We start from the raw sequence: 57,671 nt of genomic DNA, 5'->3' as shown, positions 1-57,671 counted from the left end.
AATCGGGGTGTCCCTGTAGCCATGGATCAAAGGCTGCGAGGACACCTCTTTATATATTTTCTCACGATTGTTTCATGATTTTAGGTATACACCTTGTGTAATGAGTGATCTTGACGTATACTCCGAGTAAGGGAGAGATGGATATGAGAAAAATGAGGAAAATCACAATATTCACAGGTATTGGATTATTCAGCCTTGTTTTGATTGCCATGTTTGCAATCAGCGCTTTTGTAATCAAAAGACCGGCGACTACCACCCCTGTAATTGCGGAAGTGAAGCCTTACAAGTGGAATAAAGTCACGCTAGACGGAAATGTCATATCAAGTGATGGATCAGAGTATTTTTTGTGGAATAAAAAGGGTGAAAATAATAACTGGATCATCTTTTTTTCCGGTGGCGGAGCCAGCTGGGATGCCCAAAGTGCCGCACACCCCATCAAGCTTATGAACTTTATTAAAGGTGGAGATACAGGCAACTATTTCCAGAACATCCCCTTCTATATGTTGACATTGCTGAGAGGCATGATGGATACGGATAACCCTGCCAATCCTTTTCATGGCTGGAATGTGGTCTACCTTCCCTATTCAACCGGTGACTTCCATATCGGCAACCGCAAAGTTGAATATAAAAAAGATGACGGCAGCCCCTTTACTATGCGTTATAACGGCAGCAATAATGTGCGAAGCAGCCTCGATTGGATATATGCCAACGTGGATAAACCCGGCAAACTACTGATTGCTGGCGAAAGTGCCGGTGGCTTCGGGTCCGCTTTTTGGGCTCCCGAGATCGCCTCTCATTACAAGAACTCCGAGATTTTCCAATATTCAGACAGTTCCTTCTTGAAATCAGACAAGTGGCCAAATGTTGTGAAGCAGGAATGGCAGGCAGACTTCGTGAAGAACTTCGGATATGCCCCTGAAGCGGATATCATCGGGGCAGCTTTTAAAGCGAACGGCCATCTACTTCCTGCGAATGCGATAATATTGCAATCCTACTCGGTATTTGACGAGATTCTAATCCACTTTCAGAACAATATCAACGATTACAAGGGGCCAAGAGATCAAAGCATCATTAATGAGTGGTCACAGGAAATGCGGCAATCTGTTTCTTCTTTGGCAGCCACTTTACCTAATTATTATTACTATCTCACCGACTATGGACTGAACGCTAAGACGGGTACAACTCCGCACACTTTTGCCACCAGAGAGACCTTCTTTCAGGCTGAACAGGATGGTGTGAAGCTTCTGAATTGGTTAGGTGATGCGATCAACCGGCAGAACCCCTATTCAGTGGGCAGCAAATTCCTCATGAATTCGAAGCCAGCTCAGAAATAGTGCTAGAAGCAGCGGAAGAGTTGCAACAAGACAGGAGAGAAAATCAATGAATTTGCGGGAAAAGCAAATGCAAATGACAAGGGAGATCATTAAGGATACAGCGCTTAGCTTATTCTGTGCTCAAGGTATTGAGCGCACGGATATGGCACAGATTGCGGAACAAGCCGGCATCTCCCGGCGTACTTTGTATCATCATTATAAAGACAAGGAAGAGTTAGCCGCTCAAATCTATGTCCTTAATCTGGAGCGGATGTTTGGACAGCTGCTGTTTGATTTTGATTTTAAACACCCTGTACAGTCATTGGAGAACATTCTCGATAAATATCTGGCATTAAGAGATCAGCAGGAAGCCCTGATCTACTATGATGCCATTTTTGGAGTTTACTACAGCACGCTTTCCAAAAATCCCGCGGAACTTCCTGACTTTAAGCAGGCTATGGAAGGCTGGTATTCACGGTTAATTCTCCTTGAGTCCATATCAGTCGCTCCGGAGGAAAAAAATAAGTGGCTGGACATTCTGCACAAGTCCACCCACCTGTATTTCATGTATTTACAAAAAGCCGTCATTATTACTCATCAGCGGGGGGGTGTGGTTACGGAGGAAGATCGGGTTATGGACCGGCAATTCAAGGATTTCATTATGTTTGGCGTACGGCAATCCAAGAATCAGACAAACCCTTAATTTCACTTATGAGGCAACCTGACGATAATCGTCGTTCCCGCTCCAACCACACCGTCCACTTCTATGTTTCCCTGATGCAGGGAGACAATTTTTTTAACGATTGCAAGTCCCAAGCCATTGCCATTGTTGTTTCCATTCCGTGACTTGTCTATTTTATAAAATCTTTGGAATACGGCGTTGAACTCTTCCGGGGAAATCCCGATCCCGTTATCACTGATGGTGACCGATACATCTGCTGCACTGTCATCTATACTAATGCGGATGTTCCCGCCTTCAGGTGTGAACTTGATGCTGTTGCTCAGCAAATTCATCCATACTTGCTTCAGCTGATCTTCATCACCCTTAATTTTGACAGCTTCCGGCAGCTCAAGATCGATAACGATGCCTTTGGCTGACCATTGTGGCTCACAGGTCACAACGATGGTTCTAATCTGCTCGTCAAGATTGAAGGAACCTGCATTAAAGGGATGATGTTCAGAATCCAGGGAAGCGAGCTTCAGCAAATTATCACTTAACCTCGACAGACGTTCACTCTCTGCAATGATGATATCAAGATATTCAGAACGTTCCTCTTCCACGATTAGATCATTGTTCTGCAATGCCTTGGCAAAGCCGGAAATAGACGTAAGCGGTGTCTGAATTTCATGAGAAACGTTGGATACGAAATCCTGCCTCATCTGTTCCAGCTGCTTCAGCTCCCCGGCCATCTCCACATAGCTTTGTGTCAGTTCCCCTATTTCGTCTACTCGGTTTACTTTAAGCTCTACCTCGAAATCACCCTTGGCCAGCCTTCTTGTCGCATTCGTCAAAGCTTTGATCGGCTCCACCAAATATCTGGCGGCAATAAGAATGCATAGACTACCCAGTAAAAGCACGAGTAAAAGCACAAAGAGCAGCATCCGATTGACGATATTTTCGTTCTCGGCAGAATACTGCAAGAACATTGCTTGCCACTCCCCGTTAAACATAAAGGGCATCCCGATAAAGGTATCCTTATCTTTTGCGGAGGAACGATAGAGTTTTCCTTGCAGCACTTGTTTCACAGCCTCGGGGGTGATAGTGACGGCCGGACTATCCTTGAGCCCATAAAAGGTATATTCCCCGGAATGATTATACAAGTGGATAGGGTATGCAGATACCTTAACCATACTATTCAAGAACTCGTCTGTATCCTCAGGCTTGGCGTCATCATAACGGTGAATGATCTCCTTCCCCACTGTGATCATTTCATTCTGTCCCTCGTAACTTATTTGTCTCTGAAAGACATACAAACCAATGAAAAAGGAACAGATCAGACTAAAGATAATGATGCCTAGAAACGTGAGAACGACGCGTACATACAATGTCTTGATCATAGCGCAGGGATCAGCCGGTATCCTAGGCCGCGGGCCGTTTCGATTTGAAATTGCTCGTCGTTACCGCAGAATTTCTCCCTCAACCGGCTTATATGCACATCTACAGTCCGGCCGTCTCCTTCATAGTTCAATCCCCAGATTTGAGAAATCAACTGTTCTCTTGTGAAGATTTGCCTAGGGTGACTAGCCAGCAGAAACAGTAGCTCAAATTCCTTCAAAGGAATCGTTACCGGTTCTTCATCACGCGTAACCTGGAAAGTGCGGCGGTTAAGCACCACATTGCCCAACTGCACAGACTGGGAAGAAACGACCAGCGAGCGTTTAAGCAAAGCTTTTACTCGCATCACCAGTTCAAGCGGATCAAACGGTTTGGTCAGATAGTCATCCGTGCCGAGTTGAAAACCTTTCACTTTATGTGCAGATTCTCCTTTAGCCGTCACCATGAGGAGGGGAATGTTGGCATCAGAGCGCCTGATTTCTCTGCACAGATCCCAACCATCCAATCCTGGCATCATAATATCTAGGATGACGAGATCGACTCGCGAGTTCTCTATAATGGACAGCGCTTTGGTGCCATCCCTGGCTTCTTTGAGGTCAAAACCTTCTTTTCGCAAAAACAAAGACATTAGCTTTCGGATGTTATCATCATCATCAGCAATAAGTATAGTAGCCACGATTGTCCTCCTCTCTTAAGCTTACATTATATATGATATATTCTTGACAAGAAACGAAGTTATCCGAGCTGCCAACCCAACAGGTTCCAATAGTAGAAAAACAGAGTCATCACTACAGCCGAAAGTGCCACTAGTGTATAATGCACACGCTTGAAAGCTGTCCAGTATTTATTCTTCCAAACCAGTATAGCCGAGATTAGCAAAGCTAAAGTCAGTCCAACCAAAAGGATTGGCATAACTAAACTGAGAGAAAGCGAAAGACTGATACCGCTGAACTTCTGCATCGTATCCATGGACATAACCACCATAAATATCGTAACGAAAGATAGCAGCGCCCACCCAGCAGTTCCCGCAGATAAGCGGATGGCCCACTTTTCCGGAGGCGTCATCGCCTTGATCTTGCGTCTGGAGAAGATTAGTCCAAGCAATGCAGTGATGAAAATCAGCCCCGAGCCGCCAAGTACGATAAGCCAAAACTTATTCTGATTCAAGAGTGGCGTACGCTCCAGTGGCATTTCCGGTGCCATACCTAAGAGCATATGTGTAACCTTACCGGTATCATTTGTGCGGAAGCCGATTTGTTCGGTGCCTCCCTCGAGCTGGAACAGATTCGGAGCGATTTCTCTATACAACTGTTGTTCACTACCACTTCCCAAAGATAGCTTATTGTCCTTTACCTTAACATTTAGCTGGGCAAAAAAATTGAAAAATTTATCAATATCACTGTGGTTACGGCGTGTGAATTGATAGGTTCCCGCATATTTCTGAACAGATTCTGCAGAAGTTGAGAATTCAGGCTGCTTCGCTTCAGGATCGGGATAATAGCGCTCAACAAAGGCATGGACTAGGCCTGCCGCGGAATCACCGCCCTGACCGCCGTTATAGGAAACAAAGATACCTACATGCTTGGCAGGCACAAGATAAAACTCCGTATTAAACATGGGGTCGGAACCACCATGAGTGATTAGTCTAAGACCATTGATGCGTTTCTCAGAGAACCCCAGATCTACTCCCGGCATACGTTTATCGAATTGGTACGCCGTTGAATGCATTAGTTCTGCAGTCTCCGTTCTAAGAATCTGCTGGTCACCATATTTCCCGTTCTGCAGATGGGCAATCATAAAGTGCGCCATGTCTACTGCTGATACTGTACCCGAGCCGGCAGGACGAAAGCCGCCCTCGAAGGTAAGTGTGCCAGGAATAAAGCTACCGTTCTCACTCGTGTACCCTACAACTTGATTGGGTATGAATGACTCCGGCAAAGGCTCTACCACCGTCGAATATTTCATGTCGAGCGGATCGAAAATATACTTTTGTATATAGTCATTGTAAGGAACAGCGCTGACTTCCTCCACAATCAGACCCGCGAGAGTAGCCCCGAAGTTCGAATAAGAACTCATCTCTCCGGGGGGTCTTACCCGTGCCAGCATATGCTTATTGAGTGTTTCCGAGATTGATCCCGGCAATTTGGCAGGGTCGGTAGTGATTTGATAACCCACTCCACCCTCTTCAAACCCCGCTGTATGTGTCATCAAATGGCGCATCGTGATCGGCTCAGGATAAGTAACAGGGATCTTCACTGATTTCAGGTAGGTGTTAATATCAGTGTCCAGATCTATCTTACCTTGTTCGACCATTTGCATCACCGCTGTCCAGGTGAACAGCTTTGTTGTTGAAGCGATTCGAAACATGCTGGTTGTCGGATTAACCGGTGCCGCTTCTTCCAGATTGGAACTGCCATAACCTTTGGCCAAAATAATCTTGCCGTCTTTTACAATGGAGATAACCGCTCCCGGAATTTGCAGCCGGTTCATATCTTTTTCCATAATTCCATCAACGAAGCTAGTCAGTCCCGCGGTATCATCGAGATTGGCAAATGCTTCAATTTGCGCTGCCGGCAGTCCGGTTTGACCCGTTTGGTTCTCAGCCGAGGCCTGTTTCCCGGGAAATACCAAGCTTGCGCCAAAGCCGGCACTAATCACAGCCAATAGGGTCAGACCAGCGATCAGCCTTTTTTTCATAGGTGTCAACATTATTATCCTCCGAGTCATCATTTATTGGGGTGGATGATCATCCGCCTAACACTTATAGAGATTATCAGAGTATTATGAATGGAACGTTAACAAGACAATAAAAAAACTAGACAGCAATCCACCCTTAAAAGTGACGGATCATAGTCTAGTTACATCAGAAAAATCTATAAAAAATCCCATAGCGAACGTATGCCTACAACCTTACTGTAGCTCAGTCCCGATCCCTTTTTCTCTAGCCTTCTTCACGAAGTATACCGCTGTTGCGATATCAAAAACCGCCATCCCCATCGGACAAAAGAAAATCGGCTCATCGGCTCTGAGTTCATTCAGGCAATGGCGCGAGACGACATCGGTAATCATTCGGGTATCGGCACGAGTTAACCCATGTTTCAGATGGAGCTGCTGTATGTCAGTATTTTCGCGGCACACCTCATCCCAGTCGTCGACGATTATGGACTTCACCGAAGCTAATGCCTCAGGTTTATAATCACGCAGTGAAATATTCAGTAGAAGACTACCTTCCGCCGGAAGCATATCGATATATCTATGATTGGATACGGTACAGGTGATAAAGATATTGGACTTTCGATAAACGTCCGCCCACGTCTCCTCCACTTCTATCCTATCCTTATATATAGATGAGATGTCTGACAAATCTACTTCCCTTATATCAAAGATGCGGACACGTTCAACTCGATCTCCGTACAATGCCATAACCATTTGAAAATGATATTGCCCGATTGGTCCCCAGCCGATAATGCCAAGATAAATCCGTTCAAGTGAACGTGCCTGCAAAAAGTAGCCAATCATCAGTCCACTGATGGAAGCTGTCCTTACGATGCTGGGGAGCGGAGAGCTTAGGACGGATATAGGCTCGCCCGTAATGGGATCATTCAAGACAATGATGCTATGCGCGCGGGGAAGACCAACCTGGATATTATCCGGGAAGCTGGAAATCCATTTGATCCCTGCTGCGTTCACGTTCCCCCCTACGTATGCGGGCATTGCAATAATACGATTTTGAGGATTTTTATACCTTAGATAAGGTTTTACGGGCTGCGCGTAATCTCCAGAATCAAGTATGCGCACCGTAGTTTCTATCGATTCCACGAGAGAAGGCCAATCAAGCCCCACCTCCCGGATGTCCCGATCGTTTAAATACAGCATTCCACAACCTCCTTTTGCCGCTCGTTAAGCAAGGACATCTCCACCGTCAGCCGAGAACTCCTGCCCAAATTCATTCTGAATCCATGGGTCAGAGTATACCGTATCGAGGTAACGCTCCCCTTTGTCATGCAGGATCACCGCACAGACAGATCCTGGAGCCAATTCTTGCTCCATACGCCTAACAGCGGCAAGGTTAGCCCCTGAGGATGCACCGGCCAGAATCGATTCATTCTGAGCGAGTGCTCGGCATCCTTTTACGATATCCAAGTCTGAGACATGCACGATACGGTCGATTAAATCCGTTCTGCAGAAAGGGGGTACGATGCCAGCACCGAGTCCCGGGAACCGCCGTTTCTCTTTGTTGCCACCAAAAATAGTACTTCCCTCCGCATCGACGGCAACAATCTTAGTCTTCAGACCATGATCCCTTACATATTCCGCGAGACCTCGAATCGTGCCGCATGTACTTACGCTGCAAAACAAATAATCTACTTCGCCAAGCTCAGTCACGATTTCTTTCATGGTCGTATGGTAGTGGGACAAATAGTTATTTGCGTTTGCATATTGATTCGGCCAGTAGCTGCCCGGTATTTCCTCCAAGAGTCGCTGCACTCGATTCAGTCTAGCAGGCAGATATTCACCGGTCTCGGGGTCGGGATCGCTAACAAAGTCAATTTTTGCAGTTAATGTTTTCAGAATCTGCAGATTTGTTGTGGTAGTTCTTGGATCAACCACGCTAATAAACCGCAGCCCTAAATATTGGCAAATCATCGCCAAGCTAATCGCCATATTTCCCGAACTTGACTCAATAATAGTAGTTCCCGGCCCGATTTTCCCTTCCTTCCATGCCTCATGGATCATCCGCAGAGCTGGACGGTCTTTCGCACTTCCTCCCGGATTTAGCAGTTCCATTTTTGCGTAGACTTCGAACTCACTGTTCTGGAACAAATTATTCAGCTTGATTAATGGCGTTTTTCCGATAGTCGACAAGATACCGCCTTGGATATTTATGTCCACCTTAGCTTTGTCCTTCTGATAATATAACTTCTTGTTCTTGACCTGCCCGCTGGCCAGCGACTCCCCTTTAGCTACTATAATGATCTCAATATCATCAAGCAGATGGTTGCGAATCATCATCCCGATTTCCGGAATACACTCCCTGATTTCCTCTTTGATTACCGGAATAATAGAGGGCTTCACAGATTTACTCTTGATATAAATAGAGAGCGCATTGTTTTTTACCTTGACCCGAATGATCGCATCTTCAATATGACGGTATACGACCTGCTCGATATCGTACAGGCTGATCTTCTCACCGTGCTTCAGTTCTTGACCCACTCTTTTTACAATGGACTCAAAGCTTTGTTGTTCAACCCCGTCTATCATCACAGGCCTAAAATCCCTTACAACGTCATAAGTAACAAAACGAAGAGCTGGCAGCATCTTGCGGACAGTTGAGGTAAGCACCAGAATACTTTCATTGTTCCGAAGCGGCCTTACTTCTTCGTCTAACTCCTGAACCCCGATTCCTTCCGCAAAAATTCCGTCGGCAAAAATGTACCTGCCATGATCATGGGAGTAATAAGCGATCGTACCGATTTCAATGGAGCCGTAAGTATCGATGATATCTCTAGGATCAATACCAAACAAGCCAGCCATATTCCGCTGCCACTCAGGCGGAGCAATTTCCCCTACCAAAATAATCTTGCGAATTCCGAATTCACGCGGGTTTCCGGCAGCATATACGATATGGTCAAGGATGGACGGCATCGTATAGAGCAAGTCAGGTTTAAAAGCTTTAAGCTGTTCAATATGCTGTTCGATTGGCAGTTCAAAGGGTATTGAACTTTTCTCCAATCCTAACCTTTCAAAAATGGTCAGCGCAGTATTTGCTGCATGTCCAGTGCCCATATCCGCCAACGCTCTGTTATATCCGCTTCCCGCAATAAGCTCGCCGAATAGCTTCGTTTTAATATCCACATAGTGTTTGTCATCTTCCTCAGAGTAGAGGATTGCTTTTCTACGGCCTGAGCTTGTACCAGACGTCCTATAAACAGTCCAAGAAGGATCGATGGGTTGGTTATAATAGAAGGTTTCAAGTGTTTTCGAAGACATAAGAGGTAAGTTCTGCAGGTTATAATTCGTTTTCTCCCCATCGATCAGCCCCTTGTACCAAGGGTATTCGTCCATTACTTCTTGCACCTTATTCTGCAATTTCCCGAGCAGCATCATAGCCGCCTCCCGTTGACCGCATGCTGCAGCCCAAGTTTAATAAATGCCTCCAATATTCATATGTAGAATTCTTTGCATGTGTTCTATTATTCTGTGTTTGCCCAAGCAAAAACTGCGTATTCCCGTAATATAGCCTATAGATATATAGAACGGAGGAACAAAATGAAGGAGCCAAGACGGCGGATATCCAATAAGCTGACGAAAACAAGGGTACTGCTTAGAAAACAAGAGCTAAGGAAGTATATCCCGGTAACGAAAAAAATGAATAAAAACGTACTCTATGAGATGTTGCAAAAACATAAAATGGTGTACATTAAGCCCTGCTGTGGATCTTTGGGACAGGGTGTAATCCGGATTGAAAGATCGCAAGATCATTCCTCCAAAAAACGACCAGCCTACAGCTATCAGTCCGGTACGCATAAACATACATTTTCTGATTACGAGATGGCTTATCGGGCAATCTCTAGCGAGACCCAAGGAAAGTACTATTTGGTGCAAAAAGGGATTTGGCTTTTGGTTTATGAGGGAAGGCCATTTGATATCCGGGTTATGGTGCAAAGAAATCTTAAGGGTGGATGGGAAGCTACAGGCATTGCGGGTCGCGTAGCTCATCCTCGCAAAGTGGTTACGAATGGGAGCCAAGGGGGAACGATTTATCCGGTAGAGGCATTATTAGAATCCTACACAAACGTAGAGAATAGTAGCGCGTTGATCCGGTCCATGCAACAAATCGGAGTGAACTCCGCCAGACAGCTGAGCACAGCCTATCCCGGCCTGCAGGAAATCGGTGTGGATATTGCCTTGGATCGACGCCTTAAACCATGGATCTTGGAAGTAAATACTGCCCCCGATCCGTGCCCGTTTACCAAACTGAATGACACCAGCATGATTGAGCGAATCGTCAAATATGCAAAAGCCTATGGCCGCACATACAATCTTAAATGCATGAAGTCCAAACAGGGTATGGTCTGAACGGATTTGATTGGTGATAATACAAACAGCCCTGATATATAAAAATCTCTACCAGAGCTGTTTGTGTTGTTTTAGAATTCGGAGTCGCTCACCTTAACAAGCATCTTCCCGAGGTTCGCACCATGGAACAATTGCAGGAATGCTTCAACCACATTATCGAATCCTTCAACAACTGTTTCTTCATATTTTAATTTACCTTCTGTTAGCCATTTTCCAAGCTCTTGAAGTCCTTCTGACTGGCGGGCTGCGTAATCACTAAGAACGAATCCTTTGATAAGGGAGCGGGTTTTGATCAATCTGCTCTGAATACGTGGACCCATATCTCCATCTGTACTATTATAGGAAGAAATAGCGCCACATAGGGGAATACGTGCATAATCATTAAGCAAGCTCATCACAGCATCTGAAATTGATCCACCCACGTTGTCAAAATAAACATCAACACCCTTTGGACATGCTTCTTCCAAAGCCTGGCCTAAATTTTCCGTTGTTTTATAATTAATGGTTGCATCAAAGCCAAGTTCTTTTTTCAAATAGTCACATTTATCATCGCTACCTGCGATCCCAACGACACGAGCGCCTTTGATTTTGGCAATCTGTCCAACAAACATCCCCACTGAACCCGCTGCTCCAGACACTACGACAGTCTCTCCTTCTTTCGGCTGCCCGATATCAAGTAAACCGAAATATGCAGTGAGCCCTGTTAAACCTAGAACACTTAAGTAAGCCGATACAGGTGCAATCGAATCATCGATTTTGGTTACTGCTTTAGCATCTACAGTATTATATAACTGCCAGCCCAGCATACCGATGACTTTATCTCCAGCTTTGAATAGCTGCGATTTGGATTCTACGATCTCTCCCACAAGTCCTCCAGCGATGACTTCATTAAGCTGATACGGAGGAATATACGATTTAGAATCATTCATTCTTCCGCGCATATAAGGATCCACTGACAAATACAACGTACGTACAACAACTTGTCCTTCTTTTGCTTCAACTACAGGAATATCTTTGAACTCGAAATTTTGCTGGGTTGGCATGCCTACAGGACGTGAAATTAACAGGACCTGTTTATTTTTCAACTGATTCATAGATCACTACTCCATTAATATTTATTTTTGCTGCTACCTATAACTATTAACCAAACCCTGTACATGATTATCAAATAGTTATAAAACTATCAAACTATCAAGAAAAAATTATAGGTTTCCGGACATATTATAAACTGTCCAAGAAACCCGGTAATAATTCGCTAAACGTATCCTCTCGAAGCTGGCTAATCTTATTCTGCCCCATACGTGTGACACTTACTAAATCAGCTTCATACAAAATCTTCAGATGGTACGACACATTGGATTTGTCCATTCCCATAGATTCACCAATGGACCCACATGTATTGTTCTCCTTATGGAGATGAAGATAACGAATCATTTCAATTCGTTTCACTTCTGCTAATGCTTTAAAAATCTTCACTCGCTTTTCATCATCTTTTAAGGAATATTGTTCGATAGTCATAAAACTATTGTATTCTTCTGATTGCGCAAAGTCAATTTACAATCCCATTTCTTAATCGGATTCATTTTTGTATAATATACCAATCGGCATTAGCGCGGATCTATTTATAAGGACAGAGGGGTGGTAGAAATGGACATTACCAAATACGAAAATCTTGTTCCCCGTGTTTTTTTGTTCGTTGATCGCCGATCCTTCCCGGATTGGGAGATTACGAGGAGTAAAATTGATTTCCATGATCTTACCTTCATCGTAGAAGGAAAGTCTGACTATTTTATTAATGGAGAGAAATTCACGGTTGAAGCCGGGGATATGCTCTATGCCCCTTCTGGCAGCATTCGGGAAGCTCAGACTTTCAAGGAGGCACCCATGCGTTCCTTTGCCTTCAATTTCTTCTGGGAGGGTGAGGACAATCATGTGCAGCTCCCTTTTGAGACTGTAACTAGGAATTGGAGAACTAAAGAGATTCTAGAGGATATTAAAGAATTCTCACATGTCTGGATGGGCAAACAACCTTTCTACAAAATGAAGGCCCGGGCCATCTTTCAACTGATTGTGTACCGCTTATTAAGTATCGCCCACCATCAAGAAACACCTCTGATAGATCTAAGAATCCAAAAAGTGATGACCTATATCATGGATCATTATTCGGAGGAAGTTACGATCAAGGAGCTGGCAGATTGGGTTGCCCTAAATCCCGTATATCTTGGTAAGCTATTTAAGCAGAACACTGGCTCCACCTGTAAAGAATTTATAAACAAGGTGCGGGTGAACAATGCTGAGATGATTCTATCGGCAGGTGGTTTTAATGTGTCCGAAGTGGCAGCGCACTGTGGTTATCAAGATGTTGCCTACTTCAGCAACGTTTTCAAAAATATAAAGGGTTATCCTCCGTCATCTGCCCTGAAATAACGGAGGATCCGAAGCAACCCAGTTGTTCGCCCTATTAATTCAACCTAACTAAGAATGGACGCCGTCCCGCTAGTATAAAAGCTCTCCTCCGGCCCTAAATAGGAATAAGGAAGCTGGGCAGCGGACAATACAAGCTTTTGCAGAACCAGACCCGCATCCAATCCGTAAAAGCGGAGGGTATGAAGACCCCTCGTTAAAGCATGGCTGGTGGTTACAGCATGAATATTGTCCATAACCGCACGGCACCACGGTTCATTATCATGATTGCCGCCTTCAAAGTTCGTTGGTAAAGCATCCTTAATCACGGGTGCCTGATCATCGAAACCTATCGCATATTTTAACCCGCTAGTTTGTGACAGATTGTTTGTCGGCGCAATATACGCGGTTAAGCTATAATCGGTGTCCTGCTGCACTAGAATCCGATATTCCAGACAAGGTGCATCCTCCGGTTGTTCAAAAGATACAGCATCCGGAAACATTTTAACCGAGGATAAAGAACGTCCATAGCTGTCAATGGTCTTCCATACCACCCCTGATTTCGAAACACGAGTTATGGTATGCTCCGCTTCAATGGACACGATATTATGGGTCTCGATGAATGTCATCGGTGGCATATCCGGAATGTCTATCCAATCCACGGCTGCCTTCACCTTAACTATATTCCCGGCACCGGAGATCGTAATTTCGCCCGTCGATGCTTCTTTGACCTTCTCCCAATCTACGGAAACCTGAAGCGTCTCCCCTGCCTCAATCCAGCCGCGTATTTTCTCAAGCTTGATCCAATCTACGGTGCTCCGCACCTGATATTCAAAACCCGCTTCTCCACCGTTACTGATTGTGATGCGATAGTTTTCTTTTTGGAGATTTGTAAATACCCGAAGATTAGCTGTGCCGGAAACATACGCTTGTTCCGTTCCTTCCACATCGACAATCATTAAAGAACCTCTGGCGGGCGTCAAGGTGTTTACATCCGGATATTTCCACCCTTCTGCATTCCAATGTATATACCCTACATGAGGGGAACTCATCATTCCCTGCCATTTTCCATCCGAAATTCCGCTATTATAAACCAGCTCCAGATACTTATCCCGTTCGATGGTTTCGTGGGTCAGAGCAGCGTAAGTATTTGCCAACATACTATTTCGCTTAGCGTATAGATGGTTCAGTCCAGCATAAATTTGCATTTTGACCACATTGGCCGAGGCAACAGCAGGGAAATATACGAGCTGGAAGTAAGCATCCTTTAGTTGTTCCGGGATTAGCTCATCGTATTTGCCGGCAGCCTTCTCGATCATCACCGCTTGCTCCAGAACTCTGTGCGCCTCATTGTAATGGATAGGACTGAAGGTGGACGGATAAATAATTTCAGGCTTGCGCCGACCGTTCATCCGGATATAATCCCCTAACAATTGTGCGATTCCCAGACATGTCTCTTGTTCCAGCACATATCCGAATTGCTGCTCTACCCAACGGTTGGTGTATTCCACAGTCCGATTGATTGCACCTGTCCCCCAAGCCTCAAAATCGTAGGCCAAATCCAGAAAGTAGGAAATGGGCAATTCCATAGGCTTCAAATCCCCGACGTTCACAATCCATACATCACGGATGCCATAATCGTATGCCATACACATTTGCTCCCAGACTTTTTCAAGCGGGGTCGTATTTAACCATTCATAGGAATGCGGACCACCATGATAGTCAAAATGATAATACATCCCCCATCCTGCGCTGCGGTTACGTTCGTTTTTTGTCGGGATTTTGCGGAGATTGCCAAAGTTATCGTCAGCAAGCAGGATCGTAACGTCATTCAGAACATCCCAGTCCTTCAACCCTTCCACCCCGGCAGTGCCATACCAGTACTTCTCAACTTCCTTATAAACGGCCAAAATTTGCGGCGCATGTTCAAGATTGTATTTCTTCAATAGTTCTTTTTGCGTAAGTATAATGTCCTTCAGCAGATCAATATTCTCCTGGTCGGAGCCCTCCAGCGCAGAGTCACTTTCCCCCCGCATGCCTAGGGTAATCAAGTTATCAAAGTCCTGATTGCGCTTGATTCCGTCTTCCCAGAAATCTGTAATCGCCTGTTTATTACGGGCGAAATCCCATAGGTTACTTGTTCCGTGTTGGCTGTATACCTTCTGCCATTCACTGCCTGCCCGGAATAAGGGTTCATGATGGGAGGTCCCCATAATAATTCCGTATTCTTGTGCATGCTTGGCGTTGGCAATCGGGCTGCTTTTACCATTCAGGCTGAATTCGGCGCTCCACATCGCCGGCCATAAATAATTCCCCTTCAAGCGAAGAATGAGTTCAAATACCTTGTCATAGAAATCTTCATTAAAGTCACCAAATCTTTGAGTTACCCAAGAACCTAAAGACGGCCAGTCGTCATTCAAAAAAATACCTCTATATTTAACCGAAGGCTCCTTGGAGATCACATGAAGCTGGTTATCAGGAATGGACAATGCCGGCTTCTTCTCCGGCACAATATCCGCCCAGTACACCCAAGGACTAACTCCAATCTTTTCGGAGATCGAATACAACCCGTAAATCGTCCCCCGTTTATCACTTCCTACAATGACGAGCGCCTTGTCCACTTCCGCTGTGGGTTGTTCAACCACCTGAATTTTATAACATTCTCTTTTACCTTGGATGACCGATACATCAACGGTTCCCTCCGCGATTAAATCATCGATAAAATCATTACTCCCTATCGATCCAGTGATTATGACTGTTCCATCCAATTCGTTCAATTGTGTATATATCTCAGGCTCAACCTCTGTTACCTGTTTAACATCTGCTGCAAAAGACTGTGCCACCCGGCGTAATCCCTCATAATCTTTCCCCTTGGGGTCTACGTAAATCTTGGCAGCACTGCCCTGCTTCACAAGGTGCAATTCCTTCGTAGGCATGATAATTCTCCCCTTAAGCATCCTATTTTCGTATGACTAGGCACATTATATAAGTAAGCGATTTCAACATCCATGTGTAAACTAGCAACTTTTTGTAATTATTAAATGAAACTTTGTTTATCGGTTGAACAATCTGGATATTTGGTGTTACTGTTAACAGGTATTCCTTCTAACAGAAGCATGTTTTTTGCAAACGCATCCATAACAAGAAAAGCTTATACAAAAAGCGAGGATGATCAATATGAAAAACAATAACGGGGTCATTACAGGTGGCAAGATTGAAGGTCCAAAGGCGCCCAAGGACCCGGCTGAACGCAGGAACGGTTTTTTTGTGCTCTACGAAACAGCGATTGAGGCGACAGCCCGGGCCGAAGGTCCATCTTCACAGGAAGTTTATCTGGAAGGTAACTATCTAATCGACAAGGCCAGATATATTGGCGGCGTCACTGATGAGACAATACTGGAGCTGCTAGGAAACTGTGTTGGATTTCGCAAATTAGTCCATAGTATCGGAGTGTCTGTGAGAAGGGATCATGAGCAGAACGAGCCTATCTCTTTTCTATTGCAGAACTGGGGCAAAACCAGCAAATACGAAACAGGCAGCAGCATACGTGTGCCCTGTCCCTCCGACGGTTCAGAAGTCCTCTTAAAGTTAGAGGATTTGGAATGGTCTGAAGAGGATGCAGTGCTCGGCAAATTCGCTTTTGAATTTAAACATGAAGGCGAACTGGCCATCGCGAGTATAATTTTTTATTTGCATGACGGTTATTCTGTACCAGAGCTAATCATTGAACCGCCTGTAGCGTTTGATTCTAACGAATACCGGGAGATCATTACCCAATCCTTGCTTCATCCGGGCAATAATAAAAGATTAAAAACGGCCATCCATAAGGCTATAAAAGGTGAGGATGTCACGATTGCTTATATTGGGGGTTCCATTACTCAGGGAGCAGGCGCTAAACCGATCCATACAGAATGTTATGCCTACCAATCGTATCTGAGATTTAAGGAATTATTCGGTACGAATGGTGGTGAGAACATCCATTTTGTGAAGGCTGGGGTAGGTGGAACACCGTCCGAGCTTGGGGTCATCCGTTATGAAAGGGATATTCTCCGGGAAGGTTCTGTAACACCTGATATCGTGGTGGTAGAATTTGCGGTAAACGACGAAGGGGATGAAACGAAAGGCAACTGTTTTGAAAGCTTATTCCTAAAAATACTTTCCGCCGATAATAGACCGGCAGTAGTTCTCCTGTTCAGCGTGTTTATGAATGACTGGAACCTGCAGGAACGGCTCTCCCCCATTGGGCGGCGTTATAATCTTCCTATGGTTAGTGTAAAAGATGCGGTATCCGGGCAGTTCCGCCTAAGCAAAAATGAGGGGAACATCCTCTCGAAACGGCAATTTTTCTATGATATCTATCATCCTACTAATGATGGTCACCGGGTGATGGCTGATTGTCTGGCTTATTTATTCTCCGAAACCCACAAAACGCTAATGGACGAAGATGATCTCCTATTGGATCAACATCCGGTCATCGGGAATGATTTTGCGGGAACCCTTCTGCTGGACCGCAAAAGCCATATTGACGCAGGCAGGATCGAGGTGGGCGGATTTTCGGGGATCGATACCGATTTGCAGCGGGTAGAAATGGATGCCAATCCTTTCGGAACTCCGGAATTCCCTCATAATTGGATGCATTCAGCGTCTTCTGGGGAACACAGCTTCAAGCTGACGATAACAAGCAAAAATCTTATCCTCGTATACAAAGATTCTGGCAGCAGCGAATTCGGCAAGGCGAACATTTACGTCGATGGTTGTCTTGTTGTCACCGCTGATCCACATGAGAATAACTGGACACATTGCAATCCGGTAATTCTTTATCAAAATGAGGTTAGCGGGGAGCATCAGGTAGAAATCAGAATGGTGCCGGAAGATCAGGACAAGTCTTTTACTATACTGGGCTTCGGCTATAATGTTTAATAATTTGACCTAGTGGCATATAACCTAAAAAGAAACCCATGGTCTTTAAATGACCTGGGTTTCTCAATAATTAGAGGAATCTTTTTCTATTTGGTAGGCAGCTTCTTATCCAAAATAGCCTTCACATCTTTAACAAGCTGTACGGACGCTTCAATTTCCAACTTACTTGTTGAAACACTTTCAATACTGCAACCAATAGGAATTCCCTTCTCCAGCCCGAAATCTAGTAATTCTTCAAAGATTTTTTGCGATAGCTGGATTGATTTATCCAAAATATCATTCGAGTATTTTAACTCGTTTTCTAACCATCCCGGGATACTGATCCCTAACCACTTCATAAATTGTAATGTTTTCGCGGTGCCGCATGGTGCAAGATTAAATAAAATAGGAACCATCTCAAAACCGTTATTTGTATAGTAATAATATAAATCAGACAATAAATTCTTAGATGCCTCTACATTATAAGTTGCCTGTGTAATAAAAAAATTGCACCCACTGTTGGTCTTTTCGACAACCCGTATATGCTCATCATTCTTTTTTATATGTCTTTCCGGAATGACAACTCCGCCAAAAGTTAAATTGTTATTTAGTTGTTTACTTAGCTTATAAGCCTCTGGTAAATTCAATTTCACCTCTTGTTTACTTGACGAAGCGCCCACATACACGGAAAATCTATCTTCATTTTCGTCAGTTTTAACCCAATCCTCGAACTGAGCTCTAGTATCATTACCGACGCACCGGTAAATTATTTTCGGGACCTCCACCTGTTTTAGATATTTATCACCATAGACAGCCGGATCAATCGTTGGTAAATAGGGATAAGGTCTTTCATGATCCACTCTGTCTACTTCTTCCTGAACGTCGTACAGAATTAACGCATCTAAATCAAGGTTTTTAAGTCTCTCAACCTGTTTCTGGGCGATTTCCGAGACCTTTTCTGGTGCGTGGCTTGCCTTCGGTGGTGTCATCCCATATGTTATAATACCCGGTTTTTTGCTCAATATTTTTTGTTTAAATGTATTCTCTGCCGCTCCCAAATTATAAAACCCCTCTACTCGTCGCTTTTAAGATAAGGTTACCATGGCAGGCTTAATATGTGTAACTTCTATTTACTATATCTAGTTATATTTTAAAGCTATGATTCCCTAATGATACTTATCGAGTAGTACATGTTGACAACCATTTGGTGTGACTATAATATTAGAAGTCCTGCCAACCTTAAGATTGGCGATAAGGGGACCGAAAGGTTCATTCTTATTTAAAAAGGGTGAGTATTATGAATAAAGAAGAATTAATGGAAAGCGCACGTAACACAAAGAAAGCTGCTTATGCCCCATATTCTAAATTTCCAGTTGGAGCAGCCTTATTGCTTAAAGATGGAAATGTTATTAATGGAGTAAACGTAGAAAATGTATCTTTTGGCGCTACTAATTGTGCAGAGAGAACAGCAATCTTCACAGCTATTACAAAGGGCTATACTAAAGGTGATTTTCAGGCTATAGCTGTAGCAGGTGACACAATGGATTTTCTGCCGCCATGCAGTATCTGCAGACAAGTATTATCGGAATTCTGTTTGCCCGACATGCCTGTCTATTTAACCAATGAGAAAAAAGAGATCTTAGAGCTGAGTTTAAAGGATTTATTGCCTTATGCATTCAAAAATTTAGATATGTAAAAATAATTCCTCTCGTAGTGGAATAACAAAAACACGCGTACCTGTGTTAGACAAGTACGCGTGTTTTTTGTGTTAAAAAGCTTAGTCAGAACACAGAGTTCACAGACCAGACACACCGCGTAAATACGTTGTTACTTACCAAATCGCAATTCCAACCTTATCTTTTTCTTTAAATACTACCTTTATCATTTCCAAAGCATTTCTTACCCTAAATTCAATAAATTCTTTATCATAGTCTGTATGTAGTTCTATAGTATCTAAAACTCATATAGTTAAAACCTCTCAATGAACATCATCAATAATAAAAAACAAGCGATCCATTGAGATAAAAGGATAAACACTTCCTCTCGATGATCGCTTGCTTTTAGTAGCTATGCATAGTCACATTTCTAGTTTTCCCACAAAACACTTATCGGCTCTACCCTTTACCCGCAACGACTATAACCGCAATTGCCACAAGTCTTACAGCCCTCAATATTAATCAGCGAGGCGCTGCCGCAGGATGGGCAAAGGTCACGGGAAGCCGTAGCATGGTTATGTCCATGATGACCACCATGTCCATCTTCCGTAGCTGACGGAACGCTCGATTTCAACTCCGCATTTAATGCTTCATTGAAATCCTCCAGCTCCAAAGTTGCTGCAATCGGAGCGGGTACATGATCATCATGAGCATTGTTCAGCACATGTGATTCCAGTGCCTTAGCTACAGCGTCAGCAATGGATTCAACACGATTCGCGCCGAAGCCGATAGCTCCTGATCCGCCAATGCCTTTCAGATGTTTGATCAACAGCTCCACTTTCTCACCATGATCTCCGTAACGGAGGAACAAGGAGCAGACACGGCCTAATGCTTCAGCCATAGCAAAGACGTCAGAACCCGCTTTACCTACATTCAGGAAGATTTCAGCCGGTATTCCATCAAGGTCATTGATCGTAATATATGCCATCCCAAATGGTGTGTTGATTTTATAGGTAGCGCCGCGCAGAACCTGCGGACGTTTTTTGTATTGTTTATCCGCCTCTTTTGTAGTCACTTGAGGCGCTGGACTTGCTGCTACAACACTTGTACTCGCTTCTACAGTAGTTGTAGCTTCTTCTGCCGCAACCGGAGCGGCTTCTTTTTTGTCTTCCTTCTTCGTGGTTTCCAGAACTTGAACGTCACGACTTCCATCGCGGTAGATCGTAACACCCTTACATCCTAGATCAAAGGCCATTTCATATAGCTCAGCCGTCTCCTCAACCGTAAAGTCAGACGGGCAGTTCGCTGTTTTGGAAATAGAGCTATCTACCCAGCGTTGGATCGCTGCTTGCGCACGGATATGATCTTTAGCTGACAGATCCATCGAAGTTACAAAGTAGTCAGGCAGCTCTTCACCCGGATGAGCTTCCAGCCACTCTTGAGCGATTGGAACAAACTGTTCATCATAGCCAAGACGACTTTGACGGAAATATTTAAAGGCAAAATAAGGCTCAATTCCCGTAGAAGTACCTACCATTGTACCTGTACTACCTGTAGGTGCTTGTGTAATCACTGTAACGTTACGCATACCATGTTCACGAATCGCTTCGCCAACCTCTGGATACGCTTCGACTATATTTTTCATAAAGCCGCTCATTAGATATTTCTCAGTATCAAAAGCTAGGAAGGAACCCTTCTCTCCAGCAATTTCTGCCGAAGCAAGGTAGGCTTCACGAGCCATAAAGCCGTATAGCTTGTCCAGAAACTCCAACGATTCCGGGCTGCCGTAACGGATGTTCAATTTAATCATCAGCTCCGCCAATCCCATGGTTCCGAGACCCACGCGGCGTTCCTTTTTCTGATTCGCTTCATTTTCCGGGAAATGATAAGGTGTTTTATCAATTACATTGTCCAGAAAACGGACCGAATAACGGGTTGTAGTCGCAAGATCTTCCCAATCTACATCATGATTTTTCTCATCGTAGAACTTGGACAGGTTCACCGCAGACAGATTGCAGACTCCCCAGCCTGGCAGGCCTTGCTCTCCACAAGGATTCGTACAAATAATCGGGTTGAAATACCAGCTGTTAGACATCTGGTTATAGTATTCCATGAACACGACGCCTGGCTCAGCAGATTTCCATGCCGATTCAATGATCGTACGCCACACGTCACGCGCTTTTACGGTGCGATAATGGATAACGTTTTTGCCGGCAGCTTTCCACTTGTCGAGATCGCCATCCCACATTTCGTTATATTCAGGATCGGTTGTATCCGGGAATACGAGATCCCAGTCCAGATCTTCTTTTACAGCCTTCATAAAACCATTGCTCACACATACCGAAAGGTTAGCATTAGTGACTTGGCCCATCGTTTGCTTCACGGTAATGAAGTCCTCAACATCGGGATGCCAGTCATTAATCATCAACATGAGCGCGCCACGACGGCTGCCGCCTTGCTCAATAAGCCCCGTAGTATAACTAAACAAACCGCCCCAAGATACGGAACCACTGGATGAACCATTAACCCCTCTAACAATCGCACGACGAGGACGCAATGAAGACAGGTTAATGCCCACACCGCCACCACGGGCCATAATCTCCGTCATTTCAGACAATGTCTGCATGATGCCGCCACGGCTGTCTTTTGGAGAAGGGATTACATAACAGTTGAACAATGTTAATTCTTCACTAGCACCTGCACCAGCCGCAATACGTCCACCCGGCACAAGCTTCCAATCATCTAGGATTGAACGGAATTTGCCCGCCCATTCTGCTTGAAGCTCAGGTGTCTTCTCTACAGAAGCCATCGCTGTGGATAGACGGTCCCACATTTCCTCAGGAGTTTTTTCTATATTAAGGGTCAACTTTTCAACATCCGATTTCACAAACTCACCGCTGCGTGTCTTTACAGTTACGATTCGACCACTGCGCTCCACAATTTCTCCGACTTCCTTAGTTGGAAACTTCGGATCATCTTTGGTCAGCACCAATACAACATCGCCTACTTTAGCATTGTTGCTGTCTGCATCCTTCCAAGCATAACGATCCAAAAATATTTTTTCACTTAGCCCTTCAAGGCGTTGCTTACGTTCCACTTTACTCAATAAAAAAACCTCCCGCATGTGTAGTAGATATTAGTTTCCGGTCCAAGGTATGGGCCCACAACAAAAACCCCCTTACCATCCTCCACTGCTTAACAGGTGTATGTAGGAAGCTCATCTTGTCAATAACAAATACCAGCTAAGCACTCTATAAAAAATACATTTTCAAGCTTTTGTCACAATATATTGTGTGCGTCAGCTTTTAAACTATACCACATATTGTATCGAAGGTCTTATTCGAAAATAGAGTCAAGTTGCCGAATTATCGCAAACGTTGCTGCTTTTTCTCGCTCTTGCTCTCTTTTTTAAAGGCTATCGTGAAAAATAAGAGGTTATGAATTCTCTCGTTTACGAGCATACTACTCTTACGAATGGTGATATAAATCCGAGCTTGAGGAGGCTGCATTATGACGCAATTATTCCGTAATTCTCTACCCCAGCAAGGGGGAACACCCGCGCCAATACTGCCTGTTCCTCTTTCTTTTGACCGGAATTGGTTGCAAGATCTGGAGCTCAAATTGGAAAAGGGCGGCCCATGGGGAGACTACCGTTTATCTAAGCTTGCCGTACAAGGAGAGGAAACAGGTCTAGTAACGAGCTTCGATGAGCTGCAATGTATGAAGCATTTATCCGGCTTGTCCCCACTTCCCCATCAGCTGGATACAGCGCATAAGGTTCTGTTCGAAATGTCAGGCCGCGCGATTCTTGCAGATGAGGTTGGACTGGGCAAGACCATTGAAGCAGGACTGGTGCTCAAAGAATATCTGGTACGCGGTCTTGTCTCCAAAGTGCTTATTCTCGTACCTGCTTCTCTAGTATTGCAATGGGTTCGTGAGCTAAATGCGAAATTTGGCATCACTGCTGTCGCTCAGAAAAAAGCCTATTCTTGGGGCAACGCCATAGTCGTCGCATCGATGGATACCGCCAAACGAGATCCTCATAAGGAAATCTTGCTGGAAAATGAATACGATATGTTGATCATTGATGAAGCTCACAAGCTGAAGAATAAAAAATCGACCAATTATCTATTTGTACAGCAATTACGCAAAAAATATTGCCTGCTGCTCACCGCGACTCCCGTTCAGAATGATCTGGGCGAACTCTTTAATCTGATCACTATACTGAAGCCGGGGCAACTTGGAAATCAGGGCGATTTTGCCTCGAATTTCGTGGTTGATAAACGCCAGCCCAAGAATGAAGGTCAACTGCGGGACGAGCTTTCGAAGGTCATGATCCGCAATCGCCGTGGTGAAGGTCCAGTTAATTTCACGAAACGAAAAGTCCGTAATATCCCCTTAGTTCTCTCCCAAGAAGAGAAAGATTTGTATAACAGTGTTACTTCCTTTGTCAAAGACCAGTATCAGGAATCCGGCGGCAATCTTAGCAGCATGCTTTCTCTGGTAACCCTTCAACGTGAGGTGTGCAGCAGCCGGGATGCCGTCTTTATCACTTTAGTTAATTTGATCAAAAAGCTGCCTGCGGATTCCCCAAAAAGAGACCGGATGATGGAGCTGCTACAGACCCTCCGTACCGTTAAAACAAACACTAAAGCTGAAACAACCTTAGCCCTCATTCAAGAAATGAATGAAAAGGTCATCGTTTTCACGGAATATCGAGCAACTCAAGAGTATTTACTACAGTATTTCCGTGAACATGGGCTGATGTGTGTCTCTTATTCCGGCGGAATGAACCGTGGAAAAAAAGATTGGATGATGGATCTTTTCCGCGGCCGCGCTCAAGTTATGATTGCAACGGAAGCCGGTGGTGAAGGAATTAACCTGCAATTTTGCCACCATATGATCAACTTTGATCTGCCCTGGAATCCCATGCGCGTGGAGCAACGTATCGGACGTGTCCATCGGTTAGGGCAAGAAAATGACGTAGTGATCTACAACTTGTCTACGCAAGGCACGATTGAAGAACATATCCTGCATCTGCTGCATGAAAAAATCAATATGTTTGAAATGGTGATTGGCGGGCTGGATGTAATCCTGGAACGTTTTGAAAAGAAGGAATCGCTGGAGAAAAGTTTATACAAAATCATGCTCGAATCCCGCTCCGACGAAGAATTGCGGCATGAGCTGGACCATATTGGTGAATCCCTCAGTGAATTGACACAGGGTATTAAAAAAGAAAGTGGGACTGCGACATGACCCTCACCGCACAGGAAGTACGCAAGCATGTGATGGACTATCTTGAAGCCACTGAATGCTCCATCATTGAGGCTTCGCCCCTTCACGTAACTGTGAAATTATCACCTAGAGCTGACAAAATGCTTACCGACCGGCCGTATTATTGGGGATTCGTGGAGCGCACAGGTGTAGATCCTGAGACCCTTTCTTTCACCTTTGTTTTTGATCCGGAAAAATACGACAGTCAAGCTGCAGTAGAGGTTCCCCCCATTGCAAATCGTAGTGCTGGCATTTTGAATCAAGTTGTCACCGGAAGCCTAACTACAGGCGGAACAAACGATGCAGAGGCCAGCACTGACTTACTCGAATCCGCCTCCCCGGGCTCAGAAGCAGTGAATGCTCCATCTACTGACCCGGAGGAAAGTATCCTAGCCCGCTACTTCGGCATTGTGCCGGCACTCCCACGAATTGGGCCAGGAATGATCCGCAGAGAGGATATTATTTACGGAAGCAAGCGATTGCAACAGATTTGGAACGCCGCTCGGGACGAAGGGAAATGCCTTTACTTATTTGAGGACCCGGGCAGCAGGCAGCGAAACACGCTGTTCTCTGCCGCTTACGAGCCATGGCTTAGTGTCTGCTATAAAGTGGAGATGAGCTGCGATTTGAAACGTGAAGAACTCCATTATCTTGGCATCTCCCTAACAAAGGGAACCATCATTGATGACTTTAATGCAAAAGTTTCCACAAAAGAGATGATGCCACGCTTACCGGAAAATGTGCATATCCAGCCTTATGAAATGACAGTAGCAGCCGCTACCGACTTATTGGAAACTCATCTTACCGCTCAGTTAGCCGAACTGGACTACACTTGGGCAGAACAGGCACGTGAGCGGCTAAGGGTTGAACTGGACATCATTGATGTCTATTATGGAGAGTTGCTGAAGGAGCCTGACGAAGAAAAACGCCTAGCGACTCAAGAGCAGTATAATCGGCGTCGACAAGAGACCATTTGGCAATATGAGCCGCAAATCGCAGTTTCTGCGGTGACCTATGGACTGTTTCATCTGCGGAGCCTATAGAATGCGACCCTACTCGCTAAAAGCAGGCAAAAAAACAAGGGAAATGCCGCCTTCCGGCGCGACAGCAAGCAACAGCCTTTTTATAGCTTGTCCTCTACAATAAAAAGGAAGCTTTTACTTTCTGATATTTCATAACAAAGAAAGGTGAACGACGCCATGAAAATAAGTGTACGGCGGAGGCTGCTTCTTGCAGGTCAAAGCTGCTTCCTCCTGCTTCTATGCATCGGACTCATCGCAACGAGCTCCGGTTCCTCTTCTGCGCTTGCCGCTTCCAGAGTAAGTGTAGTTGATTCAGTCACACAGGATTTGATACCTGTACTGCAGATGGATATCTTACCTTCACCCGGTACGGTCCAAGAATTTGCCAAGAGTACACTGAACAAGCTCGCAGCAGAAGCTCCATTTACAGCCTGGAAGGACGCAGGAATAGAATATTATCCTCTGGGTCCAGGTACTCATAGCTGGCTTGTCAACGTTATGAAAGGTGAACAGCGGATCGGCTACATGATCATTTCCGCTACGGATCAAGGTGGTTATATGCTTAGCGAATATGGAGCTGGCACTTACGGACTCCCCTATAGTTTATTAGAACTGCGCCAATTTTTGGTGCAGGAAGGACTTATACCTTCATCTTATACCGGAAAAATAAAACTCACAGCCTTATATGCACCACTTCTACCCGTATGGAAAATCGTCATTGACGATAAGACAATATTTATCAATGCTTCCGTGCCGCAAGTTTTACCGTGGACGCTAAGTAAAGCGGAAGAAGTGCTTAAAGGACAGCAGACAGAAACGGATGTAATCACTAACCTAACTACTGATTTGTCTCCGCTTTCTGCCTATCAAAGCGGGGGAACAGATGATCCTTATAAAGATATCATGTGGTTGACCTCCCCAAAACTGCTTGCTGTAGGCGGTGACAATATCGCCGCACTGATTCGTCCCAAGGAAAGTATTGCTTATCAAGCCGCTGGCCGAAATGATATCGTAGGGGCACCTTTCATGATTACAGGTTATCAAAACTGGTTGCCTGCTTCGAATAAAACAAAAGCAATAAACAACATGCCTACCGTTTACGCAGCATCAGGGCCAGAAGGAAGACGGTATTTGCCACTCACTGCCTTGCAGGCTATAGGAACACTGCACAAGCTGCCCGACAGAAATATCTATAACTAAACATAACAAATAACCTTCCGCTGCCACGCTCGATTAGGCACTGGAAGGTTATTTGTTATTTGTGAAATTCAATCCTTGTCACTGTGGCTCCATTTGCTTCGCCAGATCGACCAACCAAGCGGAAGCATACCGAACCATTTTTGTGACCACGGCTGCTTTGTAGCCGCTCTACGAGCATGAATGGCACGCGGATCCTCGATATAAACAACTACCTTCTCAGTGATATACTTCACAAGCTCATCGCCGCCGGAAGCCATTTGTAACACCTCCTACATTGTAAGTGAATTAAGATAGCCAGCGTCGTTCCATGCTCTTAGTGTGCACCACCGAGCATATATCTAAACTCTTGTCTCGAATTGTTCGAATAGGTTTACCTATTAAAGCACAATCTAACAAAGAATCTAGGGCACGAGGTTATTCACATGCAAGGAGGAGTTCATTTGAACAATGGGAGAAATAAAGCTTATTCCAAGACAGCAGCTGCAATATGTAGCTTGCGTATTACTTTAACCACAGTTGGACTTCTAATGCTGTTTATGGGGAGTGCATATGCTTCTGCAACTCCATCCAAACCCGTAGTGAATGATGAACGTCAGCATCTCTTAAGCCACGGTCACCGGATGATCTTAATTGACGCAGGACATGGGGGGATCGACGGAGGAACTTCCTACGGGAACATTCTTGAAAAGGATATTACATTAGATATCTCACGCCGATTATTTCTGCTGCTGCGCAGCGATGGATTTGACGTTGCCTTAAATCGTAATGGAGATTACGCCCCAAGCGATGAGAACCGCTGGCTGCGCAGTAAATCCCGGCATCTGCGCGACCTTGCCCAGCGTAAAGAGCTGGCTGAGACATTACCAGCTACTGTAGTCGTCAGCATCCATGTTAACTGGGCACCTTCACCATCCAAGCATGGTCCGCTTGTATTATATCGCCAAGAAGGGCGCAGCTATATCCTCGCCCAGACCATTCAGCAACAATTAAACAGTCTCTATAATATCCAGGCAGAGACAAGACCGGGTAAACCTTTTTATTTACTCAACAAAATAACCGCCACAACCGTAATTGTTGAGGCGGGTTTTGTAAGCAGTCCGACAGATCGCGAAAAGCTGTGCACCCCTAAAGGGCAACAAGAAATTGCTGAAGCAATTGCTGGCGGCATAGTAGCTTATCTTATGGAAGTGTAGGATTCGAGTTCCATTTCATTTCGTTTTTAACGAGATCAGAAATGCCTATAAATTCAACATCATCTTTTATTTGCTCCACACCGCTGCGGATGCCTGCGGCGGTTTCTTTTCCATATACACCAACATGACCAATGGTTACGCAGAATCGTTGATCCTTCGCCAGATTATTTACTAGACCCATTTGTTTCAGGACATGATTAGCTGTGTGTGTATCATCCAAAAAGATATGGTTCTCTACGCGCGGCAGCCCCATTCGATAAGCCATATTGCCAGCAACAGAACGGTAGTTGGTCTTACTGTCCACAAAAAACAATCCCCGCTCTTTGCAGACGGCTAAAATCACACCCATAATCCGTTCGTCCCCGGTAATCTTAGAGCCCATATGGTTGTTTATACCGATAGCATAAGGCACATTATCGAGCGCGGCTTCCACCTTTTGACGCACTTCTTCATCAGACATCTTAGCCAGTATAGCTCCCGGTCCAAGCCATTTAGGATTACCCTGGCGGGGCTCCATTGGCAAATGGACCAGAACATCATCTCCGCGTTCATGCGCGCGTGTGGCGTCCTTCACAGATGTAGGCAAAAAGGGCATAACCGCCACAGTAAGCTTTATTGGCAGCGAAAACATTTCATCCGTCCCCTTCATGCCATTGCCGAAATCGTCAATAATAATTACGACCTTATTACGTTGAGATGTCTTCTCTTTACTTGGTGTGTTTGTAGGGTTGTCTCTGGACTCGGCAGCTGAAACAGACGGTGCCATGGGAGCGATTAAAGTAGCCATTAGAGCAGCAACAGCAATCCAAATTAGTAAATAACGATTAAACTTTCGACTGTCCTTCATCAAGAGGAACGCCTCCTTCGTCTTAAACAATTGTTCTCATTGTTTGGTTCACGAAGGTTAAATATGTACGAGGAGGGTTCGCAATAATTTACAATCGGGCTTTTTCTATTGTCCCCGCGCGTCTGCGGCAAGAATTGCTTCCAGCACATCCACAGCTTGAACTTCAAAGGGCATATTCCAGATGGGGCTATCCTCAGAACAGCTAGCTTCCGCCACCATCATCAATGGATCAATATCCTTACTGGTAATTCCAAGATCGTTGAGAGTAACGGGAAGACCGATTTTTTTGCAGAAACCAATCACCTGATCAATCTCTTCATATGGTGCTTTCTCCAGTACAAGCTGAACGATCGTAGCAAAAGCAACCTTTTCACCATGAAGAGTATTCCTGCATTCCTCATGCAGCGTCAATCCATTATGAATCGCATGCGCCGCAGCAAGTCCTCCACTTTCAAACCCAATGCCACTCAAGTAAATATTGGCTTCAATGATATGTTCCACCGCAGGAGAGGTGATGCCTTGCTTAACATCTTTTAATGCCGTTTCACCCTCTGCAAGAAGGGTATCCAGACAGGCACGAGCTAATGAAAGGGCTGCAATTGTGCTAGTCCCACCTGCGTGGGTAATAGCCCCAGATTCTCGACAAGCTTTTGCTTCGTAAAAAGTGGACAAAGCATCACCCATTCCAGCAACAAGCAATCTTGCAGGAGCTTTAGCAATGATATCGACGTCTACGATAACCAGATCGGGATTTCTTTTTAGTGGAAGATAACAGTCAAAGTCTCCCTCATCCGTATACAACACTGATAAAGCACTGCAAGGTGCATCCGTTGAAGCCACTGTGGGTACAATAACTACCGGGAGGTTACTCATGTGGCTTACTGCTTTTGCCGTATCTAAGGTCTTGCCGCCGCCAATCCCTATAATGACTTCGGTATCCTTCAAGCCAAGTGCTGCAACTATCTCATTGACCTGATTACGGCTACACTCGCCCTTGAATTCACACATCACTAGTGGCATTTCGTTCATTTCAAAACTGTATGTGATCTCTTTTTTGTACACAGAGAAAATATAAGGATCAATAATGGCATAAGCTCTTGTCGCTCCTAGCTGCAAACAATAATCTCCCAGCTTACGAATTTCACCATGTCCTTGTATATATTTAGTCGGTGAGCAGATGATCTGCATCATGTTTTCACTCCTCCTTTTATTTACATTCATATTAGAAGGATTGACCACATTCAGCTATTAAAAAGATCCCTTTAACCACCAGCTTAAATAAATCCACCATTCACACGGATCGTCTGACCTGTAACCCACTGTGATTCTTTACTGGCTAAGAACAACACAATGCTTGAGATATCCTCAGGCTCGCCTAAACGTCCAAAGGAATTCATATTCCCCACGGTCGCAATCTCTTCCGCTGATTTCCCTACGGTAAATAACTCCGTATTCACAGGTCCAGGTGAAACAGCATTGATAGTGATTCCTTTTCGTCCAAATTCTTTGGCCAGCTGACGAGTGATTTGTTCCACTGCTCCCTTAGTTCCTGCATAGACGCTGTAGGTCGGGAACATTTGACCCGTAACGGAAGTTGAAAAATTGATAATCCGTCCGTTATCATTCATATATTTAGCTGCTTGCTGGCAAGCAAAAAAGGTGCCTTTTACATTTATCGCAAACTGCTTGTCGAAATCTTCTTCCGTCATATTTAGTATCGGCTTCGTAATCATAATCCCGGCGTTATTGACGAGAATGTCGAGTTGTCCATAGGCTTCTAATGTGGTTTGGAATAATTGTTCAAGTTCTGCCACCTGGCTGATGTCTGCGCGAATAGCGACGGCCTCTCCACCCTTTTGTTTAATACCGGTTACGACTTCCTCGGCTTTGCCGGGGTTACTCGAATAGTTAACGACCACCTTCGCACCCTGTTGTGCCAAGTTCTCCGCAATCTCCCGGCCCATGCCTCTCGATGCACCTGTTACTAATGCTACTTTTCCAGCTAAATTCTGATTCATAATTACTCCTCCTATCACTTTGTCCTTCTTGTTGGTCTGATTATAAATCGATCGATTACAAATTACAAGTGACATTTTTTAATATTTGTCATTTTAATTCGTTTTGCACACGGGATTTATACCGTTCATTTGCTGCAAGTCGCTCCACTCAGCCTGATCTACGGGATTTATACCGTTCATTCGCCCCTAGTTGCTCAATTCAGACTAATCAACTGGATTTATACCGTTCATCTGCTGCTAGTCGCTCGATTCAATCAAATCTACGGGATTTATACCTCTCATTCGCCGCTAGTCGCTCAATTCAATCAAATCTACGGGATTTATACCGTTCATTTGCTGCAACTCGCACAATTCAGACTAAACTACGGGATTTATACCGTTTATCTGCTGCAAGTCGCTCCATTCAGACTAATCTACGGGATTTATACCGTTCATTCGCCGCTAGTCGCTCAATTCAATCAAATCTACGGGATTTATACCGTTCATTCGCCGCTAGTCGCTCGATTCAGCCTAATCTACGGGATTTATACCGTTCATTTGCCGCTAGTCGCTCAATTCAATCATATCTACGGGATTTATACCGTTCATTCGCCGCAAGTCGCTCAATTCAGCCTAATCTACGGGATTTATACCGTTTATCTGCTGCTAGTCGCTCAATTCAATCATATCTACGGGATTTATACCGTTCATTCGCTGCTAGTCGCTCCATTCAGCCTAATCTACGGGATTTATACCTCTTTAAGACACAAAAAAACCTCCTGAATATCAGAAGGTTTTAAGTAGATGTTACAAACAAATTCCGGAAAGGATCAAATCCCAAACGGAGGCGAAATCCTGATCAATCGTAGCCGACTGCCACTCTATAGCATGTGCTGGATGATGATACCGCGAAGTAGCATTAAAAATTGCTCTAGCCGTTACCACTGGTTCAACCACTCTATACTCTTTGGATTGTATGCCTTGTTCAATAATGCCTGCGATTTGCCCAATTAATTGATCTACGTGTAGGGTAATCATATCCACCGCTTCTAAAGTTACAGCTGCGTACATAGCAAACATTTCGGCATCATCCACAGCATAGGTGCGTTTACTACGAATCAACGTATCCATCCATAATCGGAGCTGCTCTTTGGCATTCCCATCAAAATGCTCTGAAATATTCTTTAAAGGCTCTGAAATATTATACTGCAACCATCTTTCGGTTACGGCTTCTCGCAAAGCAGATTTACTGGAAAAATGTCTATACAACGTACCATGACTTACTTTAAGCACCTTCGCTACATCTACAACAGAAGTCTTGTCCGGGCCAAAACGCCGGAGCACTTGTTCAGCCGCGTCCAAAATGTTTTCTTTTGATAATGGAAGATCATTCGACATATGTATTCCCCTCGCTCTATCTCTGGTGGTAATTATCATAGCATATTATGTTCAAAAACGAACTGACAATATTACCACTTTGTCATTCGTTAAATCATTATCAGTATATACTCGCACCCAATTATTAAACTTAGGTCCCAGTTTAGTATCTTATTTTCCGTAGCCCCCGTACTACATGAATTCGGACTGAGGAGCCCTTATTTTCAGAAATCACCGTAATTCGCATGCTATCGGACTCCAATGCAGCTATTCACCCAAATCCCCACCTTTTCAGCGTTCTTATGTGCCAATAAGAGCTATGCAGTCCGAAAAGTTAGTCAAACGCGCCAAATTGAGCAAATAGCTGCAATACGGTCCGTTACGATGAAGCAGCCCAGTATCTAGCAATCCACCTTCTGCTAACCTACGATTTCACCAAAAAACCTCCTTGATCTCTCAAGAAGGCGGGGAATATCAGCTGCTTTTTTGCTCAATCCGATCTAGCCTCGTCCTAACAAACTTACCGACATTCGCAATCGCTTGCTGCGCCTCTGGCAGCATATAAGCTAAAAAGTGAAAGACACTCCACATGTTCTCCCATATTTCCAGTTCTACATGAACATCCGCAGCCTGTGCTCGTTCAGCCAACCTCGTTGCATCGCTTAACAATACCTCGTGGTCGCCTACTTGAACAAGTAAATCAGGTAATCCCTGCAAATCCAACCTTAAAGGAGATAATATAGGAGCCAGTTCTGTTCGAGCACCTAAATAAACATCAATTATTCGTTTATTTCCGTCTATGCTGCCTGTTGGATCAAACTCCGCTCGGCTCAGATACGATTCACCATCCAAATGGACGAGATCTGTATGCGGCGAGATTAAAAAAGCACCCACCGGCAATTCTCCACCCGCATCCCGTAAAGTAATCAACGTCATCAGCGCAAGGCTGGCTCCAACAGAATCCCCTCCAAGCACGACATTCCCGGCAGAATATCCATTCGCGAGCAGCCACAGATAAGCGTCTATACAATCTTCATTAGCAGCCGGATAAGTAAACTCTGGTGCCAAGCGATATTCAATGATTAGGATCTTCGTGCCACTAGATTTTGCAATTCGTGTAACCAGATCCCGATAAAATTCACAAGTCCCCGAAATAAAACCCCCACCGTGGAAATAAAGGATCACTTCTTCAGCGAGTAGAGCAGAATTCACAGGAATAATCCACTCTCCGCTTAAGGGTCCAATCATGACCCGCTCGACGATAACATCCGTAGGACTGGGCATGTTCGCAGCCGTCGCGGCCATCTCCTACCGTATTTGCCCGATAGACTTGCAATCCCATCGGTTGCTTTGTCGCAAATAAACTTTGATCGCTGCAAGCTGCTCTGTACTTGTCTTTTCCATCTCGTAAATCCCTCCTACAATTCTTTTCAACTCAGATTGTAAAGTCTGTAGGAGACTACAAGGTCAAGTTAAGAATCCATTTTTAGGATTTCGAGCGTGGACTGTACGCCTGGGTGTTTATCTGTGGCTAACAAATTTTTCCTCAAATCTGCGAGGGCTGTTAGTTTTATTTCCTGTTTTGCAATTTCGCCACGAACTCGATCCATTTTCTTATCCACAACAGTTACAAAATCATCAATACTAATGCCGCTGCTTTCAGATTTAGTGAGTGCCTTCTTGATTTCCTTTAAAGTGAAACCACACAGTTTAGCATTATGTATAAAAACAAGGCGGCTAAGCACCTCATCCGAATAAAGACGATAACCAGCTTCCGAACGTAAGGGAGTGCTAATTAATCCGAGCTCTTCATAATACCTTAACGTCTCCATATTCACATTCGCCATTTTGGCAATTTGGCCTCGCAAGTACTCTGTCATAATCAGCGCCCCCTTAGAATCCCCTACATTATACCAAATCCAGAGGCTGCAGAGGACATCAAAAGGACATCAAAGGGACATCAAAAGAACGTCAACAACTACCCAAACTCCCTTTTAAAAACTCCTTATTCACGCACAAAAAAAACGACATTTCTGCCGTTTTCTCATCAATCATTTCCCAATTCACTATACTTCACTTCGAACTGCATTTTTCTGTATGAGCGAAATCTGTCCGGCATGAATGCCTGTATGATACATAAGTCTGCCTATCGCTTCAAGCGGTGTAGATGTGCCAAAAGCCGACTCCACACTCACATGCCACGCTTCTTCCGGAAGCTCCTGCATCGCAGCAGTTAGATTCTCATTGGAAACAGTCAGCAGATCAACGAGTTCACTTAATGTAGAATATGCCGCCTTGTCGCCTTGAGGATTAGGTTTTCCAAAAAACCACTCTGCGAACATAAACTCAACCTCTGCATTATGCTGAATTAATCCCCCAATTGTAGAGTTCCCTAGCTTAAGGTTAAGATCTTGTTCCGGCAAAGCCTTCACGATTTTATGAAATCGCGTTTGCACCGCTTGCCAGATTGGCAACACTGAAGTGAAAGTCATAGATTATTTGCTCCCTTGTACAGTGGCTTCTTCGTCTTTTTTCTTGTCGATCACCACATGGTTGAACAGGTTCGCATCTACGTCGATGTCAAAGGCCAAGCCAAAACCAACAACATAACGCCCTTGGAGAGGGGTCAATTCAAACAATGAAAAATCCAATCCACGCAGCAAATTCACCATTGCCGCCCCATGATCAGCATTAAACAATTCAAAGATCTCCTCATGCCCGTCATTCCCGATATTGCTTGATGTGCAATTCCACCGCACACGTTCCGTTGCAAATTTATTATTCGTCGCAGACTCATCTGCAATTAGAAGCGCATCTACAAAATCGTTATTTTCCATATATCTGTAATGCTCGGCGATCTTACTGATGTAGATATACAGCTTGCCTTCATGCTTAACAAAAGGAGCATAGCTGATAAAAGGTTTTCCTTCGTCATCAATCAAGCTCAAAATCAGATTTTTACGATTCGCAATAAATTGCAAATAGTTTTCTTTATTTTTTTCAACATCTACAGGCTTCTTCATTATAAAATCCCTCCATTAATAGGTTATGTAATCTAGCCACGAATCTAGCGAACGGTACTTAGCAAATGAATACGAGGTTTCGTCTCTGTAGGAACATATTGAACTTCGGCATCCATTCGGTATATATCCCGGATCATATCGGTGGTCATAACTTCATTTGGTGTCCCATACATCGCTTTTTCACCCGCCTGCACCACAACAATACTATCACTATAGGTAGAGGCTTGATTGAGGTCATGCAACACCATCACGACGGTCATCCCCATGTCTTGATTTAGCTCACGTACTAACTCAAGAACTTCATGCTGATGCGAAATATCCAAGTAAGTGGTCGGTTCGTCAAGCAACATAACCAAAGGACGCTGCGCCAAGGCCATAGCAATCCAAGCACGCTGTGATTCACCACCGGATAACGAGGAAACGGCTCGATCCTTATAATCCTTTAAATGTGTCTTCTCCAGTGCCCAGTCGACAATGTCCATATCCTCATGATTTAATTTTTCGAACCATTTTTTATGTGGATACCTTCCATAGGAGACGAGATCGATCACAGTCATATCATTAGGTGCTTGGTTCTTCTGGCTCAGCATACACATTTTTCGAGCGACTTGTTTGGCAGTCATAGACTTTAGATCCGTACCCTCGAGTGTGACCGCACCCGTATGATATGGAATTAGCCGTGATACCGCCTTAAGCAATGTAGATTTACCTGAGCCGTTTGGTCCTATAATCGAGACGATTTCACCCTTTTTTACGGAAAAAGAGAAGTTGTTAATAATGTTTTTCTGCTCATACCGAATCGAAATAGAATCGACAGTAAACATGTTAGAACGCCTTCTTTCTCATCAGGTATAGAAAATAAGGTCCACCGATCACCGCCATAAGGATACCCGCAGGAATATCTAAAGGTGCAAATAGGGTACGTCCACCTGTATCTGCTATCAACAATACCAATGCACCAAGTCCCATACTCATCGGCAAAAGAAATTTATAGTCTGAACCCACCAACAATCGAGCCATATGTGGCACAACAAGCCCTACAAAGCCAATCATCCCAATAGCCGCTACAGAGATAGCCGCTAGAAATACTGCCAGCAAGGAAAGTAGAATACGAATTCGGTCCACATTTTCACCTAAATTCGAAGCTACCTGATCCCCTAAACGTATAATATTCGCCTTGCGGATCGCGAAAAAGGATAAGATCCAGCCTGCTATGGCATACGGGAAAACCATCATCAAGGCATTGTTCCCTTTAGCAGCCAGACTGCCGTTTAACCATTGGACCGCTGCCGGAAGTCTGTCGCTGTACATGATGGTCAGAAGTCCTATTAATCCACCGCAAAGAGCATTCACAGCAACTCCTGATAAAATAATAGTGATGGGCGAAATACCGGTTCTTCTCCACGCTAATGCATATACAATCCCTGCAGCAATTAGTCCACCCACAAAAGCCGCAATTGGAATGAACTCCGTATATTGTGGGGCTGCAAGCATAATGACAAGCACACATGCAGCCGCTCCACTCGTTACACCGGTCAATCCTGGATCAGCAAGTGGGTTGCCCATCACGGCTTGCAGAAGAGCACCTGAAACCGCGATATTTGCCCCAATGATCATCGCCAGTAATACACGCGGCAAACGAATATCCCATATGATGGTCGCATTCACCGCTTTTGCCGCTGAACCAAAGATCGTGCTTAGGATGTCTGGTATAGGAATGTATACTGAGCCTAGTCCAATCGCAATTATAGCGGCAACGAGCGCAAGTGCTAACGTTACAATAACAATAATTCTGCTACGAGATGTATTTATCACTTGCTGTCTCCTTTAATTATTCATAGAAGTATTTTGCAATTTCGGTTAAGGCTGTCTCCGCGTTAATAATCGAAGTGACACCGAATACGCTGTAATCTAGAATGTTGATTTTGTTATTTGCATAAGCCGAAAGCTTTGTCCAAGTTTCATTTTTCTCTATTTCTTTTTTGAACTTATCCTCAGTCGCTCCGTGATCGCCTGAAGCGAGTACGAGAATGATGTCTGGATCAGCGGCTACAATGTTCTCCATATTGATAGGTGAGTAAGTGTCAGTAACTTGCAATACAGAAGTTGCGATGTTATCAGCACCAAGCTTTTTAACCAAGCTACCTAAATAAGATTTCTCACTCATAACCATAAAGGAATCTGCGGTTCCGATTACTAGCAGCACGCTTGGCAGTTCTTTGCCTTCGGCTAATTGACTCAGCTCATTTTCTTTGTTCAAAATCTTAGTTAAAGCAGCATTCATTTCATCTTTTTTATTAAAATAAGTGCCTAATACTTTGAGACTAAGCTTTAGATCCTCGAATGATTCTGTTCTCAAATATGCTTTTTGTAGGTCGATTCCTTCTAGCGATTTGTCCAACGTGCTGCGAAGAGATTCCGCTCCCAGCACCAAGTCTGGTTCGAGTTTTGTTACTACCTCCAGATCCGGCGCCATAGGTGATCCAATACGATCAATTGTTTCGAAATCAGCAGGGATTGGATTCGTTGAAGTTGGTACACCTACCGGTGTTATGCCGAGCAAATAAAGCATTTCTGTTAACGGTACAGAAGTTGTTACAATACGCTCCGGTACTTTGGCTGGGAATTGGCTTAACGCTTCGTTGAACAACGCTTCATCCACACCATCATTCTCCAGACTGTACACCTTGCCGGCAGCTTCCGCTGTATTTGCTACTTCTGTTGTTTTTGCTGCATTTGCTTCTTTCGATTCATTAGCAGTTGTATTCGTTACCGCTTCATTTTTTGGATTGTCCGCTGTATTTGTAGACGAACATGCAGTCATTGCCGTAAGCGCTGCAATAACCAGTAGTACTAATATTTTTTTCAAAATCTATCCCTCCAAATATGTATATTTATACGTTCCATGTAGTGATAATGATTTTCATTTTCACTCATCGATTCCTATGATAATCGTTATCAATAAGAAGTGTCAAGAATTTTATTTTAATTTTAAATAAGAAGGAATTTCATTATTGTCCGTTGAAGCCAACTAGCATTTCTAATAAAAAAGCCACGCCCTATAGGCGTGACTTCAAATAGTGGTGTATGAAATCCAAGCGTTAGTCAGTAGCTCCCGTATTTAATATCCCATAATGAATAAGGTCTACAAACTCATTCTCTTTATAAATATGCTGTAACAAAACGCCTTCTTTCAGCATGCCAGATTTTTGCATAATTCGTCCCGAACCAGGATTTGAAGCAAAGAATCTGGCGTACACTTTGTGATAATGTTTTTCTGTAAAAGCAAAATTAATGACCGCTTTTGTTGCTTCTGTAGCATATCCATTACCCCAGTGTTCCTCGCCTATCCAATATCCAAGCTCGCCATTTCTGTGTGTCCGGTTATTTCTCAAACCTATAGCACCATACAGTTCGTTTGTATTTTTATCAGTAATAGCGAATTCATATGAATTATCATTATTGAACTCAACTTCATGTGTTTCAATCCATGATAATGCACAATCAATAGGGTATGGATAAGGTAGAGTTAATGTACTTTTGTAAACATTATAATTATTGCAGAGCTCACTGACACGCTGTGCATCAGACAATGCAAAAGGTCTTAAAATCAATCTTTCAGTAGTAATTGTTCTCTTCTCTGAATTGTACAATGGTGTCCCCCCGTTAAACTAATTATTATAAAACAAATACAAGCCAGATAAACAGAAAACTTGGCCACCACTGCTTGCCCGCTTTCACAAACAGCCAGCCAAATACCAAAGAAAAAGCAGTAATATACAAGCCGCTTTGCAGACCATGCGTCAAATGACCTAATCCCCAAGTCAGCATTAAACCTATTCCCCCATAAGGAAGAGAAGGATTCTTAAACCATACTTCTCCTGCACGCTGCATTAGCGCAACCAATAGTACAACTAGTACAGCTTCCACAATGTAATATATGTTTTGAACCAAGGCAACCCACATGCCCATAAAACCATGTTCTAACTTGAAGTTTTCATATTCCCTATAAATCTGTGGAATGCTCTCCCCATTAATCCAAAATTCCAACACAGCGAACAAAAAGCTTGATATAAAAGCTACAATTAACAAAGGAATGACCTTAGAGCTCCAACACAAAGATATAACCGGTCCAATCAACTTCCTCTTCCTGAACCAAAGTAGAAACATCATAGCTCCTACTGCCCACAATAGGGTAACTATGCTCCAATGAACAACTAGTACGTACCAAGGGCTGACAAAAAAGTCGTCTATATTAAACAAATCCCCCCATAACCATTGATCTAATCCCATGATGAACATATCCATTCCTAACATTAAAAATATAAGCAGTCCTAATAAAAAATATTGAATACCTGATATATTCCCTTTTTCTTTCACGAAACCTCTCACCCGCCTTATATATTGTCCATTTTTGTACTATATTCCCAAAATTATGATGCTGAAAGTATGGCATCCCCCCATTCTGTTTGTCTGTAACAAATCACTCACTTGAATCAAAGTTAGAAAAATAAAAAAACAGCATGCATCGATATAAAATCGACGCATGCTGTTTACTTGACCTGGCTTGTCCAAACTAGAATCTAGCCACAAAAAATTCGCGGTCTGCGGGAACGTTAAAACTTCTTATAGTAGCTCCACTCTCATCTCTCAAAGTGAGAAGATAAGGTACCGATGTTAAGGTGCTAATTGTTGGAAATCTAACTACACCAAATTCGTCAAAATCAGCAGTAACCGTTGTAGTTCCAGCTCTCAAAGAAGCTGTCCACCCCGTAGTATCTTTAGGTGTACCCGTTGCATTTGTACCAATAGCAACAACAATAAATCTATCCAGAGTCTGTCTAATTCTACGTTTCTTTCTTGTAGGAGCTGCTTTCGCTTTTTTAGCCGCGAGAACTTTGCTAGCCATAACAGCTTGCTTGTTAACTGGTTTTTTAATCATTGCCATTTATTTCACCACTTTCTTTTTAGGATACGTTAGTAAATGCAAGAATCGTAAGATTTGACCTCTCTTTCACCTACAAATCTGAAAATATGTTAAACCCTAGTTTCATAGTTTCGTGTCCACTAGCTCTGCAGTGCATATAATACCTTCAAGAGGTGATTCATTACTAATGAACGGTCAAAAATGGCTAGAGCAATATCATTCGAAAATGCACCATTCCTTGAGAAAAAGAGTTCAACGTTCCTATTATCCAGGACATAAAGCGAATACCATTCCAGTTATCATTAAATTCAAACAAAAAATAACTACAGCCCAGCTACAGTCTTTACAAAAGCATTTAAAATCCCACGACCTTCCGATCAGACATCATCTTCACCTGCTCAATTCGATATCATCCAAAGTTTCAAAAAGCTGCTTGAACCGGATGTGCCGCTGGGATGGAATCGAGAAAATTTATTTGGATCAAGTCAAAAAAACATCCCTTAATATAGCCACACCATCCATTGGTTCTACAACCGCTCAAAAGAAAAAGGGGCTTACCGGAAAAGGAATAAACATTGCGATTCTTGATACAGGGGTGTATCGTCACCCTGACCTGTTTCGCCCTGTTAACCGTATAGTTGCTTTTAAAGATTTTATCAATCATAGAAAACAGCCCTATGACGATAACGGCCATGGAACTCATATCGCAGGGGATGCAGCAGGCAACGGATGGATGAGTAAAGGAAAATACAAAAGCCCTGCTCCAGAGGCAGGGATAGTAGGTGTCAAAGTACTAGATAAAAATGGCGATGGATATGACTCCACAATCATTAAAGGAATTGAATGGTGTATTGCGAATCGGAGAAGACTTAATCTTCGTATTCTTTCGATGTCATTCGGGGGTAAGGTGAATCTTCCTTGTTCAGATGATCCACTCTGCCAAGCTGTAGAAAAAGCAATTAAAGCCGGACTTAACGTTGTAATAGCTGCTGGAAACAGCGGCCCGGGACGCAGTACGATCGAATCTCCAGGGATTAGTCCTTCAGCAATTACTGTCGGTGCAGTGGATGACCGTCGCACGCTCACACAAGCGGACGACCGAATCACTTGGTTCTCCAGTCGCGGACCCGCACCGGGAGGAAGGAAGAAACCAGATCTCGTTGCTCCAGGCGAGACGATCATCTCCCTTCGTGCTCCACGATCCAAGCTGGATCGCGAGCTGCCTTATTTGCGGATAGCTAAAGATTACTTTGTGCTGTCCGGTACCAGTGTCTCAACACCTATCGTCTCGGGTGTGATCGCGCAATTACTCCAGAAGAACCCTTCTCTTACGCCTAAGCAAGTAAAATCCATACTAAAAAAGAACACGTTTCGCCTTAAACTAAGTCCTAACACAGCAGGATGCGGTGAGATCAATGCGCGGTTTTTATCGTAAATCCGCTTCTTTTTTAAAGGCAGTAATGACGGAAACCGACAATTCCTCTGTAAATATACCTGTAGGCTCTATTTCTAATAAAGCTGATTTCATATCATCTTCAAAACGTTCTAAGTTATCTCTAAATAATCGCTTAGAAGCATAAGACGTAGAATACAAATTTCCTAGTATCGAATCAACAGTCCAAGTGATGGAATAACTCGGTAATACCTGTCTTTTAACGTCTTTAAAACTGGATCGCTTTACAACATCCTCATGTCTTTCTTGGGGATGTTTATATGTACTTTTTCCGGCTATTCTTTCGTCACCCAACCAGCGTTTCACTACTTCCTCTACCTTTTGTTGCCAAGGTAACGGTTCTTGTTGTTCATTAAAAGTATCAATTACAGCAATACCACCGTTATCATCTAAACTATGATAGAGAACTTCAAGTATGGATTCTCGGTCCATCCAGTGAAACGCCTTAGCCATCATGATGAGACGAAAGGAACCCCAGTCATTGAATAGTTCTTCCGCTCTCCCCTGTTGCCAGCTAACATTCTCAACCCTGTTGTACTGTGATAACAGCTTTGCTTCATCTAGCATCTCTAGTTCAGTATCTACGCCAATGATTTCTTCGAACCAATCCGTAAACCTTAGCGCTAACTGCCCAGTACCACAACCTAAGTCCAGCAACCGGCCCTCTCCGTGAAGTGAGAATTTGTCCACTAGATATCGAATCAGTGAGGACGGATATAGCGGGCGATATCTGGTGTAATAGCTTGCAGTATCTTTGAACAGATCCGGACCATAATCATTCATAGCTGAACTCCCCCTTCTTTTTTACCAAGGACAAAATCATAGCAGATATGTTGTGCAAATAAAAGGCTATCCAGAGCATTCTGGGCAGCCTTTATTTATGTGGATACAGCCCAAAATAATTAAAAATATTGACAATTAACTTCGTTGCATATATGGTTAATTACATAACTAACTAACCAATGAAGTTGGCGGTGAATACATGGGAAACTTAATGGATGATACACGACCGATATTTATGCAGATCGCCGAACGAATAGAAAATGACATCATCGAAGAAACACTGCTGGAGGAATCACAAGTTCCTTCGACAAATCAGTTTGCTGTTTTCTACCAGATCAATCCGGCTACAGCTGCGAAAGGTGTGAATTTGCTTGTGGATCAAGGGATATTGTACAAAAAACGAGGAATCGGTATGTTTGTGGCATCTGGAGCGCGTGCAGTATTGATGGAGAAGAGAAAAGAACAATTTTATGAACAGTATGTAGTAACCATGATCCGTGAAGCTGAAAAATTAGGAATTACGTTGGATCAATTAACAATTATGATTCAGAGGGGAGACAACAAGTCATGAATGAAGTTGTTGAAATCAAAGGATTGACTAAGTCATACGGAAATGTCACTGCCATCCATGAACTCAGTTTTTCTTTGGAGAAAAACAAGATATACGGGCTTCTCGGCAGAAACGGTGCAGGAAAAACCACAATAATGCATATGATCACAGCTCAGCTTTTCCCCACAAGTGGTGTCCTGAACGTATTTGGTGAACATCCGTACGAGAATAACCGGGTTCTCAGGCAGATTTGCTTCATTAAGGAAAGCCAAAGGTATCCGGACACGTACCGAATCATCGATGTACTGGAGGTATCCGAATTATTTTTTCCAAACTTTGATCGGGAATATGCTCACTCTTTAATCAAGGATTTCAATCTGCCATTAAAAAGAAGAATAAAAAAGCTATCCCGAGGTATGCTCTCGGCTGTAGGAATTGTAGTAGGTCTAGCCAGCCGTGCCCCGCTTACCATTTTTGACGAACCCTATTTAGGACTTGATGCTGTAGCTAGAAGCCTGTTTTACGATCGCCTAATTGAAGATTATGCTGAAAATCCACGCACAGTTGTTTTGTCCACCCATTTGATCGATGAGGTAAGTCAGCTTTTAGAGCATGTTATCGTCATCGACAACGGCAAGCTAATTATTAACGAAGATGCTGAAGCCCTTCGCGGGCAAGCTGTTACGGTAATCGGCGCGACAGCGAAGATCGAAGATTTTATCGCCGGCAAACAAGTCATTTCCCGCGAGTCTTTTGGCGGATTGCTTACGGCCACCATTATCGGTTTCAACGCGAAAGATCACGCACATGCTGAAAAGTTAGGCTTAGAGATCTCACCTGTATCTTTACAGCAATTAATCGTTCATCTCACAAATAAAAAAACTCTAGGAAAGGAAGTGACCGTGTAATGAATCCTACGGCAGGCATGATAAAAATGCATTTCAGAGATAAGTGGTTATGGTTGTATATGCCTTGGGTAATCTTGTTATCCAGCTTCTTGGTGAATGTCATCGTCGCTTCTTTCATCCAAGAACCAATCTATACCGGCGGTCTCGTCTCCATCTTCATTTATATGTTAATCACCGGTATACTCATTTTGGTGCAGACCTTCCCTTTTGCTCTGGGCTTAAGCCAACGCAGAACGGATTATTTCATAGGCACTTCCTTAATGGCTATTATAACTAGCGCCACCTACTCAATTCTCCTCTACCTGCTCGCAATCATTGAAAGCAAGCTCACGGGTGGCTGGGGTTTGGAACTACATTATTTTCATTTGCCCTTTTTAAATGATGGTAATGCCATAGAACAGCTGTGGATGTATTTTGTGCTCTTTCTTAATATGTTTTTTCTGGGGCTAATGATATCCAGTATCTTCCGGAGATTTGGCCGAAGCGGTTTGTTCATTTTCTCAGGGGCTATGTTTATCCTGTGCAGTCTCGGTGTATTATTAATGACCTATAATCAGTGGTGGGTAGACCTCTTCAACTGGTTTGCTGGATATACCGCATTTGAACTTGCTTTGTGGTCCATGCCTTTGACAGTTGTGTACGCTCTTTTATCGTTTTTGATGCTGCGTAGAGCAACAGTGTAATTCATTATCCTGTAAAAAAACAGGTGTGTCCCAAAAGCCATGCCGGGTGCACCTGTTTTCTTTCGTGTCTTAGACTTTGATCTAGACAACAAACTTTATTGGATTCGAGCATAGTTGCGCGTGCGATGGTACTATCGGACCCAGCTGATCTTATTCGTGTTTTTAGAGCACATTTGGATTCCTATCGGACCCCACAGTCGCTATTGGCATAAAAAACGCCAATTGTGATCCTTTTTCCATGCAATAGCTGCACTGGGGTCCGATACTACGCTCAAAAGGCGATAAATGAGCAAATAGCTTCATCTGGGTCCGTTAGCATCAGGTGATGATGATGACTCCGCGGGGCGAGTAGCTTAGAAGCAAAACACTAATTAGTCTTTCCCCAATCTGCGCGTGGAAAGACGCTATAGGACTCCGCTGATCTTATTCGTGGTTTTAGAGCACATTTGGTTTTCTATCGGACCCAGCTGATCTTATTCGTGGCTTTAGAGCACATTTGGATTCCTATCGGACTAACTAACCTTGTTCGCAGCTTTAGAGTACATTTGGATTCTATCGGGCCAACTGACCTTATTTGTAGCATTAGAGCACTTTGAATTCTTGTCGGACCCCATTGACCTTATTCGCAGCTTTAAAGCACATTTGAATTCCTATCGGACCCTACAGTCGCTATTGGCATAAAAAACGCCAATTGTGATCCTTTTTCCATGCAATAGCTGCACTGGGGTCCGATACTACGCTCAAAAGGCGATAAATGAGCAAATAGCTTCATCTGGGTCCGTTAGCCTCAGGTGATGGTTCTTAAGGATACCTCCCTCTTTCGCACTACCGTCTGCTGAAAAACATAAAAAAAGGATTATAAACCTGCTACTAGAGCAGTTCTATAATCCTTTTAGCTATGCGGTCAAGAGGACTCGAACCTCCACGATATTGCTACCACTGGCACCTGAAGCCAGCGCGTCTGCCAATTCCGCCATGACCGCGTATTATAATGACTCGCTTATTGCGGTCACAAGATAGATCATACCACGCTGAGAATTCAACGTCAATATATTTTCGTCGTTTTCTTATCATTCATTAATTTATGGATAATTATTGCTTTTGTTGCCGAATATAAGGTATAATGAGAACAAAAGTTCGCATAATATAAATGAGGTGATTTATAATGGCGACTACAAAGCTAAACACATCCATTATTGATGAAGAAGTAACTAAAGAAGAACTGTCCCTGGTCAGAAGCTATTTGCTGCTAACGTTTATTCATAAAGTTTTCGAACGTGACTGCCGTGTAATCAGTAGAAGCGGCCTGTTTAAGACCCCTCAGCTATATATGGAGCTCGTATCTGGTGCCACTAAGAAGACGTCACTAATGCTTCAAGAGGTTACGCGCGAGCTGAGCTCCCATGATTTGAAGATTACTACCGTTCGCCAAGATCAGCGAGGAGTCGAAGCCTTATATTCCTGCAGAGGATTTCAAGGAGAGATGAATATATTATGGCCAGGCTTCCGTAGAGAAATGATGCTGCGCATGCGCGCGTATCTTGGACTGTCCACAGAACTCTCCATACTCTCCAGAGAAGAGAATGCGTCTGAACTAGCTCTAACTATATAATCCCAAATGATATTACAGAAACAGCTCCCGCCCAGTAGGGCGAGGAGCTGTTTTGTATTATGAAGATGATTACTGCGAAAATTATTACTGTGAAGATTATATATTATCCGGATCTTGTCTTGGTTCACTAAATGGCTGGAATATATAATTGCGATCCAGCTTCACTACTCGTCTATTCTGACGACGTATCATCACCTGAGAATCATCCCAAGCAAGAACTATCCCTTTTACATCGTTACTTTCCAAGCCATCACGCACTACACGAATTTTCTCACCGGAAATCCGGTAGGCATCCAATTGCTCATCGCTAATCATCATTAATCCCTCCTGTCATAGCTTGTCCTATTTAGTCTCAGAAAAAAGACCCAAATGATAAATCATCTGGGTCTCATGTAGGCAATTAACGACTTGCATGTCTACTAAAGCATTCTTATATCAGCGCTTCATTCTTCTCAAACCAGAAGTCAAGAACTTTAGCGGACATCACACGTTGCTCCAGATACTCCACTTGGTTAGTTGTGAATTTCTCCCTCCACGGGAAGGATAACTCTTCGCACAAACCTTTGATTGTCAGAAGCTCTGACCAGGCTACATAGCGTTTGTACCAAAAAAACTGAGGATGTTCAATCATATAGGGATACAGATCGTCGAATTCCGTGTGTTTGCAATCCAGCGCACGCTCGAAATGATCCTTGGCCTCGGTTAATTTATCAATAAAAAATTGTTCAGTCACCGGTTCTTTCCCCATTGTGACGCCTCCTCCCTATGTCTAATTTTTATTATAAAGGAAAATCCATAGGGTGAAAAGCAGTTGTTTAAAAAATAGGCCTGTTCTTATTACCAATTAGGCTATTCCCCAAATTCGATGGTGCCTCCATTTAGAGAGGTAATTCTTACGAGTGACTCCAGACGAATGCCTTGCTCTCTGATCGTCCGAGCCCCTGCCTGAAAGCTTTTTTCTACTACAACACCAAGACCAACTAGCTCAGCGCCAGAACGTTGAATGATCTTAATCAATCCACGCGCTGCATCACCATTGGCAATAATATCATCAATAAAGAGGATTTTATCCTCTGGAGAGATGAACTGGCGAGACAGCATAATATCTGTAACAATACCTTTTGTAAAAGACGGAACTCTTTCGCAAAGCGCATCCGGATCAGCTAACAGTGTTTTTTTGCGGCGTGCAAAAACTAGCGGCACCTTTAATTCATACGCGGTGGCAAATGCCACGGCAATGCCCGAGGATTCTACGGTCACAATACGTGTAATTCCTGAGTCCGCAAACCTCCCGGCAAACTCCCGTCCCATTTCCATCGTAAGCTGTGGATCAACCTGATGATTTAGCAGTGCATCCAGCTTCAGCACCTCATCCGAAACGACGACACCTTCTTCCAAAATCCGCTGTTTCAACACTTCCATGACTTTGAACCTCCAATACCCTTTATAATCGCAGACATTCCGTACAAATTAATCACTGATCATAAAGCAATTACGACGGAAGTCATGTCCTACTGATCCTCATCATAACCTGTACTATACAGAGTACACAAGGTTATCCTGCATAGCACTCATTATGATTTTTCTTTAGCTTCGTAAAACTATTAGGAGGGGAGCCATGAAATCACATGTCCGAACATTACAGATCGCTTTCACTTATATTGGCACCATTGTAGGAGCCGGATTCGCCACCGGGCAGGAAATATTAAAATTCTTCACACGTTACGGGCACTGGGCAGTCCTGACCATCCTGCTCTCAACTATATTGTTCATATGGCTGGGTACAAAAATGATGGTCATTGCTCGGCGAATAGAAGCGGAATCCTATGAGGACTTTAACCGTCACCTCTTCGGGGAACAGGTCGGAAGCACCATCAGTTTGTTCACGATGGTCGTCCTGATCGGAGTGAACAGTATTATGCTTGCAGGGGCCGGCGCTATTTTTCAGGAGCATCTCGGACTTCATTATCAGACTGGACTAATTATCACATTGCTTGGTTCATACTTTCTGCTAAAACGAGGAATTTCCGGTATTCTGCAAATGAACAGTATTGTAGTTCCTTTAATGCTTACTCTGTCACTTATCATTATTTTTAATACTTTTCAAATTCCGGGAGCTGGACGGTTCCTGTTCCTTGATAACGATCGCTCTCTCTTTGGGGCATGGATGTCACCGCTGCTCTACACCGCCTTTAATTTAGGGATGGCACAAGCTGTTTTAGTCCCTATGGCTCGTCACACAGAGGAAGAAAAATCCCTTGTATGGGGCGGTATTATTGGGGGTACCGGGATTGGTTTTATGTTGATTGCCGCACATTTCGCAATGAGCTCACAGATGCCAGGGATTCTCAAGTTTGAAATTCCGATGGGCAGCATCGCCGTCCGGTTGGGTACTGTAGTGCAAACTATATATCTGCTGCTGATCTTTTTGGAGATCTTCAGCACTTTTGTCGCCGATATTTATGGAGTAGCTGTACAGCTTAAGCAACGGCTTCCCCTATCAACCGCATTGATTACACCACTACTGATGTTGATCTGCTATTTACTGAGCCAGTTCGGCTTTAGTTCACTGCTCTCCGTGTTCTACCCAATCTTCGGAGGTTTATCACTGGTCTGGGCTGTCAAACTGCTACGAACACCATGGTCCTCTCCACCAGGTAGTAATACTTCATCGAACTCAAAGGAGAAGGGGAACAGTATCGTATCCGTAAAACCAATCACCCGAACTACACGGAAATAACCGCTGCTGTAGGAATCATACGTGCTGCCGCTTCCGCCACATGCTTGTGACAGGTCATCATCACAATCTGGCGGGAGATCGACAGTTCTCCCAGAAGTCCAAGTGCAGCATGAAGACGAGACTCATCAAAGTTAACGAAGAGATCATCGAATAACAGCGGCAGCGATATTTGCCGTGACATGGTCTCTGCCAATGCCAGCCGGATGGCAAGATACAGCTGTTCTGCCGTCCCTCGGCTGAGCAGTCCGCTGTCTAGTAATCTCCCATTCTTGTGTTCAGCTTTCAGCTCTTTATGCCCTAGTGTCATAACAACCCTTTTATATTCCCCTTCTGTCAGCTTGGAGAAATAATCTGAGGCAAGCAGTAATACCTGTGGCTGCTTCTCCTGCTCATACACACGGCGAGTTCGCCCGATTAGTTCGGCAGTTATCGCTGCCACTGCGTATTTATCAGCCACGATCCGCAAGGCTGCTCTCTGCTCTTCCAGTTGCTGAATAACAGAATCCTCCACGCAGCGCTCCTTCAAATACTCCCTTTCCTGAAGCAGCTTACCTCGTTGCTCCAGCAGGCTGTTCCAACCCTCTTCCTGCCGTTCCATTAACTCTTCAGCCAATGACCGCTCCAGCTGCAATGCTTCCGCATCATGATGATTTAATAATTCCAGCAGAGCAGTAACCCGTTCTTCCTCCCAACCACCGAACATAGCAAGCTCCCACTGGCGAATCGATTTATTCAGATCACTGCGCCGCTGCACAGCTGCTGACCTGCGTAAGAAATCCTCTCCACCAGTCGCCCCGCCTTCCTGTATCAGAAGCTCACGCTGTTCTCTCAGCTCACCTAATATCCTGTGGCTCTCCTTGAGTTCTTCATCCACATCCTGCAATCTTGACTGCATAGTTTCCCGGCGAATCAAGTCCTTTTTCAGATCATCCCATGCTCTTTTTCGCAGTTCCAGCCAGCTTAGTAAGGTTAATGCAGATACTCGTTTCCCCTCTTGCGGATCTATTTCAAAGCCAGCTGCCGCTACACCAGACTCGTCGCCAAGATCAGCACCCGACTCATAAATAAGAGCGAGCAGCTCCTCCTCAAACACGTTACATTCTGCTTCCAGCTCCTTCAATCGTAAGGAGAGTTTATTCTCTTGGCGCAGCAGCTCATTCCCTTGTTCAACCATAGCAAAAATATCCGGCAGCCCTTCAGGAGATAATCCTTCAGGCAACCTGCGTTGGCGAAGCCATTCTTCATATTGCTCAGCAGTTTCCGTGAATGCCGCCTCCGCCCGGTGCATTTCTTCAGCGAGCAGCTTCTCTTGGCCTGCCAGCGTCTCCAGCTCCGTGCGGCAGGCATCACGCTCGGCGGCATAGCGTTCGATGCGCTGCCGCCAAGCTGACCAAGCCTCCATGAGCCTGCGAAGCTCCCTCATGTAGGCCTCCAGCCCGCCTGCGTCAGGGCTGGACCCCGGGGCGGCCGTCCGCCGCCCCGGCACAACGCTCTCCGGCTCCGCCCCGGAGAGCAGCTGCCCCGCAGCCGCAGCATCTCGGCTGCGGCTGCGCTGACGTCCCCGCCATGCTCTGGCGGGGACGCTTCCGGCCGGCGCGCTCCGCGCAAGCCGGCCCAAAGGGCCAGATCGGCCGCGCCCAGCAGGCCGATCGCAAGCACGGCGCTGGCCGGCGGAGCACCGGTCAGCCACAGCGCTGCGGGCAGCAGCACGGTTAGTGCTGCCCCAGCCCACAGCAGGCGCCGGTAGAGCGCGGCCATGCGCTTCGCGCCAAGGCCGTCACTTCCGGCGCCGCGCGCTGGCCCTTCGCTGAGCTGCGCTTCGCGCCAGCGTTCGGCCGCCTGCTGCAGCTCGTCCCACAGCTGCAGCACTTCACGGGCGCTGCGCGGAGCCAGCTGCGCAAAAGCTTCCGCGCCGGTAGCGTGCTCACGCGCCAGCGCCCGTTCTGCTGCTTGGAGCGACGCTGAGGCAGCGGCCAAACGGGATCGCAACGACTGCCGCGTTGCACCCTCCGCCTCCATGCGGCGGTCATAACTAGCGAACGCCGCCGCAAACTTCCGTGCAGCTTCACGATCCGCCGCTGTCCCAGAGAACGAAGTCAGCTCTGCAGGGCCCCAGCTCACATCAATGCCGCGCAGAATTCGCCGCAAATGCTCATTCAGCGCCGTTAATTCTCCCTCAAGCCGCTGTCTTTCCGTTCTACGGTTCTCGTAACTGCTCCGATGCCGGTCCAGCCGCTCTAAAACAGGCCCCTGCGCTGCTAATACTTCATCTGGAGGGTTCTTTGCCAGTTCAATAGTAAGCTCGCTTAGAAGACGTTCATAACGTACTACTGATCCCTGTGCATTCCGAATTTCTCCTTCAAACGCCTGAAAGCGAGTTGCTCCTTCTTCAGGAAAGGCTGAAATCAATGGCAATCCTTGCAGCTCTAGCTGAGCCTCGCTCCACTTTAACCACAGCTCACGGACTTCCTGTGCTTTTCGAAACATCACTAGCTGCTCTCCAGTGAGCTTGCGCTGTTGCTCCAATTCATCTAGCTCCGACTCCGTTACCCTCAATGCCACTATATTATCGTTATATCGCGGAAGATAAGAACGGCTCTCAACCATTTGTCGCTCAAGCTTTTCTATGGCTTGCACAACTTTTGCTGCTTCTTGCAGCTTGCCACGAGGTTTGTACAGCTTCTCAGCTTCCTGCACCAAACGGCGTTCCGCGCGCATGATTGCACCGCCACCGCCCATACCTGCATGAAAAAGAAAGCTGCTCATCTCCTCAGATTGAAGGGCAGCAAGCTCCTGCAGCTCGTCCAGTGAAACTGCGAACAATTGCTGGAACATACTCCTAGAGATCCCCCCAAGTAAATGTCGTTCCATTTCAGCTTGTCCCAGCTCTTGAGTCATTTCATTTGGATGATTTACTGTAATGTTCAGCTTTTCATTTCTTCCTGATCCCTCAGCACCTGAAGCAAAACGGCGAATGGTCCACAAACCATCATTACTGTCACGTATCTTCAAGGTTCCCCCATGCAATCCACCTTGCAAAGGTTCATACCTTTCCAAGGGATTTCCACGGCTTGGAATTCCAAACAGCATAGAGCGTATGAATTGCAGTGTCGTACTTTTTCCTGCTTCATTACGCCCATAAAGTACGGTCACTCCCTGCGTTAAATGAATCTCTCGATTGTGAAGACGCCCAAAGCCATTGATATGCAAATGTTCAATTCTCATCGTTTTGCCCTCCGGCTTGTTGATACGAAAGACTTTCCGCCGCTTCAACAGTATCATCCATCCCGCCAAGCATCGTGATTCCCTGCTCTGCTGCACCACGTAGCCAGCTCAATTTCTCTTCTTGACTAGTCATAGACAACAGCTTTCGCAGCTCCTGATTCTCCAATAGCGGTTTAAGCGCACTATTTAATAGTTCTTCGAGCGCTTCCGGGGAATGTTCCGTATGCTCTGCAATGCGCAGCATTTCTCCAAGAAAACTATCCTCTTCCAATAAGCGTTGGCGATCAATAGCTAAACCGGACTCTATAGCGAACCCTTCCGTCCAGACAAGCCCTTTGTAATCTTTACGCTCAGCCCTAATCGCCTCACGGCGCTGGAGTTCAGACAGCAAATCCTCTGCTGCCCCTTTTTCAGCCAATACTTTATGTACGTCCCCTCGCCCAATCAGACGAAATCTGACCACCGACATGAGCTCCGGGAGCTCCGCGCGGATGTCTTCAATAACCTGCTCCACTTTCTGTATCCATTCTGCTTCATTGCTTAATCCTTCTATAGATAAGTCTCTAACCTGCCAGCGGACGAAATCCAGTTCATGAAATTGCAGAGTGGATCTTCCAGCCTCATCTACATCCACAATATAACAACCTTTAGCTCCGGTTTCCTTAATGCTGCGCCCTTGTATATTGCCTGGATATACAATCACAGGCTTCTCATGCAGTACACTACGTTTATGAATATGTCCAAGCGCCCAATAATCAAACCCCCGTTCGATAAGGTCCCTGCGACTGCAAGGAGAATAGGTCTCATGCAGCAAATCACCGTCTACATTGCCATGCAGCATCGCAATATGAAACAGGCTGCTGCCAGGTTTACGAGAAAAGGTTACTGCTGTGTTGTTCGTCACTTTCGCCGTTGGGTAAGAGATTCCACTAACGATGGCAACTTCTTGGCCATCTATACGGCGGCAAGCTGTAGCGTGATCTGGCTTCTCTCCGCCAAATACGGTAACATGCTTTGGCATTTCCGTTGTCAGACGCAGTCCGTCAAGCGGATCGTGGTTGCCATGAATCAGGAACACGTGAATCCCGTGCTCACCGAGTTCTTTGAGCGCTTCCTGAAATCGCAGCTGTCCCTGTAATGATGCATCTGAAACATCATACACATCTCCACTAATGACAATAAAATCAACATTCTCTTGGATCGCAACGCGGACAAGCCGCCCGAGGGCGGCAAAGGTAGACTCACGTAAATAAGCACGAATGGCTGGCGAAATATGCGCCAGCCCGGCAAAACGGCTATCCAGATGTAAATCAGCAGTATGCAGAAAGCGAAATGGAATCATAGGTGCTCACCCTTTCGTTCCTGAAGGATACTGTAAATAGGTTTTTTTAAGTTCATTAGCAACTCGTGTCAACGAATATAGGCTTTTGGCTTTATCCCATGCGGAGCGCGAAAGCTCATAACGATAAGCCGGATCAGATATCACCTTCTCTAATGCATCAGCAAGAGCAATCTCATCGTCAGGACTGACCAATAAACCATTCACACCATCTTCAATCTGCTCCGGTATTCCGCCCACATTTGTCCCCACTAAAGCCAGGCAGCTAAGTGCCGCTTCCGCAAACACTGAACCGAACGCCTCCGCCCGAGAGGGCAATACGAAAATATCAAAGAATGGCATGAATTCTTCAGGGTGCAGCGTATATCCGTAAAAGATCGTTTCATTATAGATCCCTAAATGCTGGGCCATCTTTTCCAGATCCGCACGTGAAGGACCGTCGCCAATAATATGCAGTACATACTCATGGCCGCGATTTTTAAGCTCCGCGCAAGCGTTGAGTAATATATCTATTCCTTTAGCCGGAACCAGACGTGTCACGGTCACTAGCTGCGGAATAGCGTTATCATGCGGAACAGGCTTAAATCTTTTTTCATCAAAACCATTCGGTATAACACCTATATTAGAAGGATCAATAATATAAGGGGCCACATACTCTGCAAAAGATCGCGACACCGTCATTAATCGATCACTAACATGCTCAAGTTCACGATAAAGTGAGACTAGAAAACGATGCTCCAAGCCATCCTCGGAAATCGCTCCATTTAGAATCAATTCCCGCTCGTAACTGGAATGCAGGGTATGAATTAACGGAGTATCAGGGAACACTTTTTTCATCGCTAAGCCAGCAATCGGATGATGAGAATGAATAAGATCATAAGGCTTACTCATCCGCAGTTTTGTCCACCATAAATAATCACGATAGGTCTGAATATATTTTTGAACGATCGGACTTTCTCCATACTGCGTCCAATCAAACGTCTCGAATATTACTTCCTCATGCCCCTTATTGCGAATCCGCTTAGGCAGCCAAAACAAATCCATCTCCCAACGGCTTGAACGGAATCTTTCCTGAAGATAAGGGATCATAGATGATACACCACCGGGTTGCTCCGGCGGGAAGAAGAGCGCTTGCAGCAAATTCATATGGTACATCCCCTTTACAATTGCCCTGTGTACTGTAAGACTTGGCAATTATGATATAGTTGAATATATGTAGAATTTCAGGTACGATTACGTTCCCCATACCTTGATTTTATCGGTATAAACATGAAACAGCAACTAAGAAAAAGGAGAATGATCTATGAAGGAAGAACAGCTGCCTGCCTCTTACACCGCATCTATTAAAGAAATGCTGGGGCAAGAGGCAGATGCTTTTCTAGAAAGTTATTCAGCGCCACGAACTCAAGGACTGCGCTTTAATCCGCTAAAAAGCACCTCAGCCATAGGCCAAGTTGCGGTGGACCGTACAGTCTCACAATTTATTTTGAAGCCTATCCCATGGTGCCAGGGCGGGTTTTATTATGATGAGCCCGCTCGACCAGGCAGACATCCTTACCATGCCGCTGGACTATATTATATTCAGGAGCCTTCCGCAATGTCCGCAGCTGAACTGCTGGCACCTGAACCCGGTGAAACCGTCCTCGATCTTGCAGCAGCCCCTGGAGGTAAAACTACGCATATCGCTGGTTTAATGCAGGGACAAGGCCTCTTAATCTCTAATGAAATCCATCCGGAACGCGCAAAAATTCTAGCAGAGAACGTTGAACGTCTGGGCATTAAGAATACCCTCGTAACCTGTGCAACACCAGAACAGCTATCTGCGCGTTTCCCGCAAGCTTTTGACCGAATTATGCTGGATGCTCCTTGTTCTGGAGAAGGCATGTTCCGAAAAGATCCAAAAGCCATTCAAGAATGGTCTCCTGCTCATGTAGTTATGTGCGCAGCGAGACAATGGGATATCCTGCAAGACGCCTACATTATGCTTAAACCAGGGGGTACTTTAGCTTACTCTACCTGCACCTTTAACCGTCAAGAGAATGAAGAAACCATTGCTCGATTGACGGCTAGTTACCCCGATATGGAACTACTCACCTGCAAACGCCTTTGGCCGCATTTAGAAAAGGGCGAAGGTCACTTTGTTGCACTCCTGCGTAAGCAAATTGACACTGTATCCGTGAATGACGATGCCAACCGCAACGCCAAAAAACGCCGAAGCAAAAACAACCCAAAAACTAATTCTTCTATACGTGATGCCTACCAGCTTTTTCAAGACTGGGCTGCGGTAGAACTGCCTGGTCTTTCATGCCAAGGTGTACCCCTGCTCTTCGGCGAATCTCTTTATTTGCTGCCAGAGTCCTTTAATGGCAACCTCCATACCGGGCTGCTGGACGGACTGCGTATTCCACGAGCTGGACTACATATTGCCCATTTGAAGAAAAATCGGATTGAACCTGCTCATGCATTAGCTATGGCACTTCAGCCCCTACAAGCATCACGAAGCTTTGATCTCAGCAGTGAGGGCCCGGAAATACATGCTTGGCTCCGCGGTGAAAGCCTGCCTGTCCCCAGCGAATTACATGGATGGACACTTGTAACTTTAGATGGTTTGCCAATTAGTTGGGGCAAGGCGAGTTTAGGCCAGCTTAAAAATCATCTCCCTAAAGGATTACGTATCCTAAAAGCCCATATTGACGAGCAATAGGCCATAGACCAGTGCAACAGGCCCTCTTCGGCATATGATGTCATTATCTCAGAAAGCTGCGACACCAGTCACAGCAATTGAGAAGAAGACATAAGTTGAGGAGGAATAAATCATGGGTGAATTTCAAGGAGGAGCTTTCACTTCGACCGGAGCGATTTTGGTACTTTTCATCTTGCTGGTCATCATTTCCCGTTCGTTGTTTGTTTAAAACCTTCCCGGCTTAATTAGCTGGTGAAACGAAGCGGCTGTGTCGTCCTTTTTTGGGGCGGTGCGGCCGCTTTATTTCTTTCCGACATAACATCTCCATTTGTTATTCTCGTGAATATTTACCGTCTGAAAGCCCGATTTCCGTAATAACTGCTCCATCTCTTCGTTCTTAGTGAATTGCTTCATATGATAATTGATTTTATAGATCTCAGAAATAATAACAAATGTACCGCCTGCTATCAGCACCCTAAATGCTTCACTTATATCTTGTTCGAGGTCCGGCCAGAAATAATGCGTCTGAATCGCTGTGATCGTCCCAAAAAATCCATCGTTGAACGGTGATGCTGGTATGTGCCTGATTCATGATTTTGATCATGATATTTCCTACGAACCCTCTAGGATTCTTGGCTTGCTCAATCAGCGCATTCAATAAACCCATATTTGTACCTCCCAATCAATTGGCCTTACCAGCAGCCTGATCCCTTGATATATGTTCCGTTAGATTTTCTGCTGTAACTGCCCACTTATCTGCTTGATACTCTATTTTATGAATACTAGTATATGAAGTCGGGAAATGAGCATTCTTATTCGTCCACGTTAGCCCTTTTAAAATATGGTATATAACATTAATTACGCCACCATGAGTGACCATAATTACATTTTCATTTGGATCAGTACTCTCCAGTTCATTACATAGTTTTGAGAAACTTGAACTTATTCGCGTAAAAAATTCCTGAGGACTTTCTCCTCCTGGAAATCTTTCATCCATTCTTAAAGCCGAGAAATAAAGACCCGGGTATCGTTCATTTGCGATTTCATGGGGCATTCCAGCGATTACACCATTGTTCGTTTCTCTCCAATACTGGCTGCTTTCAACAGGCAAATTAAGCTCTCTGGCGATCTCATTTGCTGTATCTAACGCACGTTGCAAATCACTACAAAGAATACGGGTTATGTTAAAGTTAGATTGATTTTCCTTAAGATAATATCCAAGACGTTCGGCTTGTCTATATCCCTCTACTACAAGTCCACGTTGACTCCAACCCCCACGAAAGCCATCTTCATCTATTCCATGCCTTATAAAATATATAGCCATCGATTGTATACCTCCTGAACAAGATTGTTATACATTTGCATTAAACTTCGAAAACGCTTGTTTTTTAAGTTGATCCCAATTGGACGTTGCGATGTTTGCTTGTTG

At 44.6% G+C, this 57,671-nt stretch carries 54 protein-coding genes, 1 tRNA gene and 1 pseudogene (1 of these 56 cut by a window edge); 19 read left to right on the top strand and 37 right to left on the bottom strand.

The window, feature by feature from the left end; all coding sequences use genetic code 11:
* Nucleotides 1–143 precede the first annotated feature (143 nt).
* Together NST58_RS11785 and NST58_RS11780 are read left to right on the top strand one after the other, a co-directional pair.
* A complete protein-coding gene (locus tag NST58_RS11785; RefSeq protein ID WP_179086337.1) occupies nt 144–1,334 on the top strand; it encodes a pectin acetylesterase-family hydrolase in 1,191 nt (396 codons plus the stop codon).
* A gap of 46 nt (nt 1,335–1,380) precedes the next feature.
* Nucleotides 1,381–2,016 (top strand): TetR/AcrR family transcriptional regulator, encoded by a 636-nt coding sequence (locus tag NST58_RS11780; RefSeq protein ID WP_339247881.1) that lies wholly within the window; start codon nt 1,381–1,383, stop codon nt 2,014–2,016.
* Between the two features lie 2 nt (nt 2,017–2,018).
* On the opposite strand, the gene NST58_RS11775 is transcribed toward NST58_RS11780, so the two are convergent.
* From NST58_RS11775 to sbnA, 5 genes are all read right to left on the bottom strand, one after another.
* The gene (locus NST58_RS11775) at nt 2,019–3,371 is read right to left on the bottom strand and encodes a HAMP domain-containing sensor histidine kinase (RefSeq protein ID WP_076195006.1); all 1,353 of its coding nucleotides are present in this window, start codon (nt 3,369–3,371) and stop codon (nt 2,019–2,021) included.
* On the bottom strand, nt 3,368–4,045 hold the full coding sequence (locus tag NST58_RS11770; protein WP_076100805.1) for a response regulator transcription factor: 678 nt from the start codon (nt 4,043–4,045) through the stop codon (nt 3,368–3,370). The genes NST58_RS11775 and NST58_RS11770 overlap by 4 nt, the downstream gene beginning before the upstream one ends.
* 59 nt (nt 4,046–4,104) lie before the next feature.
* A complete protein-coding gene (locus NST58_RS11765; protein ID WP_256717258.1) occupies nt 4,105–6,078 on the bottom strand; it encodes a serine hydrolase domain-containing protein in 1,974 nt (657 codons plus the stop codon).
* A 201-nt stretch (nt 6,079–6,279) separates the two neighbouring features.
* The gene (locus tag NST58_RS11760; protein WP_076186487.1) at nt 6,280–7,245 is read right to left on the bottom strand and encodes a 2,3-diaminopropionate biosynthesis protein SbnB; all 966 of its coding nucleotides are present in this window, start codon (nt 7,243–7,245) and stop codon (nt 6,280–6,282) included.
* Nucleotides 7,246–7,269: 24 nt separating this feature from the next.
* The gene (sbnA, locus tag NST58_RS11755; RefSeq protein WP_305954162.1) at nt 7,270–9,477 is read right to left on the bottom strand and encodes a 2,3-diaminopropionate biosynthesis protein SbnA; all 2,208 of its coding nucleotides are present in this window, start codon (nt 9,475–9,477) and stop codon (nt 7,270–7,272) included.
* A gap of 162 nt (nt 9,478–9,639) precedes the next feature.
* Between sbnA and NST58_RS11750 the strand changes: the two genes are divergently transcribed.
* Complete coding sequence (locus NST58_RS11750; RefSeq protein WP_076195008.1) at nt 9,640–10,449, top strand: YheC/YheD family protein; 810 nt, start codon at nt 9,640–9,642, stop codon at nt 10,447–10,449.
* A gap of 71 nt (nt 10,450–10,520) precedes the next feature.
* Here the strand turns inward: NST58_RS11750 and NST58_RS11745 are convergent, their stop codons facing one another.
* Both NST58_RS11745 and NST58_RS11740 read right to left on the bottom strand, forming a co-directional pair.
* A complete protein-coding gene (locus tag NST58_RS11745; RefSeq protein ID WP_076195010.1) occupies nt 10,521–11,543 on the bottom strand; it encodes an NADP-dependent oxidoreductase in 1,023 nt (340 codons plus the stop codon).
* A 127-nt stretch (nt 11,544–11,670) separates the two neighbouring features.
* Nucleotides 11,671–11,967, bottom strand: a complete 297-nt coding sequence (locus NST58_RS11740; protein ID WP_038569940.1) for a metalloregulator ArsR/SmtB family transcription factor — start codon at nt 11,965–11,967, stop codon at nt 11,671–11,673.
* A gap of 129 nt (nt 11,968–12,096) precedes the next feature.
* Here NST58_RS11740 and NST58_RS11735 point away from each other — a divergent pair, with 129 nt between their 5' ends.
* Complete coding sequence (locus NST58_RS11735) at nt 12,097–12,876, top strand: helix-turn-helix domain-containing protein (RefSeq protein ID WP_076195012.1); 780 nt, start codon at nt 12,097–12,099, stop codon at nt 12,874–12,876.
* Nucleotides 12,877–12,920: 44 nt separating this feature from the next.
* Here NST58_RS11735 and NST58_RS11730 read toward each other — a convergent pair whose 3' ends face one another.
* On the bottom strand, nt 12,921–15,788 hold the full coding sequence (locus tag NST58_RS11730) for a glycosyl hydrolase 115 family protein (protein ID WP_076195014.1): 2,868 nt from the start codon (nt 15,786–15,788) through the stop codon (nt 12,921–12,923).
* Nucleotides 15,789–16,029: 241 nt separating this feature from the next.
* Here NST58_RS11730 and NST58_RS11725 point away from each other — a divergent pair, with 241 nt between their 5' ends.
* Nucleotides 16,030–17,772: an SGNH/GDSL hydrolase family protein gene (locus NST58_RS11725; protein WP_076195016.1), complete on the top strand. Its 1,743-nt coding sequence runs from the start codon at nt 16,030–16,032 to the stop codon at nt 17,770–17,772.
* 86 nt (nt 17,773–17,858) lie between these two features.
* On the opposite strand, the gene NST58_RS11720 is transcribed toward NST58_RS11725, so the two are convergent.
* Complete coding sequence (locus NST58_RS11720) at nt 17,859–18,809, bottom strand: methylenetetrahydrofolate reductase (protein ID WP_248549229.1); 951 nt, start codon at nt 18,807–18,809, stop codon at nt 17,859–17,861.
* Nucleotides 18,810–19,048: 239 nt separating this feature from the next.
* Here NST58_RS11720 and NST58_RS11715 point away from each other — a divergent pair, with 239 nt between their 5' ends.
* Nucleotides 19,049–19,447 (top strand): cytidine deaminase, encoded by a 399-nt coding sequence (locus tag NST58_RS11715; RefSeq protein WP_076186474.1) that lies wholly within the window; start codon nt 19,049–19,051, stop codon nt 19,445–19,447.
* Nucleotides 19,448–19,872: 425 nt separating this feature from the next.
* Here NST58_RS11715 and NST58_RS11710 read toward each other — a convergent pair whose 3' ends face one another.
* Nucleotides 19,873–22,530 carry an adenosylcobalamin-dependent ribonucleoside-diphosphate reductase gene (locus NST58_RS11710; protein ID WP_076195018.1) on the bottom strand — a complete coding sequence of 886 codons (2,658 nt, stop codon included), beginning with the start codon at nt 22,528–22,530 and terminating at the stop codon, nt 19,873–19,875.
* Between the two features lie 386 nt (nt 22,531–22,916).
* On the opposite strand from NST58_RS11710, the gene NST58_RS11705 reads away from it, so the two are divergent.
* From NST58_RS11705 to NST58_RS11695, 3 genes are all read left to right on the top strand, one after another.
* Nucleotides 22,917–24,662: an SNF2-related protein gene (locus NST58_RS11705; RefSeq protein ID WP_076129985.1), complete on the top strand. Its 1,746-nt coding sequence runs from the start codon at nt 22,917–22,919 to the stop codon at nt 24,660–24,662.
* Entirely contained in the window at nt 24,659–25,723 is a 1,065-nt protein-coding gene (locus tag NST58_RS11700) for a YqhG family protein (protein ID WP_076129984.1), read from the top strand. Before NST58_RS11705 ends, NST58_RS11700 begins: the two co-directional genes overlap by 4 nt.
* A gap of 156 nt (nt 25,724–25,879) precedes the next feature.
* The gene (locus NST58_RS11695; RefSeq protein ID WP_076195020.1) at nt 25,880–26,902 is read left to right on the top strand and encodes a hypothetical protein; all 1,023 of its coding nucleotides are present in this window, start codon (nt 25,880–25,882) and stop codon (nt 26,900–26,902) included.
* 68 nt (nt 26,903–26,970) lie between these two features.
* Here NST58_RS11695 and NST58_RS11690 read toward each other — a convergent pair whose 3' ends face one another.
* Nucleotides 26,971–27,159, bottom strand: a complete 189-nt coding sequence (locus NST58_RS11690) for a YqzE family protein (protein WP_036689445.1) — start codon at nt 27,157–27,159, stop codon at nt 26,971–26,973.
* A gap of 183 nt (nt 27,160–27,342) precedes the next feature.
* On the opposite strand from NST58_RS11690, the gene NST58_RS11685 reads away from it, so the two are divergent.
* On the top strand, nt 27,343–28,095 hold the full coding sequence (locus NST58_RS11685; RefSeq protein WP_339247865.1) for an N-acetylmuramoyl-L-alanine amidase: 753 nt from the start codon (nt 27,343–27,345) through the stop codon (nt 28,093–28,095).
* On the opposite strand, the gene NST58_RS11680 is transcribed toward NST58_RS11685, so the two are convergent.
* From NST58_RS11680 to NST58_RS11670, 3 genes are all read right to left on the bottom strand, one after another.
* Nucleotides 28,082–28,942 (bottom strand): divergent polysaccharide deacetylase family protein, encoded by an 861-nt coding sequence (locus NST58_RS11680; RefSeq protein ID WP_339248763.1) that lies wholly within the window; start codon nt 28,940–28,942, stop codon nt 28,082–28,084. The genes NST58_RS11685 and NST58_RS11680 overlap by 14 nt on opposite strands.
* Before the next feature lie 105 nt (nt 28,943–29,047).
* Nucleotides 29,048–30,133 carry a glycerol dehydrogenase gene (locus tag NST58_RS11675; protein ID WP_339247862.1) on the bottom strand — a complete coding sequence of 362 codons (1,086 nt, stop codon included), beginning with the start codon at nt 30,131–30,133 and terminating at the stop codon, nt 29,048–29,050.
* An 83-nt stretch (nt 30,134–30,216) separates the two neighbouring features.
* Nucleotides 30,217–30,960, bottom strand: coding sequence for an SDR family oxidoreductase (locus NST58_RS11670; RefSeq protein ID WP_076301191.1), 744 nt, complete (start codon nt 30,958–30,960; stop codon nt 30,217–30,219).
* Nucleotides 30,961–31,089: 129 nt separating this feature from the next.
* Between NST58_RS11670 and NST58_RS11665 the strand changes: the two genes are divergently transcribed.
* A complete protein-coding gene (locus NST58_RS11665; protein WP_339247859.1) occupies nt 31,090–31,722 on the top strand; it encodes a hypothetical protein in 633 nt (210 codons plus the stop codon).
* 24 nt (nt 31,723–31,746) lie between these two features.
* Here the strand turns inward: NST58_RS11665 and NST58_RS11660 are convergent, their stop codons facing one another.
* The 11 genes from NST58_RS11660 to NST58_RS11610 all read right to left on the bottom strand — a co-directional run bounded on the left by NST58_RS11660 (nt 31,747) and on the right by NST58_RS11610 (nt 40,287).
* Nucleotides 31,747–32,337: a TetR family transcriptional regulator gene (locus NST58_RS11660; protein ID WP_076277463.1), complete on the bottom strand. Its 591-nt coding sequence runs from the start codon at nt 32,335–32,337 to the stop codon at nt 31,747–31,749.
* 453 nt (nt 32,338–32,790) lie between these two features.
* Complete coding sequence (locus NST58_RS11655) at nt 32,791–33,600, bottom strand: alpha/beta hydrolase (RefSeq protein ID WP_339247857.1); 810 nt, start codon at nt 33,598–33,600, stop codon at nt 32,791–32,793.
* 188 nt (nt 33,601–33,788) lie between these two features.
* Complete coding sequence (locus NST58_RS11650) at nt 33,789–34,196, bottom strand: MerR family transcriptional regulator (protein ID WP_051491619.1); 408 nt, start codon at nt 34,194–34,196, stop codon at nt 33,789–33,791.
* A 186-nt stretch (nt 34,197–34,382) separates the two neighbouring features.
* Complete coding sequence (locus NST58_RS11645; protein ID WP_339247853.1) at nt 34,383–34,808, bottom strand: DinB family protein; 426 nt, start codon at nt 34,806–34,808, stop codon at nt 34,383–34,385.
* A 3-nt stretch (nt 34,809–34,811) separates the two neighbouring features.
* Nucleotides 34,812–35,339, bottom strand: a complete 528-nt coding sequence (locus tag NST58_RS11640) for a pyridoxamine 5'-phosphate oxidase family protein (protein WP_076129975.1) — start codon at nt 35,337–35,339, stop codon at nt 34,812–34,814.
* Nucleotides 35,340–35,383: 44 nt separating this feature from the next.
* Entirely contained in the window at nt 35,384–36,163 is a 780-nt protein-coding gene (locus tag NST58_RS11635) for an ABC transporter ATP-binding protein (protein WP_076129974.1), read from the bottom strand.
* 1 nt (nt 36,164) lies between these two features.
* Nucleotides 36,165–37,154 carry an iron ABC transporter permease gene (locus NST58_RS11630; protein ID WP_051491618.1) on the bottom strand — a complete coding sequence of 330 codons (990 nt, stop codon included), beginning with the start codon at nt 37,152–37,154 and terminating at the stop codon, nt 36,165–36,167.
* A 16-nt stretch (nt 37,155–37,170) separates the two neighbouring features.
* The gene (locus NST58_RS11625; RefSeq protein WP_339247850.1) at nt 37,171–38,208 is read right to left on the bottom strand and encodes an ABC transporter substrate-binding protein; all 1,038 of its coding nucleotides are present in this window, start codon (nt 38,206–38,208) and stop codon (nt 37,171–37,173) included.
* 232 nt (nt 38,209–38,440) lie between these two features.
* On the bottom strand, nt 38,441–38,992 hold the full coding sequence (locus tag NST58_RS11620; RefSeq protein ID WP_339247847.1) for a GNAT family N-acetyltransferase: 552 nt from the start codon (nt 38,990–38,992) through the stop codon (nt 38,441–38,443).
* A 25-nt stretch (nt 38,993–39,017) separates the two neighbouring features.
* Complete coding sequence (locus NST58_RS11615) at nt 39,018–39,719, bottom strand: hypothetical protein (protein ID WP_339247844.1); 702 nt, start codon at nt 39,717–39,719, stop codon at nt 39,018–39,020.
* 196 nt (nt 39,720–39,915) lie between these two features.
* Nucleotides 39,916–40,287: a hypothetical protein gene (locus NST58_RS11610; protein WP_339247841.1), complete on the bottom strand. Its 372-nt coding sequence runs from the start codon at nt 40,285–40,287 to the stop codon at nt 39,916–39,918.
* Nucleotides 40,288–40,453: 166 nt separating this feature from the next.
* Here NST58_RS11610 and NST58_RS11605 point away from each other — a divergent pair, with 166 nt between their 5' ends.
* Complete coding sequence (locus tag NST58_RS11605) at nt 40,454–41,701, top strand: S8 family peptidase (RefSeq protein WP_339247838.1); 1,248 nt, start codon at nt 40,454–40,456, stop codon at nt 41,699–41,701.
* Here NST58_RS11605 and NST58_RS11600 read toward each other — a convergent pair.
* Nucleotides 41,693–42,502 (bottom strand): class I SAM-dependent methyltransferase, encoded by an 810-nt coding sequence (locus NST58_RS11600; RefSeq protein WP_339247835.1) that lies wholly within the window; start codon nt 42,500–42,502, stop codon nt 41,693–41,695. The two genes, NST58_RS11605 and NST58_RS11600, sit on opposite strands and share 9 nt — an antisense overlap.
* Nucleotides 42,503–42,701: 199 nt before the next feature.
* Between NST58_RS11600 and NST58_RS11595 the strand changes: the two genes are divergently transcribed.
* Genes NST58_RS11595 through NST58_RS11585 form a run of 3 tightly spaced genes read left to right on the top strand, consistent with a single transcriptional unit; the run spans nt 42,702 to nt 44,643 of the window.
* Nucleotides 42,702–43,073 (top strand): GntR family transcriptional regulator, encoded by a 372-nt coding sequence (locus tag NST58_RS11595; protein WP_036689422.1) that lies wholly within the window; start codon nt 42,702–42,704, stop codon nt 43,071–43,073.
* Nucleotides 43,070–43,960 (top strand): ABC transporter ATP-binding protein, encoded by an 891-nt coding sequence (locus NST58_RS11590; RefSeq protein ID WP_076301198.1) that lies wholly within the window; start codon nt 43,070–43,072, stop codon nt 43,958–43,960. The genes NST58_RS11595 and NST58_RS11590 overlap by 4 nt, the downstream gene beginning before the upstream one ends.
* Nucleotides 43,960–44,643: a hypothetical protein gene (locus tag NST58_RS11585; RefSeq protein WP_076277473.1), complete on the top strand. Its 684-nt coding sequence runs from the start codon at nt 43,960–43,962 to the stop codon at nt 44,641–44,643. Before NST58_RS11590 ends, NST58_RS11585 begins: the two co-directional genes overlap by 1 nt.
* 899 nt (nt 44,644–45,542) lie before the next feature.
* Here the strand turns inward: NST58_RS11585 and NST58_RS11580 are convergent.
* A tRNA-Leu gene (locus NST58_RS11580) sits at nt 45,543–45,626 on the bottom strand.
* Nucleotides 45,627–45,808: 182 nt separating this feature from the next.
* Between NST58_RS11580 and NST58_RS11575 the strand changes: the two genes are divergently transcribed.
* Nucleotides 45,809–46,255, top strand: coding sequence for a hypothetical protein (locus tag NST58_RS11575; RefSeq protein WP_051491615.1), 447 nt, complete (start codon nt 45,809–45,811; stop codon nt 46,253–46,255).
* 96 nt (nt 46,256–46,351) lie between these two features.
* Here NST58_RS11575 and NST58_RS11570 read toward each other — a convergent pair whose 3' ends face one another.
* The 3 genes from NST58_RS11570 to NST58_RS11560 all read right to left on the bottom strand — a co-directional run bounded on the left by NST58_RS11570 (nt 46,352) and on the right by NST58_RS11560 (nt 47,677).
* On the bottom strand, nt 46,352–46,570 hold the full coding sequence (locus NST58_RS11570; RefSeq protein WP_076186635.1) for a hypothetical protein: 219 nt from the start codon (nt 46,568–46,570) through the stop codon (nt 46,352–46,354).
* Between the two features lie 115 nt (nt 46,571–46,685).
* Nucleotides 46,686–47,003 (bottom strand): hypothetical protein, encoded by a 318-nt coding sequence (locus NST58_RS11565; RefSeq protein WP_036689410.1) that lies wholly within the window; start codon nt 47,001–47,003, stop codon nt 46,686–46,688.
* 101 nt (nt 47,004–47,104) lie between these two features.
* Nucleotides 47,105–47,677 (bottom strand): xanthine phosphoribosyltransferase, encoded by a 573-nt coding sequence (locus NST58_RS11560; protein WP_038569895.1) that lies wholly within the window; start codon nt 47,675–47,677, stop codon nt 47,105–47,107.
* Nucleotides 47,678–47,873: 196 nt separating this feature from the next.
* Between NST58_RS11560 and NST58_RS11555 the strand changes: the two genes are divergently transcribed.
* Nucleotides 47,874–48,995: a hypothetical protein gene (locus NST58_RS11555; RefSeq protein ID WP_076220631.1), complete on the top strand. Its 1,122-nt coding sequence runs from the start codon at nt 47,874–47,876 to the stop codon at nt 48,993–48,995.
* Here the strand turns inward: NST58_RS11555 and NST58_RS11550 are convergent.
* From NST58_RS11550 to NST58_RS11535, 4 genes are read right to left on the bottom strand one after another with little or no spacing between them, the layout of a single operon-like run.
* Nucleotides 48,982–50,418 (bottom strand): hypothetical protein, encoded by a 1,437-nt coding sequence (locus tag NST58_RS11550; protein WP_339247831.1) that lies wholly within the window; start codon nt 50,416–50,418, stop codon nt 48,982–48,984. The two genes, NST58_RS11555 and NST58_RS11550, sit on opposite strands and share 14 nt — an antisense overlap.
* Entirely contained in the window at nt 50,415–52,220 is a 1,806-nt protein-coding gene (locus NST58_RS11545; RefSeq protein ID WP_339247828.1) for an AAA family ATPase, read from the bottom strand. Before NST58_RS11545 ends, NST58_RS11550 begins: the two co-directional genes overlap by 4 nt.
* A complete protein-coding gene (locus NST58_RS11540) occupies nt 52,210–53,562 on the bottom strand; it encodes a DNA repair exonuclease (RefSeq protein ID WP_076191394.1) in 1,353 nt (450 codons plus the stop codon). The genes NST58_RS11545 and NST58_RS11540 overlap by 11 nt, the downstream gene beginning before the upstream one ends.
* Before the next feature lie 6 nt (nt 53,563–53,568).
* On the bottom strand, nt 53,569–54,705 hold the full coding sequence (locus NST58_RS11535; protein ID WP_076191391.1) for a glycosyltransferase family 4 protein: 1,137 nt from the start codon (nt 54,703–54,705) through the stop codon (nt 53,569–53,571).
* Between the two features lie 157 nt (nt 54,706–54,862).
* Between NST58_RS11535 and NST58_RS11530 the strand changes: the two genes are divergently transcribed.
* Both NST58_RS11530 and NST58_RS11525 read left to right on the top strand, forming a co-directional pair.
* A complete protein-coding gene (locus NST58_RS11530) occupies nt 54,863–56,263 on the top strand; it encodes an RsmB/NOP family class I SAM-dependent RNA methyltransferase (protein ID WP_339247824.1) in 1,401 nt (466 codons plus the stop codon).
* A gap of 112 nt (nt 56,264–56,375) precedes the next feature.
* Entirely contained in the window at nt 56,376–56,471 is a 96-nt protein-coding gene (locus NST58_RS11525) for a sporulation protein YjcZ (RefSeq protein WP_081383126.1), read from the top strand.
* Nucleotides 56,472–56,542: 71 nt separating this feature from the next.
* Here NST58_RS11525 and NST58_RS11520 read toward each other — a convergent pair.
* The 3 genes and pseudogenes from NST58_RS11520 to NST58_RS11510 all read right to left on the bottom strand — a co-directional run.
* Nucleotides 56,543–56,909 (bottom strand): annotated as a pseudogene (locus NST58_RS11520) (methyltransferase domain-containing protein).
* Between the two features lie 15 nt (nt 56,910–56,924).
* A complete protein-coding gene (locus NST58_RS11515) occupies nt 56,925–57,566 on the bottom strand; it encodes a histidine phosphatase family protein (protein ID WP_339247821.1) in 642 nt (213 codons plus the stop codon).
* A 27-nt stretch (nt 57,567–57,593) separates the two neighbouring features.
* Nucleotides 57,594–57,671: the end of a 2-dehydropantoate 2-reductase N-terminal domain-containing protein gene (locus tag NST58_RS11510; RefSeq protein ID WP_076218086.1), read on the bottom strand. The gene runs 861 nt beyond the window's last position; only the last 78 of its 939 coding nucleotides appear in the window; its start codon lies off the right edge, out of view; it ends in the stop codon at nt 57,594–57,596.

The organism is Paenibacillus sp. FSL R10-2796 (genome assembly GCF_037965315.1).
Classification (GTDB): domain Bacteria; phylum Bacillota; class Bacilli; order Paenibacillales; family Paenibacillaceae; genus Paenibacillus_AQ; species Paenibacillus_AQ odorifer.
This window is presented reverse-complemented; position numbering and strand designations above follow the sequence as displayed.

What these genes read in the sequence shown, in the direction of transcription:
- NST58_RS11785 (WP_179086337.1), top strand. Translation starts at nt 144, where the DNA reads ATGAGAAAAATGAGGAAAATCACAATATTCACAGGTATTGGATTATTC.
- NST58_RS11780 (WP_339247881.1), top strand. Translation starts at nt 1,381, where the DNA reads ATGAATTTGCGGGAAAAGCAAATGCAAATGACAAGGGAGATCATTAAG.
- NST58_RS11775 (WP_076195006.1), bottom strand. Translation starts at nt 3,371, where the DNA reads ATGATCAAGACATTGTATGTACGCGTCGTTCTCACGTTTCTAGGCATC.
- NST58_RS11765 (WP_256717258.1), bottom strand. Translation starts at nt 6,078, where the DNA reads ATGTTGACACCTATGAAAAAAAGGCTGATCGCTGGTCTGACCCTATTG.
- NST58_RS11760 (WP_076186487.1), bottom strand. Translation starts at nt 7,245, where the DNA reads ATGCTGTATTTAAACGATCGGGACATCCGGGAGGTGGGGCTTGATTGG.
- sbnA (WP_305954162.1), bottom strand. Translation starts at nt 9,477, where the DNA reads ATGATGCTGCTCGGGAAATTGCAGAATAAGGTGCAAGAAGTAATGGAC.
- NST58_RS11750 (WP_076195008.1), top strand. Translation starts at nt 9,640, where the DNA reads ATGAAGGAGCCAAGACGGCGGATATCCAATAAGCTGACGAAAACAAGG.
- NST58_RS11745 (WP_076195010.1), bottom strand. Translation starts at nt 11,543, where the DNA reads ATGAATCAGTTGAAAAATAAACAGGTCCTGTTAATTTCACGTCCTGTA.
- NST58_RS11740 (WP_038569940.1), bottom strand. Translation starts at nt 11,967, where the DNA reads ATGACTATCGAACAATATTCCTTAAAAGATGATGAAAAGCGAGTGAAG.
- NST58_RS11735 (WP_076195012.1), top strand. Translation starts at nt 12,097, where the DNA reads ATGGACATTACCAAATACGAAAATCTTGTTCCCCGTGTTTTTTTGTTC.
- NST58_RS11730 (WP_076195014.1), bottom strand. Translation starts at nt 15,788, where the DNA reads ATGCCTACGAAGGAATTGCACCTTGTGAAGCAGGGCAGTGCTGCCAAG.
- NST58_RS11725 (WP_076195016.1), top strand. Translation starts at nt 16,030, where the DNA reads ATGAAAAACAATAACGGGGTCATTACAGGTGGCAAGATTGAAGGTCCA.
- NST58_RS11715 (WP_076186474.1), top strand. Translation starts at nt 19,049, where the DNA reads ATGAATAAAGAAGAATTAATGGAAAGCGCACGTAACACAAAGAAAGCT.
- NST58_RS11710 (WP_076195018.1), bottom strand. Translation starts at nt 22,530, where the DNA reads ATGCGGGAGGTTTTTTTATTGAGTAAAGTGGAACGTAAGCAACGCCTT.
- NST58_RS11705 (WP_076129985.1), top strand. Translation starts at nt 22,917, where the DNA reads ATGACGCAATTATTCCGTAATTCTCTACCCCAGCAAGGGGGAACACCC.
- NST58_RS11700 (WP_076129984.1), top strand. Translation starts at nt 24,659, where the DNA reads ATGACCCTCACCGCACAGGAAGTACGCAAGCATGTGATGGACTATCTT.
- NST58_RS11695 (WP_076195020.1), top strand. Translation starts at nt 25,880, where the DNA reads ATGAAAATAAGTGTACGGCGGAGGCTGCTTCTTGCAGGTCAAAGCTGC.
- NST58_RS11690 (WP_036689445.1), bottom strand. Translation starts at nt 27,159, where the DNA reads ATGGCTTCCGGCGGCGATGAGCTTGTGAAGTATATCACTGAGAAGGTA.
- NST58_RS11680 (WP_339248763.1), bottom strand. Translation starts at nt 28,942, where the DNA reads ATGAAGGACAGTCGAAAGTTTAATCGTTATTTACTAATTTGGATTGCT.
- NST58_RS11675 (WP_339247862.1), bottom strand. Translation starts at nt 30,133, where the DNA reads ATGATGCAGATCATCTGCTCACCGACTAAATATATACAAGGACATGGT.
- NST58_RS11670 (WP_076301191.1), bottom strand. Translation starts at nt 30,960, where the DNA reads ATGAATCAGAATTTAGCTGGAAAAGTAGCATTAGTAACAGGTGCATCG.
- NST58_RS11660 (WP_076277463.1), bottom strand. Translation starts at nt 32,337, where the DNA reads ATGTCGAATGATCTTCCATTATCAAAAGAAAACATTTTGGACGCGGCT.
- NST58_RS11655 (WP_339247857.1), bottom strand. Translation starts at nt 33,600, where the DNA reads ATGCCCAGTCCTACGGATGTTATCGTCGAGCGGGTCATGATTGGACCC.
- NST58_RS11650 (WP_051491619.1), bottom strand. Translation starts at nt 34,196, where the DNA reads ATGACAGAGTACTTGCGAGGCCAAATTGCCAAAATGGCGAATGTGAAT.
- NST58_RS11645 (WP_339247853.1), bottom strand. Translation starts at nt 34,808, where the DNA reads ATGACTTTCACTTCAGTGTTGCCAATCTGGCAAGCGGTGCAAACGCGA.
- NST58_RS11640 (WP_076129975.1), bottom strand. Translation starts at nt 35,339, where the DNA reads ATGAAGAAGCCTGTAGATGTTGAAAAAAATAAAGAAAACTATTTGCAA.
- NST58_RS11635 (WP_076129974.1), bottom strand. Translation starts at nt 36,163, where the DNA reads ATGTTTACTGTCGATTCTATTTCGATTCGGTATGAGCAGAAAAACATT.
- NST58_RS11610 (WP_339247841.1), bottom strand. Translation starts at nt 40,287, where the DNA reads ATGGCAATGATTAAAAAACCAGTTAACAAGCAAGCTGTTATGGCTAGC.
- NST58_RS11605 (WP_339247838.1), top strand. Translation starts at nt 40,454, where the DNA reads ATGAACGGTCAAAAATGGCTAGAGCAATATCATTCGAAAATGCACCAT.
- NST58_RS11600 (WP_339247835.1), bottom strand. Translation starts at nt 42,502, where the DNA reads ATGAATGATTATGGTCCGGATCTGTTCAAAGATACTGCAAGCTATTAC.
- NST58_RS11595 (WP_036689422.1), top strand. Translation starts at nt 42,702, where the DNA reads ATGGGAAACTTAATGGATGATACACGACCGATATTTATGCAGATCGCC.
- NST58_RS11590 (WP_076301198.1), top strand. Translation starts at nt 43,070, where the DNA reads ATGAATGAAGTTGTTGAAATCAAAGGATTGACTAAGTCATACGGAAAT.
- NST58_RS11585 (WP_076277473.1), top strand. Translation starts at nt 43,960, where the DNA reads ATGAATCCTACGGCAGGCATGATAAAAATGCATTTCAGAGATAAGTGG.
- NST58_RS11575 (WP_051491615.1), top strand. Translation starts at nt 45,809, where the DNA reads ATGGCGACTACAAAGCTAAACACATCCATTATTGATGAAGAAGTAACT.
- NST58_RS11570 (WP_076186635.1), bottom strand. Translation starts at nt 46,570, where the DNA reads ATGATTAGCGATGAGCAATTGGATGCCTACCGGATTTCCGGTGAGAAA.
- NST58_RS11565 (WP_036689410.1), bottom strand. Translation starts at nt 47,003, where the DNA reads ATGGGGAAAGAACCGGTGACTGAACAATTTTTTATTGATAAATTAACC.
- NST58_RS11560 (WP_038569895.1), bottom strand. Translation starts at nt 47,677, where the DNA reads ATGGAAGTGTTGAAACAGCGGATTTTGGAAGAAGGTGTCGTCGTTTCG.
- NST58_RS11555 (WP_076220631.1), top strand. Translation starts at nt 47,874, where the DNA reads ATGAAATCACATGTCCGAACATTACAGATCGCTTTCACTTATATTGGC.
- NST58_RS11550 (WP_339247831.1), bottom strand. Translation starts at nt 50,418, where the DNA reads ATGAGGGAGCTTCGCAGGCTCATGGAGGCTTGGTCAGCTTGGCGGCAG.
- NST58_RS11545 (WP_339247828.1), bottom strand. Translation starts at nt 52,220, where the DNA reads ATGAGAATTGAACATTTGCATATCAATGGCTTTGGGCGTCTTCACAAT.
- NST58_RS11540 (WP_076191394.1), bottom strand. Translation starts at nt 53,562, where the DNA reads ATGATTCCATTTCGCTTTCTGCATACTGCTGATTTACATCTGGATAGC.
- NST58_RS11535 (WP_076191391.1), bottom strand. Translation starts at nt 54,705, where the DNA reads ATGAATTTGCTGCAAGCGCTCTTCTTCCCGCCGGAGCAACCCGGTGGT.
- NST58_RS11530 (WP_339247824.1), top strand. Translation starts at nt 54,863, where the DNA reads ATGAAGGAAGAACAGCTGCCTGCCTCTTACACCGCATCTATTAAAGAA.
- NST58_RS11525 (WP_081383126.1), top strand. Translation starts at nt 56,376, where the DNA reads ATGGGTGAATTTCAAGGAGGAGCTTTCACTTCGACCGGAGCGATTTTG.
- NST58_RS11515 (WP_339247821.1), bottom strand. Translation starts at nt 57,566, where the DNA reads ATGGCTATATATTTTATAAGGCATGGAATAGATGAAGATGGCTTTCGT.